Consider the following 55,162-nt stretch of genomic DNA (forward strand, 5'->3'; position numbering starts at 1 on the left):
TTTGGTTGCCATCCTTAGAAGGCGTATCGTACAGGCCTCCCCGGATAAGAGTGCGGACTTTCCACTCATGTACCTGCCCAATATACCGCCACAGCCCTTGGCGGCTTAGGACTTCATCTTGTTATGCAGACTCATCCGACTGTGACAGCCTCAAATTGGGTTCGTGTCCCTCAGGTCGAGTGTTTGCCTCCGGCTTCCTTCAGATTCCGCCTCACGGCGGACACCCTTGCCTTCAGCTAACGGTAGGCGCTCGCCAGCCCCCGTTCAGGACTTTCACCCTATAGCACCGCACCCATGCCGGGCGTACATAAACGGGGCACGGGGCCATGGCCCCGTGCCTCTCTATTTCCGCAAGGGTTCGCTTTTTTAAGTCGACGGCCTGTCCGGCCCTTCGACTTTTTTGTCTCCGTAACCGGGCGCCCTCTCCTCTTGGCGCCGGTTCGCGTTCACTCCGTTCGTTTTTTTCCGGTCGTTTTCTTTACCGCGTGGCATGACATCACCTCCACCGATAGTTTCCATCACCCCGTCCGATTTCATGCAGCGCGGCACCTCAGATGCCGCGCCATCGATGCACTGACCGTCCTTCGCCTCCACCCCGACCGCGGATGATCCCTATTTTGTCCTTTTTTCTTTCTCATGATCGCTCACGTCGACGCTTGGAGAGGTATCCTTGTCGAATTGAACGTACGTCGCCACGTCCTTAAAGATATGAAAGACATTCTTTTCGGAGTCGGCGATGTTTAAATCGTAATCCTTGTTTTCAGAATTCAAGATATTCGCTTCACTCGGGCTCAACGGCCGTTTGACCGGCTCGCGGACGGTGACCGTATAGGTCAGCCGATGGCCGCCGACCTTTTCCCCCGCGATGAGCGCCGTCGCCTCGGCGCCCATGATGCGCTTCACTTTTTCGGGATAGGTGAAAGAAAAATAATAGGCGCGGTCTTTTAAAAATTGATACAACGGCCGGCTGATTTCGTATTTCAGCACAAGCGTCAAGGCATGGCTTTTCCGATCGTAGGACGCTTTAAAAGCTTTGGCCAAAAAATCGGGCTGATCAAATCGTTCCAGAAAAGCGTCGCGGGTTGCTTCCACATTAGGCGTTTGCCCGATTTTTTCTTTGCCGGATTGACGGGACGCGCCCGCATCCAATTTGTCGAAGTGACAACCGGTCAACAAGAGTGCAGACAACATCAAAATAATTCCTTTCCGCATCAACACGCATAACCTCTCTCTTCTGTGTTTGACCATAATCACAACCGGTTGAACCGATAGAAGGAAAATATTTGTATGCCGCACGGGTGTTTTTCTAAGAAGAGGAATTTGAAAGGATGCCGAAGTCCGGATGGATGGAGCAGAAACATGAAGGCGGTTGAAGTCTTTGCCGGCCGACGTTGGGACACCGATTGAATCATTTCTTTTGATTTGATATTTTCGCTTCCCCCCTTGCCATACGGATTCAACAGATTTAATAAACTTTGAGGAATGATGCACCATTATAACACAAAATATTTAAAAAAAAATAAATAGCCAATTGCCGCCAATGGTTCCAATAGCTCCCTAATCAGCGGCCCTTGCATCAAAACGAACCGCAGGCATAAAATAAGAACGTATATTCGCATTCAAGAAGGTGAGCCGCTATGATCTTTGATCGCGGATCGATCAAGTGGGCATCGCTCATGTTGCCCGAACACGTCAAGGCGCTGAGGGAATGGCGCGACGGGGAAAAACGGCCCAACGCGAAAAAACCGGCATGGGACGGGCAAATGGCCGAAGCGTTGGACGCCCGCTTGAAGGAAGCGCTGGCGCGGCGGCGTCCCGTATCCGTCGCGTTCATCCGCGACGGCGAACGCCGAACCGTGATCGGAATGATTGAAAAAACGGATCCCGTTTCTAGAAGCGTCACGGTGCGCGACCATTCCGGGGATAAACACGTGATCGCCGCGGACGCCATCGTCGCCCTCGCCCCCATGGCGGAAGCGTAAGGACCGACCGGAGACCGCGGAATTTTGCCAGGTGATCCGCGCCAACCGTTTTTCCCGCCGCCGCACCGGAAGAAGGTGTCCGTACACCTCCTCACAGCCAATGGCAACCGTAAAAAGCGGGGGACGGGGTGCAAGTCCCGAAACCGCTTTGCCCGCCCCCTCTTAGAAAACGCCGCCATATTGGCAAGCTCTGGCGTCCTCCTCGGGTTCTGCCAAGCCGCTTACGAGGCCTTTCCTTTGAAACCGTCGAATTTTTTCTGCGCCCAAGCGTCCAGCCGCTTGACGTCTTTTTTGCCGATCGTCGCACCGTATATAATCAGCAGGACGATGACGAGCGTAAATAAGTCGATTTTCCGCGTGGCGATAAAATTGATCACCCCGATCGTCACTTGCGGAAGGACGCCGGTCATCACCGTGAGAAACACGCCGATTTTAAACCAAACATCCGATTTCAGCCCGTAGCGGGCAAACAGCATAAAAAAGGTGGACGACCAGGCGAGCACCTCAAGCGCGGCGAGAATCCACCATTTATATTGGACCAAAACATCCATTCCCGGTCACCTCCGAACCGCAATCCCTTTCCAAAAGATTTTCCACGCGCTTTGCATTTTGCTTTCAAAGTCTTCTTTTTTGTAATAAAACATTTGCACGAACAAGCCGTCTATCAAGCAGTAATAAGAAGCCATCAAATCTTCGACGGCTTCCCCGCGGATGACGCCGCTGGCGATGCCGTCGCGGAACAAATCGGCGATGAGCGCGGTCAGCGCCTCTTCGGAAGCGAGGAATTCGTCCTGAAGGGCGGAAGCCAAATCGTTTGGAGGAAAAAGCATCGCCCGTTTGAGCAATGCGCTATCCTCCGAGTGGGTCATGTAATAGCGGCAATGGCTGTACAGAATTTCGCGCAGTTTGACTTCGACGGAAGCGTCGCGGATTTGCTGCAATGTCTGTCGGATCATCTGAACGTATCGGTCCAACGTTTCGCGAAACACCGTCAAAAACAAGTCTTCTTTTCCGTTAAAATGGGCGTACAAGGACGGTTTCTTGATTCCGACACCGGCGGCGATCTCCGCCAAGGATGTGCCGTCATAACCCTTTTTCGAAAACAGGGCGAGCGCAATTTTTTTGATTTCGGACACGGTTGACACATCGTCCGCCTCCTTCGTGCAAGTACAACCTAACGTTAGGTAGGTTTATTATAACATAATTTAAAGGTCTGAAAGCCGATGTAAAAATGGAGGCCGATCCCGCGTCAAATCCATCCGCATGGATTGCCCGCCCTCCGTCGCCATTAACCACAAAAAACGGAGACCTTGCTCAAAAAGCTCCTCCTTCATGAATTCACTTGATATACTTTATATCTTTTTCCGGGTTATAGTCTTGAGGAGGTTTCCCGATGTTGCCGGAAACATAGATCCAGCATTTTATTTCTTCTTTATAATCTTCATTATAATTCTTGGTCACTTTAATCAATTTGGTTGGCTGCCCGAAAGCTTTGACATCCTTTACATCTTGATCCTCCGGGTGAATGGCCATCATGAAAGGTCCGTCTTTTTTTACGCCAATGAGCGTCTCCTCATCGGTATCATAGGTGTTCACCCATTTTAAGTCATTTGGACGGTCCTCCAGCACTGTTATATCAAATCCTTTTCGTATATTATAGGTCAAAACGAATATATAATTGCCCTTTATTTCATAATCGATGATGTCTTCAGAATTGGGATAACCCTTCTGCCGCATCAATCCATGAATTTTGTCTTCTAATGATAAGGAATTCTTATCCAATCGTTCAACCGTCAATTGCGTACCATGACCGGAACTTTTGCTGGCGCTTGCAGTGTTGTTTTCTTTATGGGAACACCCCAAAAGAACAAAAACGACCGCCAGAACGAATAAAGGCTTTTTCAAAGAAATCCTCTCCTTATTGTTATAATTATTATACATTTTTGTATATAAAAAGTTTAAAAACGTTAAAAGCAACGGCTCATGGCTAATGATGAAGGCTTTTTTTGCACATCATCTCAATTTTTCTCTCATGCTATCCCCGACTTCAAAAATGTATTTCATTCGTTTCCAAGGGCGGGCGACCGCACTTTTCTCCTCGTTGACTTTGAGTTTTAACTTCTTCTTCAGATACGGATGAAAACCTGTTGAAGATGGCTGGAATAAATGAGTCATTCACACGGCATTCACTGCGGCATACGCATACATGCCTTCTTGCCGAAGCTGGTGTAAGCCAGAAACTATCAAGGTCATAAGGATGAAACAACTCGAAACGTCTGCCTTCATGTCACTCAATCCCAAAAAAAGAAGCTTCTCAAAAGTTTGCATAACTAATGAAAAGCTTCTAAATGTCGATAAATATTTATATCCAAGGATCTATTTGAGCATAGGGCGATCTTAAATGGCCGAAACATAGCAGCCCCCTTATACGACGCCTTGAACGGTCCATAGATTTTATAGATCGTTTTAACAAGGTGCGCCTAATAGATATGTCGATCAGCTCCCCGTACCTACTGTTTCTTTTCCTCCATTTCCATGGCTTTTATCTAGGTCTGTAATTTTGTCCTTTAACGGCAGCAAAAAACTGAGACCGCTGAGCAAGGTCGGTACCCCCATTAAGACATATATCCATTCCAATGGCACATAAACCATCATCCATCCATACAACGCCATGCCGAGCGGTACAGCCAGTACAGAGATGGAATTGATGATGGAAAACATGCGTCCGCGCATTTGTTCAGGAATAACATGCAAAGCCATTGCGAAGATAGACCCGTTAAAGATCCCCATCGAAAATCCAACAATCACCCCAAAAGCCATGGCCCAGTACATATTAGCGATCAGTCCAATCACGCTCATGCTGACACCGGCAACCACTAGGCTCAAAGTTAAAATCGTCTTGAGGGGCATTCGTTTATTAATGTGTCCGAGCAACAGACCGCCGACCATAATACCGACGATAAGAGAGGCATTAATCATCCCAAGCATCGGTCCTGTGCCATGAAGCGGACCCTTGACCCATGCCGTCATGACGATGTCCAAAGGGGCAAGAACACAGCCGGTTAAAGTTGTCACGAACACGATTCGCAGCAGCACTTTGAAACTGATCACGGCGCGCACCCCATCCAACCACTCGCGTGCAAAAGAAGCCTTTTTTGTGAGGGGAGGAACCGTTTCATTGACCCGTACAAATAAGAGGCTGATCAAGGCAACTCCAAACGTCATAGCATCAAGCAAAAATAAGAGTTGCGCTCCAACTAAGCTTATTAATACACCGCCGAGTAAAATACCGAATAACCTCGCTAATGCTGCAATAGATTGTATCAGTCCCATGGCCGAAGTGAGTTCCTCTGTTGGCAGAATGAATGGCAAAAAAGCATTTTCCGCGGGAATATAGAAGGTGCCGACAATTTCTAATAACATCACCAGGATAAGCAGGATGATGAGTGGAGGATGCAGGAAAACAACCACATAAAGCAACACGCAAATGAGACCTCGTATGATGTTCGTCCAAATCATTGTTTCCCGCTTGCGCCAGCGATCAACAAAAACCCCTACAAACAAGCCTAAAATACCCGGCAGTGTTTGAAATATTCCGGTTAGGGCCAAGTCCAATTTTGACCCGGTCGTCGAGTACACATACCAAGGCAGAGCGATCTTGAAAAAATTGTTACCGACCACTGAGACAAGCAAACCGAAGGATAAAATAGTGAAATGACGGTTACGTAGAATGGACATAGGAAAACCTCCAGCATCAGCTATCATTTCATTGGCTGCCTTCAAAGATTAAAAGGTTACGACATCTTAACTCCTTGATTGAATCTTTTATTTTAGTCTTTGAAACCTTTTATGAAAAAATTTATTTCTTTATTTTATTTTCGCGTTCATTGAATTAAATCCTTTTTTCTGAATAAACAGCCAAAAGGAAGTGGTTTGGATAAGCAATGGACCCCGAGCCGCGTGCTCGGGATCCATTAGAGAGGTGTCCGTGCCCGTTGGTTACGCCCGGTGGCCGCCGAGCAGCTTGCTGCGCTCCAACGCGGTGCCCGCTTTCGTATAGGAGACGGCGCGCAGCAACGCGGTCGAGCCGTATTTTTCGCGAATTTGGTCCATCACATAGCCGAGGCGGCGGCGTTTTTCATACCCAGGGTCAAAGAGGTCCAGCTGATAACCGTCATCATCGGAGACGTTGGAGAGCGTCACCGAGAGCCTGCGCACCGTCTGGCCGCCGTAAAACTTATGAAAAAGATCGAGGCAGGCGCGATAAATGTCCATTGTGATGTTGGTCGGCCGCTCCATCGTTTTGGAGCGGTGAAAGCCTCCGCCGCCTTCCGCTTTGCTGTAGCCGACGCCGAGGCTGACGGTTCGCCCGACTTTGCCGTCCTGGCGGGCGCGGCGCGCGACTTCTTCGCACATTTCAAGAATCACATGTTGAATGTCTTTGGGGTTGTTGTAATCGCGCAGCAACACCTGTCCTTTTCCATAGCTCATCTGCCTTTCCAAATTCAGCGCGCCGATTTCCGATAAATCGATGCCCCAGGCGTGATAATACAATTGCGTGCCCATCACGCCGAACCGTTTTTCAAGGATTTTTCGATCATAATGAGCGAGCTGGCCGACCGACATAATCCCCATGCGATTGAGCGTGCGTTCCAACCGGCTGCCGATGCCCCACATTCTGCTGAGCGGCTCGACCGGCCACAATTTTTCCGGAACATCGGCGTAATCCCACCGCGCGATGCCCTTCTTCTTTGCTTCTAGGTCCAAGGCGAGTTTCGCAAGCAGCATGTTCGGCCCGATGCCGATCGCCGCAGGCAAACCAAACCGCTTGGCGATTTCGGATTGGATTTTTTCGGCCGCACGTTCGGCCGGCCCCCACAGCCGCTCCGTGCCGTCGAGCATAACAAAACTTTCGTCGATGCTGTACGGATGGATGCATTCGATCGGCACGAATTCGTTCAAAAGCTTCGTGATCGCCAGCGATCGCTCAAGATAGCGCGACATGCGGGCGTTGACGATGCGTATTTTCGGATTCTTCGGCACCTCGAACAACCGATTGCCGGTACGGATGCCGTAATCCTCTTTCATTTTTGGAGAAGCGGCAAGGATGACGCTGCCCTGTCGTTCGGTATCACTGACGACGATCAGATGGCATGTGAGCGGATCGAGACCGCGATCGACCGCTTCGACGCTGGCAAAAAAGCTTTTCATGTCGATGCAAATGATGTTGCGGCGCGGCAATTTTGTCGCTTGGATCATCGCTCATCACCACCCGAACATATATTCTTGTTTCTATTTTATGCGAATATATGTTCTTGTATCCATGAAAAACGACAGGTAAAGCAACTAAATTTTCCCATAAAAAGACGGGGCATTATGCCCCGCGACCACTCCGAGCGTTTAAAAAGGAATCCATTTTCCATTCAAAGAAGGCGGTTGGAATGGAAGATTGCAACGGAAAGCCGAAGCAACATCCGGATATATTTTCAAAATTTAGTTTTATTGAATTCCCCCCGAGTTTCGTTGAAAAATTCCCATCGGCATTGAATTTGTCCCGACTTTTGTTGAATCATCCTCGGCTTTCGTTGAATTCTCCTCCCCTTTCGTTGAATCCAGCCGGACGGCATTCGCTTCCGGTTTGCTCGCCCTCAGTGCCCCGTAAAAGCAATGGCGATGAGCCGTTACGCACCGCGATTCATCTTCGTACAAACCGCAGGCATGACGTGAACGCATTTTGGATGCGGCCGGATTTTTAAAGGATCCCGTCAACATCGGCTTCCCGTCACTAGCGGATGGCGTTCAAAAACCTCGGCAACCGATGGCGGTCCCTTCATGGCGGCCAAAAGAAAACGCCGGGGCCAAGCCTTCCAATAAAGCGCTTGGCCCCGGCCATTTTTGAAACGGGTCAGCCGACCACGCCTTTTTCCATTTGGCATCCTCATCCGAACGTCAAATCATTGGCGTTTGAAGACAAACGGCCGTGATCTTTGCGACGCCGCCCGCGCCCTGAAATATCTACAGTGGTCGGGTGTTCCGGCCGCTATTTTTTATCTAGAAACCGCCCGGCGACTTTTTCGACAAGCGCCGGAAAAACTTGATATAGGCGGGCACCCGCACTCAACGTCAGAGGGATGTTGATCTCCCGCCTGTTCGTTCCGATCGCCTGGGCGATTTTGCGGGCGACGGCTTCGGGGGTGACCATCCACCGTGCAACGTTGGCGGCATAGCGCCCGTCCGGGTCGGCGGTGCGGAAAAAATTCGTTTTGACCGGCCCGGGGTTGACGGCGGTCACTTTGATGCCTTTCCCTCTCAGTTCCATCCGCAAACCGTTTGTGAATCCGAGCACCGCGCTCTTCGTCGCCGAATAGACCGAGGCTTTCGGCGTCGCGAGTTTTCCGGCGATCGATGCGACATTGATGATATGGCCTTCGCCTTGCTGAAGCATCTTCGGCAAAATCATCCGGGTCGCGGCCATCAGGCCGAGCACATTGACGGCAAACATGCGCCGCATAACGTCGAGATCGGAGGCTTCAAAATAATCAAAAACGCCGAATCCCGCGTTGTTGATCAGGACGTCGATCGTCGGCCACTGCATGTTGATCGTCTCAAACGCCGCTTTGACCTGCGACAAATCGCCCATGTCCACCGTAAACGGCTCGACGCGGACATCGTACTGCATCTCGATCTCCGCTTTCAAACGTTTCAGCTTGTCGGTCGAGCGGGCGATGATGATGACGTCGGCGCCGCGTTTCGCCACTTCCCGCACCAAATGGCGGCCGATGCCGCTCGAAGCGCCGGTAATGATGACCTTTTTTCCCTTTAAACGCTCTTGCGCCATCCGCAATTCCCCCCTTTCCTCCTCACGCTGATCATGAACCGCAAAACCAGGCATCTTTCGGCGATTCCGCCGCTTTTCTTCGGCAAAACTTCACAGCTGTGAAAAGCGACGATCCAATCTTTCCATCTCCCATGCCGCATGGACGAGGAATTCACAACTGCCGCTTCCCGCTCGGCCGCCGCGTTCTCGTCTAAAACGGCGCCCCGAACGTCAAGAAAGCCTCAAGATGCGCTTCGCCCGTCCGATGATCCAAACGGGGCTTGACGGCAGCATCTGTCAGCGGCCGCGCTTTGCTGAAACTTTACTCCGCGGGTTCATAAAGTTCAACGCCGTTCGCCTCGTTCACGGTGATCAAGCCGTCGCTTTTGAGCCAGTCGAGATGTCCGATGACTTCCGACAAAACGAGATCAAGCTGCTTCTTCCACGCGTCCGGAAACAAGGCGATGCTGATATCCAACGCGGTCCTTTTGCCGCTCTTGATCAACTCATAAATGCGATTCCGCCGTTCTTCTTGCTCGCTCAATTTTTGTGCGATCAGGCGGCCATCAAAGGCAAAGGCTTGGCCGTGCCCGGGCAAAACGGTGCGGATCGGCCAATCCCCACACTTTTTAAGGGTGCTCCGGTATTGCAGCAACGTGTGCGGAGCCGGCTCCGAGTCATTGTAGGGCGGCTCGACGATCGCGTTGGAAGAAATGTGTTCAAGGAGGACATCGCCGCCGATCAAAACGCCGTCGTCGCGCAACAGCGCGATGTGGCTTTGCGCGTGGCCAGGGGCATAACACACCTTCCATTCTTCAAAACCGGGAACGGCATCGCCGTCATCCAGCTTGTGCGTCAACGCGCGCCGGCCGCCGTATCGCAAGTAATGATCAAGCTTCGGCATCCGGTCGAGAAAGGCGGACGGGATGCCTAAACGCACGGCCAAATCCCGAAAATACCGATCGTAGCGTTCCTTAAACGCACGGTCTTTCGTCAACCACGGTTCGAGCCGCGGGTGGCCGCAGACCGGGATCGCTTCCGGGAAACGGTCGACCAAACCGGTGTGATCGGGATGGTGATGCGTGAGAACGATGACGTCGACGTCTTCCGGACGCTTATTTAAATCGCGAAGCGCCCGCAGCAACACCTCCCATGCCTCATCCGTGTTCGCACCGGCGTCCACCAACATCATCCGGTTCTCTTTCACGACGATATATATATTGACCGGACCGACTGCAAAAGGCGTCGGCACCGTCACCGAAAAAATACCGTCGCCCACTTTCATCGCTGTCAATGTGCACTCCCCCTATGCCGGCATGATCCTATAGCCCGTCCGTTGCTCCTGTAAAACAAACGAGGGCGATCGGAATGTTCACCGCCGCCGGCTTTCCAAAAAAACGGATGGCAACGCCTTGAAAAACAATGACTCGCGCGGACTGGCTCCACCGCGGCGTCCGGACCATCCTCAGGCAAAAAGGCAAAGACCCGTCGCCCAACCGACATTGCAGCCGTCCACGCTCAACGCTTTCGCCTCGGCGTCCAGCGCCGGCCGCCTCACACCATCGCTCACGGCATCCTTTCGCCATCCAGGCACAAAGATGAAGGTCACGGAATCGGGACCGGCCGGAACCCGATGATCGGGAGCGCCGATGCGCCGTTTCAATTTGCCTTCATCGATCCCCGCCTTTTGCCGCGGAAACCGCACGGATCCGTCTTACGATTTCATCATGAACGTTTCTCACCGCCGTTGTCAAAGATCCGGATGGTCGAAAAACGGCGATTATGCTAAAATTTTTATGAATTTTTTGGTGACAGGATGTTTATTCCGGTTTCTTCGCCCCAGCCGTTCAACGGTCCAAGCGCAACCGCTGGTTCCGTCTTCACCCGCTCGCCATATGATATAAAGGATTCGCTTTTTTCCATGAATATTCCTTTTAAATTCCGCCTTTCATGAACGAAAGGAAATTTTCATGGTGAGATGGGGGGATCGGCGGTGACCACACACATCATCGCGCACCGCGGCGCAAGCGGCAAACTGCCGGAAAACACGATGATCGCCTACGTCCAAGCGGCGAAGGATGGCGCGGACGCCATTGAACTCGACGTCCAACTGACCAAAGATCGGATCCCAATCATCATGCACGATGAGACGGTGGATCGGACGACCGACGGATACGGCTTCGTCAAAGATTATACGGCCAAAAACTTGAAAAAGCTGAGCGCGGGCAGCTGGAAGGGATGGAAATACCGGCGGGCGGAAATCCCTACTTTGGAAGAAGTTTTGCAATGGATCGCCCCCACCCGGCTGGATCTCGTCATCGAATTCAAAAACAACCTGTTTCCTTATGCCGGCATGGAGCGCCTGACGATCGAGCTGATCGAACGATACGGCATGATGGAACGTACGATCTTTTCCTCTTTCAACCATGACAGTCTCATTAAAATCAAGAAAATGGTCAAAGAAGCCCAAACCGCACCGCTTTACAGCAAACCGATCGCCAATCCGGCGCAATATGCCAAAGCCATCGGGGCAGCTGGCGTCCATCCCTATTTTCGCCTCCTCACCCCGACGCTTGTCCAAACCTTGCACGAAAACGGGCTGTTGATCCGCCCCTTCACGGTCAATCAACCGCACCTTATGGAAGCGTTGATCGCCTGGGGCGTGGACGGCCTGATCACGGATGAACCCGCCCTGGCGGCAAAAATCCGCAAGAAACGGGATGGATGAACGCTCTGTCGTCGAATGGCAACGCCCGGATGCCTCCCGCGCGGAGGCCAACGGCGGCACGGCAGCGATGTTTCACGACAACAAAGCGCGCTTGGGCGGGACATGGGGGCAAGTCCTTTACGCAGTCGGCTTGGGCTTAGAGAATGATGACAGACAAGCCTCGCCTTCGCGGGTCCGGCCATCACCTCGGGCGGCGCGTCGTTTCGCCATCCGGCCGACCGCCTGCCTTGCGATCGGACAACCCCATGCCGCCTCCCGCGTTCACGGGACATAAAAGCGCCGCCAAAAGATTCAAACGGCCAAAACGGAGCGGTCGTAGCGACCGCTGCCCGCAACCGACAGAAACGATAAAAAACAATGTTGAACGCATTTTAAAGGGGGACCAACCATGAATCCGACCATCCATCAACCGCCGATCTATCCGGTGATCAGGCGGCGCGCCTGGAAAAAATGGGCCTATGCCGCCATCCTCACCCTCATCCTTTTAGGTTTGCTCGCGGCGCTGGGCTTGAGTTATTACGTCACCTATGAATTATCCCATCCCGCCAAAAAACCGGTCAAGCTCGATCCCGGCCAAATCGGGCTCGGCTTTCAAAACGTCACGTTTAAAAGCCGGCAAGGCGGAATCGCCTTAAAAGGCTGGGTGATCAAAGCCGACAAACCGATCCACAAGTGGGTGATCACGAGCCACGGTTACCGGCAAAACCGCCTGATTTGGCCGGAAGACGGCAAACCCGCCGGCCGGCCGGGACTGGACTTTTTCAAATTTCTGCACGACAGCGGCTACAACATTCTCGCCTTTGATTATCGAAACAGCGGCCAATCCGAGGGCGACACGACGACGGTCGGCTATGATGAACAAAAAGATTTGCTTTCGGCCGTGGATGAAGTCGAGCGCCTGGATCCCAAGGCGGAGGTCAGTCTCATCGGTTGGTCGATGGGCGCCTCCACCGCGCTGGCAGTGGCGGGCGAGCACCCCGCGGTCAAGGCCGTCATCGCCGATTCTCCCTTTGAAGATCTCGGCGCCTATCTGAAGGATAATTTGTCGAAGTGGTCGGGATTGCCCAACTTTCCGTTTACACCGCTGATATTAAATGTATGGGTGCCGATCGTCACCGGCGTCCATGCCGACGGTTTCCGCCCGATCGAAGCGCTCGCGAAATTCAACGGCTCGATTCTGCTGATCCATTCCAAAGCGGACAGCAAAATTCCTTATGCCGACAGCCAAACCATTTACGATACATATAAAGACAAAAAGGACATCGATCTGGTGACGTTCGCCCGCTCCGACCATACGATGGCTTTCGTCGACGAACCCGAAACCTATGAAAAAGCGATCCTTGATTTTTTCAAACGCATCAAGTTTTAAGCAGCGTTCATTTACCCGCGCCGATGATCAAAACGTCCGACAAGCCGTTGGCGCCGGTCGCAGCGATGAGCAAATTCATCCCGAATTCGCCGCGACTGTGTTATAATGCCGACACGTGAGAAAAACCGATTAGCAAGACGAAGAGGACGTGAGAGCATGGAGAAAGCCCTTTTTACCCCCTTTACCATCAAGAACGTCACGTTGAAAAACCGGATCGTCATGTCTCCCATGTGCATGTATTCTTGCTTCAAGCAAGACGGCAAGGTCACCGATTGGCATTTGACCCACTATTCGAGCCGCGCCGTCGGCCAAGTCGGCCTCATCATCCTTGAAGCGACCGCGGTCACGCCGCAAGGGCGCATTTCCCCGTACGATTTGGGGATTTGGAGCGATGACCACATCGAAGGGTTGAAAAAGCTCGTCGACCTCTGCCATGAATTCGGCAGCAAAATCGGCATCCAGCTCGCACACGCCGGGCGAAAAGCCGTAATCGACGGACCGATCATCGCGCCATCGGCCATTCCGTTCGATGAAAAATCGAAGACGCCCGAAGCGATGACCGTCGATCAAATCAAGGAAACCGTCGAGGCCTTTAAGCAAGCGGCGCGGCGCGCGAAGGAAGCAGGCTTTGATGTCATCGAAATCCACGCCGCCCACGGCTACCTGATCAACCAATTCCTTTCCCCGCTCGCGAACCATCGGAGCGACGAATACGGCGGCGACCGCGACGGACGCTACCGCCTGTTGTCGGAAGTGATCGACGCGGTGAAAACGGTCTGGGAAGGCCCGCTCTTCGTCAGGGTGTCCGCGAACGATTACGCCGAAGGCGGCAATACCCCGAATGATCACGTCTATTTCGCGAAAAAGATGAAAGCTCAAGGCGTCGATTTGATCGACTGCAGTTCGGGCGCCGTCGTCCCGGCGAAAATCGACGCTTATCCGGGCTATCAAGTGCCTTACGCCGAAAAAATCCGCCGCGAAGCCGAGATAGCGACCGGCGCGGTCGGCTTGATCTTAAACGCCACCCAAGCCGAAGAAATTTTGAAGAACGGACGCGCCGACCTCATTTTCCTCGCCCGCGAACTGCTGCGCGATCCGTACTGGCCGTATCGCGCCGCCAAAGAATTGCGGACGGAAATCGAAGGTCCGGTACAATATCAACGCGGTTGGAACGCGTAAACGCATCGGCGCTTTCGCGTAAATCAATTGAAGCCTGTCGCCGTTTACAAAAAGCGGCCCGAAGCGGTAATCCACCGCCGATCGGGCCGCTTTTTTATGGATTGTTTTGAAGCAACGCCGTCTTAAATGACGTACGACCAAAGGTCTTCCGCGACATACGTATTGGGGAAAACGGCTTGCGCCTCGGCGAGCAGCGCTTCCGATTCACGGTAGCGCGAGCTGATGTGCGTCAGAATCAACGCTTGAACGCCAGCTTCCTTAGCGGTCGACGCCGCCTGGCGCGCGCTCGAGTGTCCGTATTGATTGGCCGAGGCTTCTTTATCGACCGTGAACGTCGCTTCATGCACGAGCACCGTCGCCGCCGCGGCAAGCGCCGCCGCTCCCGAACACGGGCGCGTATCGCCGAGCATCGCGACGATCTTGCCTCTTTTCGGCGGGCCGATGTAGTCGGCGCTCCGGACCGTCCGGCCGTCCGGGAGCGTCACGGTTTCCTGTTCCTTAAACCGTTTATAAATCGGACCCGGCGGGAGGCCGAGTTCGCTTTGAATTTTTTCCGCGAGCAGCGGTCCGGGCTTATCTTTTTCCATCACGCGAAATCCGAAGCTCAACAGAACGTGCTCCAGCCGGCGCGCTTCGACGACAAGCGCCTCGTCTTCGAGAATCACGCCTTCGTCGATTTCGGTGACGGATAACGGATACGTCAAATGCGTGCCGGAGAGATGCAACGTCTGTTCGATGAAGGCGCGGATGCCCGGCGGACCGTAGATGTCCAATCGCTCCCCGTCCGCTTGAAACGACCGGGTGCCGAGGAGACCCGGTAATCCGAAAATATGGTCCCCGTGCAAATGGGTGATGAAAATCTTTGTGATTTTGGCCAGTTTGACATGGGTATGTAAGATCTGGTGTTGAGTGGCTTCGCCGCAATCGAATAGCCACGTTTCTCCGCCGCGTTCCGGCATGATGAGCGCGGCGGCGGACACGTTGCGGCGCTTGGCCGGCACGCCGGCCCCCGTTCCCAAAAACAGCAGTTCCAACGGCAACCCTCGCTTTCCTGCGCATGACCGGCCGTGACTGACAACGTTCCGGCGGTTCATGGCGCACGACTTGTCCTTATCTGCAATCCCGCATGTTTTTTATTATATCCCGATGAACGAGCGGCGCCCACCTCAGCCCGAAAGGCCTGACGCTTTCCGCGGAAAATGGGGACCCGAAAACGCTCAGCACAACGCCGAACCGTGCGTCCGATGCGCTTGACGGACCGTTTTCATAAAACGTTTCACTTGCCGCCTGGATTTGAGGTGGATGACGGTTTTTTCGCCCCGGCATTTTTGCAGTTTTTTCAGCATTTCAGGCCGTTTATCCTTCGGATAGCGCCACACCCATTTGACAAAGTCGGGATCAAGCTTTTCCCGGCAGCCTTCGGCCATATCCGGCCGCGATCGGCCCCGATAGGCGATGCGCCGCTTCACTACGCGGTACAAGCATAACCAACGCGGCAAATCGAGAAAAACGACGGTATCCGCCCGCTCAAGCCGCAGGTCAAGCGTCCCGCTGTAATTGCCTTCGATGATCCATTCTTCCGCCGCCAACAAAGGCCGAAGTTTCTCGATAAATCGCGCCCGTTCCGTCGGCTGCCAACCGCGATTCCAATAAACGGCGTCCAAATGGACGACCCTGATATTCAAGGCTTCTCCCAAAGCGCTCGCCAGCGTGGATTTGCCCGATCCGCCGGAACCGAGAATTAAAATCCGTTTCATTTCTTTCCCCCTGTTTTTCCGCATCCTTGCCGAAACGTCAGGCGGCGATGGTTTCACGCGTGCGATTCGTTTTCCGAATCGGGCCTTTCCTCCGCTTCGCTCTCCGAGTGTTCATGGCGGCTTTGCTTGGGGCGAGGCGAAGGTGGCGGCGTGCGCGCTCCGTCGGCCTGAGCTTTTTTGAATGCCGCTTGGCCGCGGGCGACGCCCTTTTGTACGACCGGTGCGCCGTACTTGGCTTCGAGCCGTTGAATGGCTTCCAGAAGCGGCTCTTCCTTCGCATCGGTTTGATACGTGAACAGATCCAATTGTTTGGTCGCCCGGGCGGCGTCTTCAAGGGACTGGACGGAGATGCCGAGAAGGCGGATCGGGCGGCCGTCCCAATGTTCCGCAAACAGGCGCACCGCGATGGCCGCCAGCTCTTGCGGCGATTGCAGCGGTTGATGGACGGTTTTTCCGTGGCTCGTCGTCTGCCAATTCGCATAGCGAATCGTAATCGCCGCCTGATAGGCGACCGAACGTTTCTTCTTTAACCGTTCGGAAAGGCGCACCGCGAGCCGTTGAAAAACGCGGCGGGCTTCTTCTTCGGAAACGATATCTTCCGGCAAGGTCGTCGATTGGCTGATGCTTTTAAAAACCGCCTCCGCCTCGGGATCGACCGGCCGTGCGTCCCGACCGTTCGCCCGTTCGTGCAGCATCTCGCCGTATTGGCCGAGCAATGCGGCGATTTGCGCTTTGTCGGCTGCGGCCAAATCCCCGATCGTGCGAATGCCGATCGCCGTTAATTTTTCCGCGGTCTTTGCGCCGACGCCGTGCATATCGGCGATCGGGAGCGGCCATAATTTTTTCGGCACGTCCCGTTTTCGGAGAACGGTGATGCCCAGCGGTTTTTTCATGTCCGACGCCATCTTGGCGAGAAACTTGTTCGGTGCGATGCCGATGCTCGACGGCAATTCGAGTTCGTCCAGAAGGCGTTTCTGGATGTCTTCGGCGAGTCGAAGCGGGTGCACGCGGCGGGCCAGCTCGGTCGCATCCATGTACCCTTCATCGATCGACACCTTTTCCACGAGCGGCGTATACGTTTTAAGAAGGCTGAACAGCTGCCGCGAGGCTTCGCGGTAGAGCTCAAAATCCGGAGTTTTGACGATCAATTCCGGGCAGCGGCGGCGCGCTTCCCAGACGGGCATCGGCGCTTTGACTCCTTTCGCCCGCGCTTCATAACTCGCGGTGACGACGATGCCGCGGCGCTCCTCGACTTTGCCGGCAATCGCGAGCGGTTTCCCGCGCCATTCCGGATGATGGACGGCTTCCACCGAAGCGTAAAAGCTGTTCATATCGATGTGAAAGATGATTCGTCCGTTCATCTTCGTCACCCGCCGTTCGATCCAGACCAAACAAACTTTCGGTTAACGTTATTATAACGTTATGAAAGGGGGATTTTCCAATACCAATATAAAAAAACGCTCCGCTGAGGGAGCGTTTGATTCGTTCGCTTCTGGCGCTATCGGCTGCGAGCGGAAAGCTTTGAGGCGCAGCGCTCTGCCGGCCGGCGCGTCGAAGTTTTCCGCTTTTATCGCCTTTGCCCGTTCGGCTGCCGGCAAAAGGCGGCGCCTTATTCCGTCATGGCTTTTCCGCCGCGACTTCCTTGATGATCGCGACGATCCATTCGACCGTCTTGACGAGTTCTGCAATCGGCATTTTTTCGTTTGTCGTGTGGATGTCTTCGTAGCCGACGGCGAGATTGACGGTTGGGATGCCGAGGCCGTTGATGACGTTGGCGTCGGAACCGCCGCCGCTTTGGAGAACGCGCGGGGTGCGACCGATCGCTTGCGCCGCCCGCTTGGCGATGGCGACGACGCGGTCGTTTTCCTCAAATCGATAATTCGGATACATCATCTCGACGTCGACAATGGCTTCGCCGCCCATCGCCTTGGCGGTTTCCTCAAATGCCGACTTCATTTTCGCGACTTGGGCGTCGAGTTTTTCCTTGACGAGCGAACGGGCTTCGGCCAAAATGTCCACGCGGTCGCATACGATGTTCGTCTTTTGCCCGCCGCTGAACCGGCCGATGTTCGCCGTCGTTTCTTCGTCGATGCGGCCGAGCGGCATCTTCGCGATCGCCTTCGCCGCCACCGTGATCGCGGAGACGCCTTTTTCAGGAGCGACACCGGCGTGCGCGGTTTTACCGAGGACGGTCACCTTCAGTTTCGCTTGCGACGGAGCGGCGGTGATGATGTCGCCGACGGGGCCGTCGCTGTCAAGGGCGTAGCCGAATTTCGCTTTGATTTTCGCCGCATCCAGCGCCTTGGCGCCGACAAGGCCCGATTCTTCCCCGACCGTAATGACGAATTGCACCGTGCCGTGGGAGATGCCGTTTTCTTTTATAACGCGGATCGCTTCAAACATCGCCGCCAGGCCCGCTTTGTCGTCCGCGCCCAAAATCGTCGTGCCGTCCGAAACGATTTTATCGTCCTTGATCGACGGCTTGACGCCTTTCCCCGGAACGACCGTGTCCATGTGGGAAGTAAAATAAATCGGATCGACGTCTTCCGTGCCTGCCAGTGTGCAGATCAAGTTGTTGGCCCCATGGCCGGTTTTTGCTTTCGCGTCGTCTTCCTCGACCTTCACGCCGAGCGCCGCGAATTTTTCTTTCAACACGCCGGCGATGCCGCCTTCTTCCCCCGTTTCCGAATCGATTTGCACCAGTTCCATGAATTCTTTGACGAGTCGGTCTTGATTTACCACCATCATTCAACTCCTATGTATTCGGCTAGGGTACATGTTTCATTATACGCCGCTAAAAGCCGGCGCGCCAATGACGGCTTTCCCAAAACGCCCGAAAAACGCGGAGGAACGGTACGCGCTGCAACGAATAAAGGCGCACGGCGATGAAAAACAGAAGCCTCCTTCATGCGGACTCTTTTCGCCGCGGACGGGCTAACATCCATGAAGGACACGTTTTGCCGCGGGTCTCTCCCGTTTCATGCTGGCGTTGAATTCGTCATGCTTAGAGCGGAAGGTTCCCGTGCTTTTTCCACGGGCGCGTTTCCCGCTTTCCACGGAGCATGTCCAACCCTTGCAGCAATTTAATGCGCGTTTCGCGCGGGTCGATGACGTCGTCGACCATTCCGTAGGCGGCGGCGACATAAGGATTGGAGAAGCGTTCCCGATATTCCTGGATTTTTTCCGCGCGCGTCCGCACAGGGTCCGGGCTTTCCTGAATTTCTTTGGCAAAAATGACCGTCGCCGCCCCTTCCGGACCCATGACGGCGATTTCCGCGTTCGGCCAGGCGAACACGAGATCGGCCCCGATCGATTTGCTGTTCATGGCCACGTACGCGCCGCCGTAAGCTTTGCGCAGGATGACGGTCAGCTTTGGCACGGTCGCTTCCGCGTAAGCATATATAATTTTTGCGCCGTGCCGGATGATGCCGCCGTGCTCCTGTTTGACGCCCGGAAAAAACCCGGTGACGTCGACGAACGTGATGAGGGGCAGATTGAACGCATCGCAGAAGCGGATAAAGCGGGCGACTTTATCCGAAGCGTCAATGTCGAGGCCGCCCGCCATCGCCTTCGGTTGGTTGGCGACGATGCCGACCGCGGTCCCTTTTATACGTGCAAAACCGACGACCGCGTTTTTGGCGAAGGCGGCGTGCACTTCCATAAAAGAGCCGCGGTCGACAATCTCTTCAATCACCCGGCGCACGTCATAGGGACGCGTCGGATCAAACGGGACGAGATCGATGAGATTTTCCCGGTAATCCGATGTCCCGTCGCCTTCCGCAACCGGCGCCGTCTCCCGATTATTGGCGGGCAAATAGCCGAGGAGTTTGCGGACGATGGCGAACGCTTCCTCCTCGCTCTTCGCTCGAAAGTGGGCGTTGCCGCTGAGGCGATTGTGCACTTCCGACCCGCCGAGATCCTCGGCGCTGATCTTTTCTCCCGTCACCGTCTGAATGACCTTCGGCCCCGTGATAAACATTTGGCTCGTATGATCGACCATGATGACGAAATCCGTCAGTGCGGGCGAATAGACGGCGCCGCCCGCGCACGGCCCCAATATGACGGAAATTTGCGGGATGACGCCGGAATAAATGGTGTTGCGGTAAAAGACGTGGCCGTATCCGTCTAGCGAGACGACGCCTTCTTGGATGCGGGCGCCCCCCGAATCGTTCAGCCCGATGATCGGAACACCCTTTTTGGCGGCCATGTCCATGACGGCGGCTATTTTTTTCCCGTGCATTTCTCCGAGAGCGCCGCCGAAGACGGTAAAATCTTGGGCAAAGAGAAACACCGGCCGCCCCGAAATGTTGGCAAAACCCGTGACGACGCCTTCGCCGGGCGCGTCGCCGTTTAATCCGAGATGCTGGGCGCGATGTTCGATAAAAGGATTCAGCTCGACGAAACTCCCGGGGTCGACGAGCAGGTCGATGCGTTCCCGCGCCGTCAGCTTGCCTCTTTGATGCTGCTTTTCAATCTTTTCGTCGCCCCCGCCGAGTTCGACTTTGCGGCGACGATCGTATAATTCATTGATTTTATCGTAAATGTCCACGTGTTCCCCACCCCATATCGTGATCTCGGCATCCGCTTGCCGCATCGATTTCCATCCATGGGCGCAACCGAAAGGGCGCGTCGCCGAACGTCTTCCGTCAGAGCACCCGCACGCGGCAAGGGAGTCTGATAGACCGACGTGCCTACTCTTGAATGCGCACCCCGTTTTCCATCAGCTGCGGCCGGCGATCGCGGTTGTTATCCAATTACGGCTTTGCTCGGGATCATACGTTTTCCGTTGACTACGGTCCCGGCGATCGCTCTCGTTCCGCGATGCCTTGCCCGCTTGCCGCTTAATGCTCGGCCTTTTTTTCGCACAGCTCGTACAGGACTCCGTGCGCCGCTTTCGGATGCAAAAATGCGATGCGCGAAGCCCCCGCTCCCGGGCGCGCCCGATGATCGACCAACGGAATGCCCGCCGTCTCCAACCGGCGGAGTTGCCCGTCGATGTCCCGGACTTCCAATGCGACGTGATGCAACCCTTCGCCGCGCTGGGCAATAAAACGGGCGACCGGGCTGTCGTCCCCGATCGGCTCGAGCAGTTCAAGATGGAAGTTGCCGGCTTTAAGAAAAGCCACCTTCACTTTTTGCGCTTCCACCGTTTCCGTCCGCTCAAGGGAAAAGCCGAGCTTCTCCTGATAAAACGGGAGGCAGTCGGCGATCGAGCGGACGGCGATGCCGATGTGATCGATCGCCTCCACTTCAATGGGCTGTTCCAATGGAATTCCGTCCCGTTCATACACGGCGCGCTCGATATAGCGGGCGATCTCGATCGTCGGCGTGCCGGGCGTGAAAATTTTCCGAATGCCTTTTGACTCTAAGAACGGGACATCTTCGGCGGGAATGATGCCGCCGCCGATGACGAGGATGTCGTCGGCGCCGCGCGTTTTCAAAAGTTCGGTCACGGCGGGAAACAATTCATTATGCGCACCGGAAAGACACGACAGACCGATGGCATCGACGTCTTCCTGGATCGCGGCGGCCACGATTTGCTCCGGGGTTTGCCTGAGACCGGTATAAATGACTTCCATGCCGTAATCGCGGAGCGCTTGAGCGATGACGAGCGCCCCGCGGTCGTGGCCGTCCAGGCCGGGTTTGGCGATGAGCACGCGAATTTTTTTCTCCATGGTTCTCCCCCTGTCCGTTTTGATCGCCCGTTCAAGGCAAACAAATGATCCATGTCACGGATTTTCCCCTTCTCATACCCCGTTGTATTCACCGAATACGCCGCGAAGAACGCCGCAAATTTCCCCGATCGTGCAATAGGCTTTCACGCAATCGAGAATGGGGGGCATTAGATTGCCGCTTCCCTCTGCGGCCCGCTTCAGCGCCGCAAGGGTCTGTCTGACCCGTTCCCCGTCGCGCCCGGCCCGCACCGCTTGCAGCCTTGCGATCTGTTTTTCGGCGAGCCCCGGGTCGACGCGGTGCCGTTTGGGTTCACGTTCTTCTTCGACGCGGAAGGCGTTGACCCCGACGACAATGTGTTCGCCCTTTTCGATCGCCTTTTGCGTTTCATAGGCGGCGCGATGGATTTCCTCTTGCATATAGCCTTGTTCGATCGCCCGGACGGAGCCGCCCATGTCATCGATCTTTTTCAAATATGCGATCACCTTTTCTTCCATTTGATCGGTCAACGCCTCAATGAAATAAGACCCGCCGAGCGGATCGACCGTATCGGCGACGCCGCTTTCGTACGCGAGGATTTGCTGCGTGCGGAGGGCGAGACGCGCCGTCTCTTCCGTCGGCAAAGACAGCGCCTCATCCAAGGCATTCGTGTGCAGGCTCTGCGTACCGCCCAAGACCGCCGACAAGGCTTGCAGCGTGACGCGGACGACGTTGTTTTCCGGCTGTTGGGCCGTGAGCGTCGATCCGCCCGTCTGAGTGTGAAAGCGAAGCTCCAGGCTCTTCGGATTTTTGGCCGCGAAACGCTCTTTCATGATCCTCGCCCAAATCCGGCGGGCGGCGCGGAACTTGGCGATTTCCTCGAAGAAATGATGATGCGCATTGAAAAAGAACGCGAGCCGCGGGGCGAAGCGGTCGACGTCCAAACCGGCTGCAAGCGCCGCCTCCACGTAAGCGATGCCGTTGGCGAGCGTGAATGCCACTTCTTGCGCGGCCGTCGAACCGGCTTCCCGAATATGGTAGCCGGAAATGCTGATCGTGTTCCATTTCGGCACGTATTGCGAGCAATAGGCAAAAACGTCGGTGATGAGCCGCATGGACGGCTTCGGCGGGAAGATATAGGTGCCGCGCGCGATGTATTCTTTTAAAATATCGTTCTGAATGGTGCCCGATAAGCGGTCGGCGGGCACCCCTTGTTTTTCCGCCACCGCGATGTACATGGCAAGTAAAATCGCTGCCGGCGCATTGATCGTCATGGAGGTCGACACCCGATCCAGCGGGATGCCGTCGAACAGCTGCTCCATGTCCGCCAACGAATCGATGGCGACGCCCACTTTGCCGACTTCCCCCCGCGCCATCGGATCGTCGGAATCGTAGCCGATTTGGGTCGGCAAATCAAAGGCGACGGACAGGCCGGTTTGCCCTTGATCGAGAAGATAGCGAAATCGCCGGTTCGTCTCTTCGGCGGAACCGAAACCGGCATACTGCCTCATCGTCCAGAAGCGCGCCCGGTACATCGTCGGGCGAATGCCGCGGGTGTACGGATATTCGCCGGGCAGGCCAAGCTTTTCCATATATTCGTCGTTCAACGTCGCCGGAAGATACAGGCGCTCGATCGGAATGCCCGAACCGGTCGAAAATTCGTCCTTCCTTTCCGGAAACTTTTCCATCAGCCGCTTCGTTCGTTCGAGCCATTCTTCGTAGGCCTTTTGAAAATCCGTTGAGGATTGCGCCATGCTCTTCCCTCCGTAAGTAAAGCGTTTTCACTTTTATAAAATAAAATTCGCCGGCTCTCGTCATTTTTCCTGCCTAGCCGTTCACAGTATTGTCCTTGGACAGACCGCCCGTTCTTTATTAAGATTAACAATAGCAACAATCGGACGATGGGAGGGCTCGCCCATGCCTAAAAAAACGATTCGAGCCGTCGTGTTCATCATGCTCGCCAGCCTTGTCCTCACGACGGTCTTATCGGGGATCGCCGCGTTATTCTAAAGCGATCGGACGACCGATCACGCGATCCCTTCTGAGTAGAAACCGTCGTGCCGCAGGGAATTCACACCTCCAAGGCACGATCAAAAAGGTAAAGGACTGGCCGCCGGGATGAAAGCGCCCCGATGTTCATGCTCCTGTGCGTTTTCATCCCGGTTTTTTCATAACTGTGTGCTTTCCAACATTTTCTATCGCAAGAAGGTGACGGTTTGCTGAACTGGCATTGGGTATACCGCAATTTTATCGATGCGGCATCTAAAGCCGATCATCCCAAAGGATGGTTGCAAGCGATGCAAAGCTACTGACCTCCAAAAAGATGGCCTCGAACCGTTGCACTTCAAACCGAAGGGCGATACGTCCGAACAAGCGGTCCTCGACCGCTTACAGGCCCTCGGTCCATAGACCAGCACCCTGCAATTAGGCCGGCTCCATGTTTTGCCGAATATCTTTTGACTGCCCCAACCGCGTTTGATTTTCTAGTCAAATATCCCACCGATTCCGCAAACTTCATGAGCGGAGAAGCCCTTTTGCCTTCATCACGGCGATCATTTGTTCCGCCCGCCGTTGGTACGTTTCATTCTTCACCGCTTCCCGGCCGCTCTGAGCGATTTTTTCTCTTTCAACGTCATGGGTTAAATAATAATTCACCAAACGAACCGTCTCCGCCGGAGAATTCGTCACGACGACATCCCTTCCCGGCACCAATCGCGACCGGACCGCCGGCGTATCCAACGTCAGCAAAAAATTTCCGTTGCCCAAAATGTCAAACGTGCGCATCGTGAGCTGCATCGGTGTATTTTGCAAACCGATGTTGATCTTTGATTGTTGGTAAATTTTCAGCACGTCCAAATAATTGGCCACCTCGCCGTGCTGCCATTCTGGCGGGATGACCTTATTTAAAAATTTGTCCATTTTTTTCCAATCTTTTCCCCAAAAATCGACGCGCACGCCTTGTTCAAGCAACGGCGTAATCAGCGTTTTTAACGTTTCGAAACGATAACTGAACCATGACGGGAAATGGGCGTAACTGTTCGCGACGACAGCGACGTCATATCTCTTTTCCTGTCCCGGCGATGTGCTGACGAGCCCCGGTTGATAGGCGAAATCCAGATGCGCCGCGGGAAAACCGCGCTTCTCATAAAGCGGAACGGTTTCCTTGCTGATGGTGAAGACGATGTTTGGGCTGAGGGCGGTCACGTTTTTTTTCATGATGCTCGTAAAAATCGGATCCTCCACGGACCAATAGGCATGAGGAATGCGCCATTTTTTTACATAGGTGCGGATGACGCCGGACCAACGCTGAATGTGTTGTGACCAACCTTGCGTCACGACGAGATCGGGGCGATGATTTTTTATAAGACTAATAATTTTTTGTTTATCAACCAAACCCGAATACACGACGTCGTGCCCTGCATCCCGAAAACCGTTGGGAAGCAGATGGATGAGGGAATCATTGTAATCAAAAAACAAAACTTTCACACGAACACCCCGATTCAGTAGAATGCTTGCGGATCAAAGCGGTTTACGGCCTCCGTGACGTATTGGACTTCCTCGTCGGTCATCACCGGTGAGATCGGAAGGCTTAACACCTCTTGGTGCAAGCGTTCTGTGATCGGAAGCGAAAGCGAATGCCATTCGCGGTAAGCTGGCTGCCGGTGGGGCGCGATCGGATAGTGAATCTGCGTGTCGATGCCTCTCTCCCGCAAGAAGGTTTGCAGGGCCTCGCGATAAGGCGTGCGAACCGCAAAGAGATGCCAGACCGGTTGGACATCGGTGGATTCAGGCGGTTTCGGCAACGATATATAAGGATTTTTGATCTGTTTGAGATAAATGTCGGCGATCGTTCGACGCCGATTGTTATCCTCGTCGAGGTGCGGTAATTTCACCCTTAAAACCGCCGCCTGCAATGCATCGAGCCGGCTGTTGACCCCCTTATAATCGTGGCGGTACTTTTTATGGGACCCATAATGGCGCAGCGCTCTGATCTTCTTCGCCAATTCGGGATCATTCGTCGTCACGGCCCCCCCGTCGCCCAGAGCGCCCAAATTTTTGCCGGGATAAAAGCTGAAGGCCGCGGCGTGCCCGACATTTCCGGTTCTTTTGCTCTTGTAAAGCGCGCCGTGCGCCTGGGCGGCGTCCTCAATGACGATTAAACCGTGGCGGTCGGCGATCTCATGAATCGCGTCCATCTCAGCCGGCCTCCCATAGAGATGAACGGGGAGGATCGCTTTGGTTCGGCTCGTGATGTTGGCTTCGATCCATTCGGGATCAATCGTGTAAGTATCGGGACGCGGCTCTATGGGAACCGGACGCACACGCTCATGGGAAAGCGCTAAAAAAGTCGCGATAAACGTATTGCCCGGCACCAACACTTCATCGTCGTCCGACCAACCGAACGCCTTGATGATCAACGTTAAGGCGTCCAACCCGTTCCCCACCGCTACGCAGTGTTCGACGCCGCAGTAAGCGGCGAATTCGCGCTCAAAGCTCTCCACCTCATCGCCCAACACGTAACAGCCGCTCTCCAAAACGCGATCCATCGCCGCATCGATGGCTTCGCGAAAGCGTTCGTTGATTTTTTTTAAATCCAAAAACGGGACTTTCATGTTCCGTCCCCCGCTCTCAGAAGTTGATCGCCGACATTTTTATAGATGAGCTGACATTGCGGACAAGTTTCACCTACGAGGCGGGTGCCGCATTCGCAAACATATCCCTTAAAGGTTGCGGGATTACCGTACCAAAGGGTATGGGCCGGCACATCTCTTGTCACGACCGCACCGGCGCCGATCAAGGCGTACCGACCGATCCGGCGGCCGCCAACGATGGTCGCGTTCGCACCGATGGACGCTCCTTCATCAACGACGGTGCGAAGAAAGGCATCGGGATAAACCTTCGATCGCGGCCGAAGATCATTCGTAAACGTAACGTTCGGTCCGACGAAGACGCGATCTTTCAGAACGATGCCATCCCATAAAAAAACGCCAGGCTTGATCGTGACCTCATTGCCGATCGTCACGTCGTTTTCTATAAACGTATGATCGCAAATATTGCAGTTTTTCCCGATCTTGGCCCCCGGAAGAATGTGGGCATACGCCCATATCCGCGTCCCGTCGCCGATATGCCGCGTCTCCACCAACGCTTGCGGATGCGCGTAAAACGTCATCGCGGCGCGCCTCCCGGCGGCGTCTTTTCCCGAACCGCTTGGAGGAAGGTCTCATAGTCGCGGATATAGTCGGCCTCATCATAATGCTGATCCGCAAGAACGAGAAGAATGGCGTCCGGGCTGAACCCGTACATCACCCGCCATATCATCTCCGGAATGATCAAGAGTTCGCGAGGGCTCTTCAGTTCATAGACCGTCCGCGTTTTTCCGTCATCGACCCCGACTTTGAGCCGCCCGTTCAGGCAGATCAGCGCCTGCTTCACCCTTTTATGGGCATGGTAGCCGCGCGGTTTGCCATCTTTATTTCCATAAATATAATAAACCCGTCTGACGGGAAACGGGATGCTGCGGCCGACTTCGATCGAAACGAGATGCCCCCGTGGATCGGAAACGGTCTCCAACTCCTTGAATTCCACTCTCATCGGCTTCCACCTCATTTTAATCTATGCCGACCCAGCCGCATCGGTATGGGCATTCAAAAGGACCGATCCGAATGGACTTTCTACCATTTTTCCGTAAGCTTGTTCCCTATCACTCTCCTCCTTCATAGTATGATTATGTACGAATGCGTTCGGGGAGACACGCGCTCATGCGGATCGTCTTCAACGGTCGCTCGGGCTTCGTTAAAGAGCCTGCCATTGGCCGGTTATAGTTTTTCTTCCCATCTATAAAAGACTTTTTATACCTCGAGATCAACAGCCATGTACAAAAGAAAAAGGAAGGTGAAAAGTCCGTGATGAAAGGCATCCTGCTCGCCGGGGGAACCGGTTCAAGACTTTATCCATTAACTAATGTCACGAATAAACATTTATTGCCAGTGGGGAAATATCCGATGATTTTTTTCCGCTCGTTAAACTCCGTGAGGCCGGTATTAAGGACATCTTCATCGTGACCGGAAAAGATCATATCGGGGAAATCGGCAAATTACTCGGAAGCGGGAAAACGTTCGGGGTTTCGCTCAGTTATCTCGTCCAAGACCGCCCCGGCGGGATCGCTGAAGCCGTCGCTCTGTCCGAGCCGTTCATTCACTCAAAAGAACGCATCGTCGTTGCGTTGGGTGACAATCTGTTTTCCGATTCATTGACCGGCTATATTAAAAACTATGAACGGCAAAAAAGCGGCGCAAAAATTTTGCTCCATAAAGTGGAGGATCCCGGGCGCTACGGCGTCGCCGAACTCCGGAACGATAAAGTGATCCGCATTGTAGAAAAACCGAAACATCCAAAAAGCCCCAACGCTGTTACCGGTATCTACATGTATGACCATTCGGTGTTCGATATGATCAAACGCATCCGCCCATCACCGCGCGGCGAATGGGAAATATCCGACGTGAATAACATGTATATTAGTCAAAATCTCATGACCTATGATTATTTAAAAGGCTGGTGGTTGGACACCGGCACATTTGCTTCCTATCAAAAAGCCAACCAATTGTTGCAAAACGCGACTTTGAACATCTGAGAAAGCAGGTGACCGTTTGCATCTCCTTATCACCGGCGGCGCCGGATTTATCGGCAGCCACTTTGTCCGCTATATCGTGAACCATCATCCGGACGATCATTGCGTTGTCCTCGATCGCCTGACCTATGCCGGATCGATGAACAATCTAAAAGCGATCACCGGCAAAGCGAACTGGACGTTCATTAAAGGCGACATCGCTGACGCCTCACTCGTCTCGTCCATTTTATCGGGCGAAAAAGGCCGTCAACCGATCGATGCCGTCGTCCATTTCGCCGCCGAATCCCATGTCGACCGCAGCATAAAGGAGCCCCACCCATTTATCCGAACCAACATCGTCGGCACGCACGTGTTACTGGAAAGCGCAAGGCGATATGGGGTCAAGCGATTCATCCAAATCTCGACCGACGAAGTGTACGGTTCGCTCGGCCCGGCGGGTTCTTTTGCGGAGAACTCACCGCTGTCTCCTAACAACCCTTATGCAGCGAGCAAAGCGAGCGCCGATCTTCTCGCGTTGTCTTATTGGCGCACGTACCGGCTGCCGGTCATCATTACGCGCAGTACGAACAATTACGGTTCGCATCAAAACCCGGAGAAACTCATCCCGCTCGCAGTCAGCCGTGCGTTGGCCGACGAACCGGTGACGATTTACGGAGATGGACAACACACCAGAGACTGGGTGCATGTTGAAGACCATTGCCGGGCGATCGACCTAGCATTGCGCAAGGGAGAAAACGGGGAGATCTACAACATCGGCGCCAACAACGAATGGACCAATCTCGAGCTCGTCAAACTGATCCTAAAACTATTAAACAAGGATGAATCGCTCATCACCTTTGTGGCGGATCGCCCGGGACACGACCGGCGTTATGCCATCGACTCAACGAAAATCCAAACACAGCTCGGTTGGAAACCAACCAAAAATTTCCTCCTCGGTTTAAAAGAAACCATCAACTGGTATCGGAAACATCAAAACGATTGGCGCATTGATTAAATTGCCCCCCATTCCCCCGTTCATCCCTGCTTTTGGCGGTATGACAAGCGATCAGGTTCAATCAGAGGAGGAAGATGAGCGCCAAAACGCGTAAACGGGGGGATCTAAAATGCGGACCGCCCAAAAATGTCCTTTCGCCGCTTATGGCCCGTATCGTACCCCGTCATGGAAAATGCCCCAGAGTTTGAGACAGAGAGGATGATGACATGGAAACCCCGGTCCAGTGTATAAACACTTTATACGAGTGGCTTTCCGCAAACGTTGCCGACCGTATCGGCGAATATTATCAAAAAATCTATGACGCCAGCACCATACCGACCGTTAAGCCGACGGTCATCGGCGGCGAAGTGGGGAACGCTTTTAAAGCGTCGCTTTCTTCACCCGCGGCGTTTGTCGGTGTCCTTCCGAACGGGAGAGTGTGGGGACCCTATGCGGCCATCCTCACGCCGGATAACCTCGTCGTTGCGGAGTTCTCTCATGATCCGCATCATTACCTGGACATCAAAAGTCACCCGATTTTTAAGGAGCCCGCATTATCCGAGCCCATTTATTATGATGAAACCATCGCCGTCATCGCCAGCGTCTTTAACGGCAACTATTACCATTGGTTTTTCGACGTTTTGGCTCGTATTCACCTCATCGAACGCAGCCGCATTCCGATCGACCGATATCTCATCCTCGATCAAAGCCACGCTTTCCAAAAGGCCACGCTTTCGATGATGGGGATACCGAACGAGAAAATCATGACCACTGCCCCGAATTTTCACATTCAAGCCAAACGCCTCATTCTCCCGTCGTACGATCAACCGGTCGGACACACGTCGCCGTGGGCGTGCCGCTTCTTTCGCCACACCTTTAAAACATATGTAGGCCGAAGCCGGCAATCCTTTCGCGGTTATCAGAGGATATATATCAGCCGATCGGGGGCCGCGTATCGGCGCGTCACGAACGAGAGGCTTTTGCTCCCTCTCTTGCAAAGGGCAGGTTTTAAAATCGTCCGGCCGGAAACGTACACGCTTCAAGATCAAATTTCCTTGTTTTCCCAAGCGGATGCCATTATTGGGCCGACGGGCGCGGCGCTGACGAACCTCGTCTTTTGCCGTCCGGGCACCAAGGTGGCGATCTTTCAGCCCGCCGGATTAAATGATATCTCTTATTGGGCCATCTGCAACATGCTCCAATTGCGTTGTTATTTGCTCCTCGGGCGGACCACCCCGCTTTCTGAAGTCGAAGCGGTCATGAACCTTGCAAGCTTTGAAATACAGCCTCCGCATCTCCAACAACTATTGAATATCATTTCTACGTGATTCTCTCTTAGGGAATCGCCTTGTACCTTTCATCGTGCATGATGCGACGCACCGCACACGATCAAAGCGGACTCATCATAATCCGAAGATGCTTTCGCTATCATCGTTGCGGTCTTTTCCGCAAGGGAAGACGCCCAAACAAAAAACGGCCCCTGATGCAAAGATCAGGAGCCGTTTGCCGCTCGCCCGTCAGGCTTTCGCGCAATGTTCATCGAGGAGCTCTTCCAGCCGGGCCGCCACTTCGTGGGGCTCGCGGCCTTCGATTTCATGGCGTTCAACCATGGCGACGATTTTGCCGTCTTTTAACAGGGCAAAAGACGGGGAAGACGGCGGATAGCCGACAAAGTATTCACGGGCGCGTTCGGTCGCCTCTTTGTCTTGGCCGGCAAACACCGTCACGAGCTGGTCGGGCTTGTTGTACACATTGGCCGCATAGGCCGCCGCCGGACGCGCAACACCGCCGGCGCACCCGCACGTCGAATTGATCATGACGAGGGTCGTGCCTTTTTTATTGAACGCTTCATCGACTTCCTCGGGCGTGCGCAACTCACGGTAGCCGGCTTCCGTGATTTCCCGGCGGGCGGCGTTGACGATGTCGTTCATGAAAATGTTAAAATCCATGCTCACGCGCATCATCTCCATTAACTGAATTCGCCCTTATTTTACCGCTTTTCGGAAGTTGCCGCAAAAGGTATGCAACATTCGCCAGGGCGTTTTGGCCGCACCGGAGGGTTCGCCTGTGGAAGATGGCGGCTTCGCCCGCTCATCAAGGTGCATCCCGCCGCTTGCGAATATGAACTGCCGCTTGATAAAACTCGCGGCACAGCCCGGCGGACCGGCGCTGGCCGCGAGATCCTTTTTAATAGATCGACGTGTTTTTCTCCGACATATTCTCTAAAATCTCTTTGATGCGGGCGAGGAAGCGGCCGGCGATCAAACCGTCCAGAACGCGGTGATCGATCGACAGGCAGAGATTGACCATGTCGCGGACGGCGATCATTCCTCCCTCCAAGACGACCGGGCGTTTGACAATCGATTCCACGGACAAAATCGCCGCTTGCGGATAATTGATGATCGGCTGCGACATGATCGAGCCGAACGACCCCGTGTTGTTGACGGTAAACGTGCCGCCTTGGACGTCGTCGGCGGTGAGGCGCCCGCTCCGGACTTTGGCGGCGAGCTCGGCGACGCTCTTCGCCAGCCCTTTGATGCTCAGCTCATCGGCATGTTTGATGACGGGCACGTATAGCGCGTCGTCCGTCGCGACGGCGATCGAAATATTGATGTCCTTTTTCTCGATGATTTTATCGCCCGCCCACGTGCTGTTCATGCGCGGGAATTCGCGAAGCGCTTCGACCGTCGCTTTGATGAAAAACGGCAAAAACGTCAGGCTGAAGCCTTCTTTCCGCTTAAATTCCTCTTTTATCTTATTCCGGTAAGCGACGAGATCCGTGACGTCGACTTCAACCATCGTCCAGGCGTGCGGCGCTTCGTGTTTGCTCCGCACCATGTTGGCCGCGATGGCGCGGCGCACGGGAGTGACCGGAATTTCCACATCGCCTGGTGCCGCTTGAACCGCGGCCGGCTTGGGCGCCTCTTCTTTCGCCGCCCGAGCTTCATGGACAGCAGGCGTGACCGGCGCGGATTTCGGAGCGGACGGTGCGGCAGCGGTTTCGGACGCGGCCGGCTCATCCGCTTTTTTCGGCGCCGTACCGGACTCGATGAGCTTCAGCAGATCTTTTCGGGTAATGCGCCCGCCCTTGCCGGTGCCTTCCACCTTCTCCAGATCGATGTGATGTTCCTGGGAGAGCCGGAGCACCGCCGGCGAGTAGCGCCGCTTCATCGGCTTTTCGTCATTCGCTTCGGCGTCTTTGGCGGCTGCATCCGCCCCGGCCGAAGCGGCCGGTTCATCGACGCCGGCGGCCGGCTGATCGACTGTTTCAATCAGGCACATGACCTCGCCGACGGCAAGCGTGTCGCCTTCGGAGGCGACGAGCTCTTTTATTCGGCCCGTAAAAGACGAGGGGACTTCGGAATTGACTTTATCGGTCGTGACTTCGGCAATCGGATCGTATTTTTTGACTTCGTCGCCGACTTGGACGAGCCATCGTTCGATCGTGCCTTCGGTCACGCTTTCCCCCAGTTGGGGCATCAAGATTTTTTCAATGGCCATTTGTTGCCCTCCCATCCTCAGAATTCCGCCAATTCGCGCATCGCCCGTTCGATTTTTTCAGGATTGATCATGAAAAATTTTTCCATCGTCGGCGCATAAGGCATGGCGGGCACGTCGGGCCCCGCGAGCCGCTTGATCGGGGCATCGAGGTCGAACAGACAATGTTCCGCAATGACGGCCGCCACTTCGCTGATAACGCTGCCTTCTTTATTGTCTTCGGTGACCAGCAGCACTTTTCCCGTTTTGGAGGCCGCCTCGATGATCGCCTCTTTATCGAGCGGATAGACGGTCCGCAGGTCGAGGATGTGGGCCGATATGCCCTCTTCAGCCAATTTTTCCGCGGCCTGCAAGGCAAAATGGACGCACAAGCCGTAAGTGATGACGGTGATGTCGTCGCCTTCGCGCTTCACGTCCGCCTTCCCGATCGGCAAGGTGTAATCGTCTTCGGGAACTTCCCCTTTGATCAAACGATAAGCACGTTTATGCTCGAAAAAGAGGACGGGGTCGTTCGAACGGATCGCCGCTTTGAGAAGCCCCTTGACGTCGTATGGCGTCGAAGGCATGACGATCTTTAAGCCGGGGACATTCGCAAAAATCGCTTCGACGGACTGCGAGTGGTAAAGCGCGCCGTGCACACCGCCGCCGTAAGGGGCGCGAATCGTCAGCGGAACGCTCCAATCGTTGTTCGACCGATAGCGGATTTTCGCGGCTTCGGAAATGATTTGGTTCGTCGCCGGCAGAATGAAATCGGCAAACTGCATTTCGGCGATCGGGCGCATGCCGTACATGGCAGCGCCGATCGCCACGCCGGCTATGGCCGATTCCGTGAGCGGCGTATCGATGACGCGCTGTTCGCCGAACTGTTCGATCAATCCGGCGGTCGCCCGAAACACGCCGCCCCGGACGCCGACGTCCTCTCCCATGACAAAGACGTTTTCGTCGCGCTCCATCTCTTCCTTGATCGCCTGGGTGACTGCTTCGATGTATGAAAGAACCGGCATGGGTTTCCCCTCCTATTCCTCATAAACATATTTCAACGCCGATTCGGGCTCCGCATACGGCGCTTGTTCCGCATAGTCCGTCGCTTCGTCGACGATGGCGTCCACGCGTTCGTTGATCGCTTGATCTTTTTCCTCGGTCAACGCGCCGGTTTCCAGCAAATAGTTTCTGAAGAGGTAAAGGCCGTCTTTTTTCTTCGCCTCTTCCACCTCTTCCTTCGTCCGGTAGGTCATGTCGTCATCATCGGACGAATGCGGCGTCAGCCGGTAGCAGATCGTCTCGATGAGCGACGGGCCTTCCCCGTTGCGCGCGCGTTCAACCGCTTTTTTCACGACTTCATAGACGGCGAGCGGATCGTTGCCGTCGACGGTCGCCCCGAACATGCCGTAACCGACGGCGCGGTCGGACACGCGTTCGCAGGCGAGCTGTTTCTTGATCGGTACGGAAATCGCATATTGGTTGTTTTCACACATGAAGATGACCGGCAATTTATGGACGCCGGCAAAGTTCGCGGATTCATGGAAATCGCCTTGGTTGGATGAGCCTTCCCCGAACGTGGCGAGCGAAACGATGTTTTCGCCTTTCATCCTGGCGGCGAGCGCCACGCCGACCGCATGGGCGACCTGCGTGGTCACCGGAGAGGATTGCGTTAAAATCCGCAGCTTTTTACTGCTGAAGTGGCCGGGCATTTGCCGGCCGCCGGAGTTTGGATCTTCCGCTTTCGCAAACGCCGACAGCATCAAATCGCGCGCCGTCATGCCGAAAGCGAGCACCATGCCCATGTCGCGATAATACGGAGCGATGACATCTTTCGTACGGTCGAGCGCGTAAGCCGCGCCGACTTGCGCCGCCTCTTGCCCTTGACACGAGATGACAAACGGGATCTTTCCGGCGCGGTTCAATTTCCACATGCGCTCGTCGATTTTGCGCGCAAGCAGCATCGTTTCGTACATCTCAACGACCGTCTCATCCGACAAACCAAGCGACTCATGACGGTTTTTCCCCATCTTTTAAACCCTCCTCACGGCTTCAAAATATATGAAACTCCTCGCGGCGACCCGCCGCCTTTTCTCGTTTTCATGCGGCTCGCCGACGCTGGTTTTTGATCCTCAGTCCGCATTTTCGCGCAAGATGCCGTGCGGACCAGGAATGCCTTTTAAGCGTGAATGGCCCGGCCGTAAACGTCAAGCGCCGCCTCGCCCATGATTTCCGAGAGCGTCGGATGCGGATGGATCGTCTCGGCGATCTCAAGCGGCGTCGCGTCAAGCAAGCGGGCGAGCGCGGCTTCGGAAATCATGTCGGTGACATGGGGACCAAACATGTGCACGCCGAGGCAGTCATCCGTGCGTTTATCTTGGACGATCTTGACGAATCCGTCCGCTTCCCCGTAGACGAGCGCTTTCCCGATCGCTTTAAAAGAAAATTTGCCGACCTTCACGTCGTAGCCTTTTTCCTTCGCTTCCTGTTCGGTCAGGCCGATCGATGCCGCTTCCGGACGCGTGTAAATGCAGCGCGGCACCATGGTCGGATCGAGCGGTTCGGTCGCCAGGCCGGCGATGTGTTCCACCGCTTTAATGCCTTCGTGCATCGCGACGTGGGCGAGCTGCAGGCCGCCGATGACGTCGCCGATCGCGTAAATATGCGATTCGGCCGTTTGGTAATGGGCATTGGTGACAATATAGCCGCGCTCCGTTTTCACGGCGGTGTTGTCCAGCCCAATGTCGTCCGTATTGGGCGCCCGGCCGACCGAGACGAGCATTTTTTCCGCCGAGAAGGCCTGCCTTTCGCCATTGATTTCCGCTTCAACGGCCACTTGTTCACCTTTTTTCAGCGTCTCCGGCAAGACTTTCGCCGACGTGACGACCTTAACGCCGCGTTTTTCCAGATGCTGTTTCAACGCCGCGCTGATATCCGGGTCTTCTGTGGGAACGAGGCGGTCGGCATATTCCAGCACCGTGACGGAAACGCCGAAGTCGCTGAACATGGACGCCCATTCGACGCCGATGACGCCGCCGCCGACGATGAGGATGGACGCCGGCAATTCCGTCAAATGGACCGCTTCATCCGAGGTGATGATCTGAACGCCGTCGCTCTCCAAGCCGGGAAGCAGGCGGGGCCGCGAACCGGTCGCGATGATCAGATGCTCCGGCACCAAAATGTCGTTCTCTTGTCCGTTTTCATATTCAACGGAGACCGCGCCGGCAAGGGGCGAAAAAATCGACGGGCCGAGCAGGCGGCCGTAGCCGTGGTAGACATCGATTTTCCCTTTCTTCAGCAAATACTTTACACCATTGTGCAGCTGGTTGACGATGGCATTTTTTCTTTCCTGCGCCTTCCCGAAATCGACGGTCACCCCGGATGTGACGACGCCATACTTCTCGGCGTCTTTCACCGTGGCGTACACCTCGGCGCTTCTGAGCAGCGCCTTGCTCGGGATGCAGCCGCGGTGCAGGCAAGTCCCGCCCAGCGGGCCGCATTCGACGACCGCCGTTTTCAACCCGAGTTGGGAGGCGCGGATCGCCGCCACATAACCGCCGGTTCCCCCGCCGAGGATCACGAGATCATAGGATTTCGCCATTTTGACACGCTCCTTCGCCAAGCGTTACATAAAAAAAGAATTCGGTGCGGGTAAACGCCCGCCGTCCGGACGGAGGAGCATCCGAGCGCGAACGACGGCGCCTTCCCGCACAGCCTTTATCGTCTGTTCAGCAAGCTTTTTTCGTTCTTCAGGAACGTGCTGCGCGCGTTTTTCATCTTGGCGATCCGTTCTTCGGCAAGCCGGTCGGCGGCTTTATACGTCGGGATGCCTTCGCGCGCGGAAATCTCGAAGATTTCCAACAAGCGATCATAGAGGCCTTCGACTTTTTTCAACGCCCGCTCTCGGTTGTAGCCGAGCAGCTCGTCCGCGACATTGATGACGCCGCCGGCGTTGATGACATAGTCCGGCGCATAAATAATGCCTTTTTCGTGGAGGATGTCGCCGTGGCGTTCATCCTTCAACTGATTGTTGGCGCTGCCGGCGACGACTTTCGCTTTCAGCTGCGGAATCGTTTCGTCGTTGATGACCGCGCCGAGCGCGCACGGTGAGAAAATGTCGCAATCCACGCCATAGATGTCTTTCGGATCGACGGCCTTGGCGCCGAAGGCTTCCACGGCTCGTTTGACGGCTTCTTCATTAATATCCGTGACGATCAAGCGGGCGCCTTCCTTATGCAGATGTTCCAGGAGCGCGTAAGCGACGTGGCCGACGCCTTGAACGGCGATGGTTTTCCCTTCAAGGGAATCCGAACCGAACGCCACCTTCGCGGCCGCTTTCATGCCTTTATAGACGCCGTAAGCGGTTACCGGGGACGGGTTGCCCGACGAACCGAATTCGGCGGAAATGCCGGTGACATAATCGGTTTCTTCGTGGATGATATCCATGTCTTCAACCGTCGTTCCCACGTCTTCGGCGGTGATGTAACGGCCGTTTAAGCCTTGGATGAAGCGGCCGAGCGCGCGGAACATCGCCTCGTTTTTGTCCTTTTTGGGATCGCCCATGATGACCGTTTTCCCGCCGCCGAGATTCAGGCCGGCGACGGCGTTTTTATACGTCATGCCGCGGGCGAGGCGAAGCGCATCTTCAATCGCGGCTTCTTCCGATTCATACGTCCACATTCTTAAACCGCCAAGCGCCGGGCCAAGGGTCGTATCGTGAATGCAAATGAACGCCTTCAGCCCCGATTCCCTGTCTTGGCAGAAGATGAGTTGTTCGTAATCGTATTTCTCCATGTATTTCATGATTTCCATAAGAAAGACCTCCTTTGGTTCTCATGGCCGCAGAATCGACCGCTAAGGTTCCTAGTGCAAAAAACGTTCCAAAGCGAACCCTTAATGTAAGCGCTTTATTTTCCATATGGACGCATGAAAAATTTTGCGCATATGCAGGTTATTGCAAGCCAGAACGTTCAATGCCGAGCTTATCCAATTTATAGTATAGATTTCGGACCGACAGGCCGAGCGCTTTTGCGGTTTTTGTTTTGTTATAATCATGATCCTTTAACGCTTTCTGTATAATTTCTCTTTCATAGGCGGTGACAAGATCGGCCAGCCGGGACGGCGGCCTTTCAGCACCCGGGGCCATCCGCGGGCTTTCAAGTGCCGCTTTAAAGTCGAGCGGCGGCAGATGACGGGCTTCGACGCGCGTCTCATGGACGGCCATGCGAATGACGGCGCGTTCCAATATATTTTCCAATTCCCTGACGTTGCCTGGCCAATCATAGGCGATCAGCCCATCGACCGCTTCAGGGGCAATATCCCATACATGCCTTCCGAAATCGCGGTTGATTTTATTCAACAAATGCTTGGCGAGAGGCGGAATATCTTCTTTGCGCTGCCTGAGAGGAGGAATGAAGATGGGCAGGCGATTGAGGCGATAATAGAGATCTTCGCGAAACGTGCCTTCCGCCATGCGCTTCTCCAGATTCACGTTCGTCGCGGCGATGACCCGGACATCGACCGGGACGGGCTTCGTCCCGCCGACGCGGACGATTTCCTTCTCTTGCAAAACCCTGAGCAATTTCGCTTGCATCCGCGGGGACAGTTCGCCGATTTCATCCAAAAAAATACTTCCGCCATGCGCTTCCTCAAAAAATCCGCGCTTGCCGCCCTTTTTCGCTCCGGAAAAGGCGCCTTCATCATATCCGAACAGTTCGCTTTCCAAAAGGGATTCGGAAAGCGCCGCGCAATTAACCCTGACGAATTTTTTATAACGTCGCGGGCTCGCGTTGTGAATCGCATGGGCGAACAGCTCTTTCCCGGTGCCCGACTCTCCGCGGAGCAAGACCGTAATCGGCGTGCCGGCGGCCGACTTCGCCTGGTCGATCGCCCATCGCATCGCTTCGGAGACCGCGATGATATCGTCGAAGGTATATTTCGCCTCCAAGGAGCGGATCAATTGGCGCGCGCTGGAGCTCATCGGTTAAAGCCGTGATCTCGGTCATATCTTGGATGATGGCGACGCTCCCCTTGATCGCGCCGTCGACGACGATCGGGGCGACATTGACGACGACATCGCGTTTCGCTTGTCCGACTTTCATGCGCGCCCCCCGCACCGGCTTGCCGGTCTTGAGCACTTTCATGTGCATGCTTTCGCCTTCGGAAATGTCGATCGTCGCGGGCTTGCCGATGACCTCTTTTTCCGTCAGACCCGTCAATCGCGTATAAGCCGGATTGATGAGGATGCCGTTGCCGTTTTCATCGACGACGGAAATCGCCTCTTCCGCCGACTGAATGATCGCGTTCAGCATCGTCTGAACGGCGCGCAAATCCGTGATTTCGTCCGCAAGCTTTTCGACGTCGGTGATGTCTTTGAAAACGGCAAACGCGCCGCGCGGCCGGCCTTGTTCGTCCAAAATCGGCAACCGCGTCGTGATGATCGTTTTCCCGTTGTTTAATGATTGCTGGCGATTGATCTCCGGTTGTCCGGTATGTAACAGGCGTGGAAGCTCGGTGGTCGGAATGACGTCTTGTACGTGTCGGCCGATGACGTCAGCGCGCTTCAAACCCATGATGGTTTCGGCGCTCGGATTGAACAGCGTCACGATGCCGCGGGCATCGATGGCCACCATGCCGTCGTGCGTCAAATTGAGGATGAGCCGCTCCAGCTCAGATTGTTCTTTGAGCTTGCGGATCAGTTTCTCCTTGTCGTTCATCAAAGCGGCGACCGCGCGGACGATGTTGTACGGAATGACCGCCGTTGAAGAGGGAATGCGGCGGATAAGCTCGTCATCGATGGCGTCCGTCGCCGCGTTCACCGCGATGTCCAAAGCCGGACGAATATAAGGCAACCATGACGTATCGGTGGCGATTCCCTTTTTCGCGGCGTATTTTAAAGCCGGCGCGCGCGGATTTTCATCGACGACGCAAACGATGCGCACCGACTTTTCCGCCTCAAGCGTCTTCAGCAACTGCAAGCCGTGGACACCGCCTCCGATGATCAGAACCGATTTCAATCGCATCACCTGACTTGGAAAGAAAACCAGCGCAAACTGTGCCCCGGCGGTTGACCGGCCGCCGAAACGGACTTTTCCCTCGCACCAAAGGCTTCCCACATTCCGATGACGTTTCACCGCGCTTCCGCTCCCAGCGCAGATGCACCTGCCGTGGTGAACCCTGTCACGAAACGGACGCTGCCGCGCATTCAAGCGAATATCGACGCTGCAGGATATCAAAAGCTAAGATTTTCATCCTTATTTTAACCAACTTTTCCACTCGGCACAATTGGACAGTCCCCATGAACTTCGTTAGAATTAAGGATCAGATAGAAGAATTAAAATGAGCATCGGTCAGGCGACCTTTCAAACGACGGTCGCAACCGTAAAGGAAGTGCCGTTATGTCGCGAGTTATCGCATTGCTCTCGCTCGTCATCCCCGGCGCGATCGCGGCTGCGGGCGTAAAACTCATGCGCGATACGGTTTTTGATATTCTCCACTCGCCCTTTCCGTGGCTTTGGCTGCAATTTCTGGCCGGCCTGGTGATGTTCGGCGCCGGCGTCTCGTTCATCGGAGGCTGGGTGGCCTACCGCGACCGGAAACATCATTACTCGTATCGAAACCGCCAGCCGCGGCGGAACGGCCGCCGTCGGGAAAACGCTCCCGATATCGATAAAAACAGGGAAACGCGCGATCTTTAGCGAAGATAGCGCGTTTTATAATGCTCACCTCTTCATGGACCAAACAACGTCACGGCGCACGGCTCAACCGTTGCGCGCTTCCGGTTTATCCAACGAAGCGACGGGATCAAACCGGCACTCCTGCAAAGGGATGACCTTGGTCTTCTTAATAAACTTGTAACCGAACCACAGAATTAAAAACAGCGGGATGCCGAGATAGGCAGCGGTGACGTCCATCCAATTGATATGTCCGCTTAAGAAAGCCTGATAATCTTGGGCCAAAATGACGATCAAGCAAACGATGAAGGCAAAGATCGGTCCGAAGGGATACCACTTCGCCCGGTACGGCAACTCTTCAAGGGATCGCCCCTGAGCGACGTACGCTTTGCGGAACCGATAATGGCTGATGGCGATGCCGATCCAAAAGATGAACCCCGTAATCCCTGAAGCATTCAACAACCAAATGTATATTTTTCCGCTCCCGTATATGGAGGCGAGAAAGGCGAGCATGCCGATGACCGTCGTCGTAATGAGCGACCAAATCGGGACGCCGCGTCTGTTCACCTTTGCGAAAAATTTCGGCGCCTGCCCGTCTTCGGCCATCGCATAGAGCATCCGCGTCGAGGCGTAAAGGCTCGAGTTGCCCGCGGACAAGACGGCCGTCAAGATGACGGCATTCATGACGGAAGCCGCAAACGCGAATCCGGCGCGTTGAAAGACGATGGTGAACGGGCTGACCATGACGTCCGAACTCAACAGATTTTTATTTGTATAAGGAATCATGAGACCGATTACGGCAATGGCCAGAATATAGAAAAGCAAGATCCTCCAAAAAATCGTGCGGATCGCTTTCGGGATGTTCACTTTCGGATCTTCGCTTTCCCCGGCCGCGACGCCGACGATTTCCGTCCCCTGAAACGAAAAACCGGCGATCAAAAACACGCTGAGCACGGTGGACACCCCGCCGACAAAAGGCGCGTCGCCCGTCGTGAAGTTTTTAAATCCGACCCCTTCACCGCCGATGATGCCGACGATCATGAGCAAACCGACAACGATGAAAATGATGACGGTAGCCACTTTAATGAACGAAAACCAATATTCCCCTTCGCCGTATCCCCTGACGGACAAGTAATTTAACGAAAAGAGCAAAATCAAGAACAGCAAGCTCCATAAAAATGGGGACCCGTGCGGAAACCAAAATTTCATGATGACGGCGGCGGCCGACAGTTCGGCGGCGAGCGTAATCGCCCAGCTGTACCAATAATTCCAGCCGAGCGCAAAACCGAGCGCCGGGTCGATGAACCGCGTGGCATACGTGCTGAAGGAACCGCTTACAGGCATGTAAGCAGCCAGTTCGCCGAGGCTCGTCATGATGAAATAAACCATGATGCCGGTGATGAGATAGGCAACCAACGCGCCGCCCGGCCCGGCATCATGCACGGTCGCTCCGCTTCCCAGAAACAGGCCGGTGCCGATCGCGCCGCCGAGGGAAATCATGGTGAGGTGCCGCGCTTTTAACCCTCTCTTCAATTTTTCTGCCGCTGCCAACTTTTTCACATTCCTTTCATATCAATTTTCTTATCAATCCGATAATTTATTATACTAAGAAATCTGGAGCGTGTCGATAGCGCGGAGTAATTTACATATTCCTCCATCTTTGCCTCAGCAGCGGCAGCAAACATGCCGATGTCGCCAGCGATAGGCCGGCCATGTTTCACCGTTGTTAAAAGGCCTGCGCTTACCCTATTTCCGATTCATCGTTTGACTGCCGACCCTGTACCACTCACTTTTTACGGATAGAATGCTTGCCCATTCAACAAGCTTTCCTCTGATATCGACCATGAAAACGGACAAAGGCGCCCGATCGAGCGTTGTGCACCGCCGCCGATGCACGAAGCGTTGGCATTGCCGTCCGGCCCTTCCGCCCATTCTTTGTGAGGATCTAAAAGTCTATTGAAACAAATGATAACCGATGAAACGCGCCCGATCACTAGGAATATTTTGGTATCCTTTTGCAACGCCCGCTCTTTTCTCCGTGCCGAAAATTCCCTATTAAACTTGCGCTCCGCATTGCAAATGGAAAGCTGGCTCCGCGCTTTCCGGCGCCATTCCGGCCGCTTGCTGTCGGCCAAACGGGTATGCCCCCGTTCGGCTGAATGTGAAAACCAGGAAACGCCTCGGCCTTCCTCATTTTATTTTTTGGCGGTTTTCTGTCTTTTTTCTCCCACCGTCCACAGCCAATAACCGAAAACAAGGGCGATGATGCAACCGACCAACGTATAGATCAGCCGGTCGACCATCAGATCAAAAGAAATCTGCTTCCCGCGATTGAGCAAAATAAATAGCAAAGGCGTCATGGCCATCGAATAAACGGCATAATTTCGCACTTTTAAATAACGGCGGACACCGCCGATGCACGCGACGATGAGGACCAGCCACGGCATCGAAACCGGAAACGCCAATACCGCGGCGCCGAGCAAAACGCCGAAAAACGTACCGGCAGCGCGTTGAAAAATGCGTGAAGTCCCGTTCGCCGCGTTTCTTTGCAGCACCAACACAATGGTCAGGCTGATCCAATAGGCATGCGGAGACTTTAACAACAATTGGATGCCCTGGGCGAGGCTCAAACATAAAACCAAACGGATCGGATAGGACCACGCCCGGAAGGTTTTCAATCTGACCAGCCAGTATTTCATTTGCGCATGAAAATCCGCCTTTGAATCATGGACAGATAGCGACCGGTGCGACGATTCCTTTTTCATATTGGGAAAAAATAAAGAGATCAAAGCCGCCCAAACAGCGCCTAAAGAAGAAAACAAACCGATCCAAAGCGGATGGGCCTGTGTCGGCAGGGATATCCCCGTGCCGATCATAAAGAAAATCGCAAATCGGACGCTGTTGGCGGCCAATGTCCGATTGATGCCGCCCGCCAAAGCCACCAAACCGTTCATCACAACCAAAATAAGACTGGCCGTTAACGAATGATGTGGCCCGACCCACGCGCCCAAACTCGTTGCCGCAAATCCCGTGAAAACGACGCGCGCATAGTAGGTAACGGCCGCCTTTAAAGGAACATCACCATCGGGCGGAACAATAAAAAGACTGCCGAGGGCAATGATGAAGCCGATTTCCGCTCGGCCGACGAGCGCGCCAAACACAAGCGGCAAAGCCGTTCCCAAAGCGGCTGAAACCATTTGCCATTTAGGAACCGGCGCCGAACGATCCCATTGCCAAAGGCCATCAAAAAGAGGCCTTCTGTTCCCCGCTTCTTGTTTCATCTCATTCCTCCAATCTCTTTCAGCCAAATATCCTTCCCTTTACAGAAGCATGATCCGGCGTCGCACCAACACGCCTTGAATGACAATCGGCTTTTGTTTCCCGTGAAGCCGACCGAACCGATTGTCCCATTGCCATCCAAATATCCAAAGGCCACGGGTAAAACCGAATCATTTGACCTTCGCGTATATGCAAGTGTCTCTGAGCCCCGTGCCATCCACAGAAACGGCGTCATTCTTTAAAATGCCTTCCAATGTAAACCCTAAGCGTTCGGGGATTTTGCGGCTTTTGACGTTTTTGGAATCGCACCGGATTTCGACCCGGCGCGCTTTCAATTCATTAAACGCAAAATCGGTAATGCCTTGGACCGCTTCGGTCATGTATCCCTTTCCGCTGTAACGGCTGTCAATCCAATAGCCGATTTCAAACTTCGGAACATGCCAATCGATCCGATGCAATCCCGATGAAGCGATAAACGCGCCGGAATCCCTATGAAAGACGTGCAGACGCAAATCCTCGCGATTCAAGAATTTTATGTAAGCCTCTCTAATATTGATTTCAACTTGTTGTTCCGACGGCTCCTGCTGGGCAAACGGCAGCCACGGCTTGAGCTCGGCAAGCGATGCTTTGATGGCAGCAAACACCGCTTTCCCATCTCCGGGTTTAGGCATCCGGATGAGCAAGCGTTCGGTATAAAACTCCGTCGGAAATTCAAGCAATAAAGGATTCATAGAAAAACACTCCACATCTATTTTTTTCGATTGTACAAGATTTGACCTCTGAAAATAACCCTTTCCGGCATTCTCGATTGAGTAAAATGGAAGATTTTGATTTAATCAGTCTTTCCCCAACTTCAACGCAAGCGCTTTGCGGTGCGAACAAACAACACAGGGTTGTTATTGTTCGTTTTGGCGGAAAAATGCAATAATGCCGTGGTGGTCCGAATAACAAGCGCCGTTTGGATCGTGCCCGACTCCTTGAGCGATCTCCAAAGCGATTGGCAATTTGTGTTTCATCCGTAACGCCGCGAACGGCAAGGCATTGATTTCCGCGGGAACATTTTCGTCTCCCGTACCGTGCCAAATTTTGCAGGGAACGGGGGCTAACGCAAGGTTTTCAAGAGCAAACGTTTCGTCAATATATGTATCTACGGTACGATAATCCCTTTCATGCGCTGAAGCAATCGCGTGCCCCATCGGGTCATCCATGCCTAAATGATTCTTCTTTATGTAATCATTTTCGTATTTTCTTTGGTCTTTGACGTTTAAAAGCGGCTGGGAAAAGGCGACGGATCGAACAAAATCAACGTTTTTCATCAACCTTAAAGCGAGCAAGCCGCCCATGCTAATGGCAAACAGATGAACGGACTCATGAATTCCCGTTTCTTTAACCATATACTCATGGAGATGTTTGATGTCTTGGAGGGCTTTATCATTTCCGAAGTTCGCCCCGTGCGCATTGGAATAACCGAGCGTATACCCTTCCGCCAACAGAGCGTTGAATAATGCCCTTTTATTTACATCTTCATGCCAGTCGCTGCTGTTGTTTGACACAAAGGCCGTCGACCCGCCTAAAAAAATGACGCCATAACCATTTGAAGGCTCAGGTTGCCCGATGTAGGCCCATTGGCCGTCAAGATTGACAAACCGTTCCGCAACAGCCATCATTCTCATTCCTTTCTTTTTATTCCCACCCCTACCGCAATTATATAAATTTGGTATTTTATCCTCTAACCAATCATGCCGTCCATTTCACCAATTAAAGATATAAGGAAACCACCCGCGCATGATGCGGGTGGTTCTGAAACGTCGGCCCTCCCTCCCTCGATATGGCGTGTGGGGGTTGCCTTATATGCCTTTGGATTTTTGTAAGCCATAAAAATGCGCTTCAGGCACGGACGTGAGGCGGCACATCATCGGTGATCAGCCTTTTGCGGTCAGCCCAGCCTTCATCTTCTCGTCGCGAAGCGCACGGCGCGGCTGATCAAGGCCGGCAATACCGATACGTGGCCTTCGCCTTCAAATTCTTTAAACTCCACGTAGACGCCGCGGTCGGCGAGGGCGGAAAGACGATCGGCAAGCGCCTTCGTATTGTCATTGATGCGGCTCTGATGATGCTTCTCCAGCTCTCCTACCGCCAGCAAAATTTCCACATTCAGCGCTTCCCGTTCCAAACGGGACACAAATTGTCGCTCCGCTTCGAAAAGCCGCCGCTTGTTCCAATGAATGGATGGACTGCCCGCGATATACGTCCGGAAAGCCGTCGGTTTGGTGAAAAGCACATGCAGCGCAAAAAGCCCGCCAAGCGAATGACCAAAGAGCGCTTGCCTCTTGTTGTCAATTTTGAACTCGCCTTCGATCACCGGTTTCAATTCCTCTTCAATAAATGCTAAGAATGCTTCCGCCCCTCCGATTTCCGGCCATGCGCTGCCATCCGGTCTGGTTGGCAGTTCGGTAGCGGGGACCGGCAGCGTAAAATCATAAAAGCGGCCGGGAGCGAACGGCGTTTCCTCCGGATAACCGATGCCGACGATGACGGCGGGTACGACTCCCGTCTTCTCCGGCCGTCTGGCTTGGACGCGCACCGCCTCCACCATCGTCCCAAACACGGCATTGGCATCGAGCAAATAGATGACCGGAAAGCCCGAGGGAGGCGGCTCGCCGTCCGGCCGGGCCACAAAGATTCGATATTCGCGGTTTCCGGCGCGCGAATGCATCAAGCGCTGTTCAGTCCGTGGGAGGGTGACCGCGCGGCCGGCGGCATCGTTGACCGCCATGGCGGTCTGTTCAATTTTTTGGCGTGCCACCGCTCATTCCCCCTCTCAATCTTTATTGGTGCGCGATAATCGCGGGTGGACGCATCCCATTTGCAGACCTACTGGTCAACCCTCGGTTTCGTTTGTATACAACCATTTCACCGATTCAGGGAACCGTCTGGAAAAAATTTTGAGGTCATGCGGGGCGCCTTCTTCTATGACGAACCGCAATGTTTCTTTTGTCAATCCGTTATTCTTCAATATGGTATAGGCTTCTTTCGTTTTTGAAACCATGTCTTTCTGGATGGTCCGCTTCCCGATTCCCTCGATCCTTCCCACATCCATATAAATTTTCAATCCGGTCGCTACGGTTTTCGCTTGCATAAAATCGATGAACCCTTCGTACCAAAACGATCCGGATATCGAACCGATTTTTCCGAAGACATCGGGGTACAAATAAGCGGCATACATGGAAATCAGCCCTCCGAGCGACGCTCCGATCATTCCCGTTTGCTGCCGGCGGCTGTCCGTCTTGAATTCACTATCTATATAAGGTTTTAAGTCCTCCACAAGAAACGAAAGATAGCGGAAGCCCAATCCGCCAAAATCGCCAAATTTGTCGGATAGCGCTTTTGCAGGCCACGGCGTATATTCATCCAGCCGATTTTTCGGCTTAATGCCAATCAGCAACAACTCTCCCAGTTCACCGAGGGCGAACATGCGCTCCAACCGCGCTAAGGAATGGTTTTGGCGGGGATCGAATAAGTCTCCGCCATCCTGAACATAAACAACCGGAAAGTTCGCTCGGCTTGTTTCGTAAGAGGGAGGCAGATAAATGAAAAGCTCCCTTCCTCTAAAGGATTCCGTCACCACTATGCCGTCCATCTCGTTCCTCCTTCGCCCCAATCATCAAGCCCGATCGAAGACCGTGGTCAACTGAACCGCCGGAATTCTGGGTTGCGCAGGCGGAATCTTGGCAGGATAGCCGATATGAAGATTGCCCACCGCCTTTTCCCCGGGCAGGATTCCCATTGTTTCCCGGAAGATGGGATCATGCAACCATCCGTACGTCTCCCATACCATGCCGATCCCCCTTTCCCAAGCCAACAAACTCAAGTTGTGGATCACGCAACTGGTCGACGCATAATCTTCTTCCCGAACACCCAGGTTGGGATCTTGCTTCATCACAACCGTCAAAATCATCGGAATGGACATGATCTTGTTATAAAACTTTTTCCCGACGCCTTTCTTTTTGTCTGGATCGGCTTCCCTGTTCTCTTTGATTTTCCGCACTGCCTCGGCGATCTTCCTGCGCCCTTCACCATAAGTGAGGATGAAGCGCCACGGTTGCGTCAGGCGGTGATTGGGCACCCAAATGGCGGCCTCCAGCCATTCCATCACGAGTTCGGGGGAGATGGGACGATCTTCGAACACATGAATCGACCGGCGTTCCCGCATCAATTGGCTAAGTTCCATTTCCATCCTCCATTCCCTTTATGAACAACACCTTTTTCCACCTACACTCTCGTTTTAAACATTAAGTACACAAAATAAGGGATGCCGATGATGGCGACGACCACCCCGACGGGCAGCTCGACCGGGGAAAAGACGGTTTTGGCGATAAAATCGGAAACGATGACCAACAGCATCCCGATGATACCGCTTACGGGAAGCGCCCGATCATGTTGAATGCCCACCAACCGTTTGGCAATGTGCGGGGCGATCAAACCGACAAAGCCGATGTTCCCGGCCACGGACACGCACGCGCTCACGATGCCGATGCTGCTTAAGAGCAGGATATTTTTTTCTTTTTCCGTGGAGGCGCCCAAGCTTTTTGCGCTGTCTTCCCCCAATTGCAGTAGATCCAGCATACGGGATTTTCCGATGATCACCGGAACGAAAAGGACAAGCCATGGCAGCATGGCAGCGATATATGGCCAATTGGCGGTCCAAATGCTGCCCGTGAGCCATACCGTCGCCCTCTCAAAGTCTTGCGGATTCATCTTTAAAGATAAGTACAAAGACAAGGCACCGAACCCGGAACCCGCCGCAATCCCGGACAAGATCAGACGCTGGAGATCCAATCTCCCGTTCCGCCAGGCAAAAAAGTAAATCAGAACGGCGGCCCCCAATCCGCCCAGCCATCCGAACAACGGCATCGCCAAGATAGACAGCCATCCGCTTCCCGTTATTTGTCCTTCAAAGAAAAACATAAACAGGACGATCGCCGCCCCCGCGCCCGCATTGATGCCCAAAACGCCGGGATCCGCCAGCCCGTTTCTGCTGATCCCTTGTATCGCGGCACCCGCGACGCCGAGGCCGAACCCGACGAGCGCCGCAACCACAATGCGGGGCAGCCGGAAGTCAAAAATGACCAAATCGTGCTCCGAAACGGGATCGATGCGCAACAACGTTTTCAGCACGTCTATGACCGTCATGTCAAAGACGCCGTTCGTCAGACTGATATAAACCGCAACGAGCACCATCCCGAAACAGATGAACAGCACGGTCCAATAGCGGGCCGCCGAATTTTTAGGCACGTTTCTCTCCTCCCCTCTTGTAAATTAAATAGAGGAAGAAAGGCACCCCGATCAGGGAAGTGACGACCCCGATCGGCGTTTCATACGGATAATTCAAGAACCGGCTGAGGAGATCGGACAGAGCCAGAAAAATGGCTCCGAGGACGCCGGCGCAAGGTATCAGCCACCGATAATCGACACCCACCAAAAACCGGGCGATATGGGGAACGATCAGACCCACAAAGCCGATGTGACCGGCCAAAGCGACGGAAACGCCGGTCAAAATAACGACGCTGGCGATCGCCGTCGCCTTGACCAGCGTCGTTCTCTGTCCCAAGCTCACGGCCACTTGCTCGCCCAACGAGAGAATCGTGATCGATTTGGAAATGGAGAACGCGAGCGCGATGCCGACCAGCGCAAAAGGCAACGCGAGTTTGATCAAATCAGGATTCATCTGGTGCAGCCGGGCATTGTACCAAAAGCTGACGTTTTGCGAAACTTGAAAATAGGAAGCCATGGCGGCTGAAACGCTGCTCAGAAACGTTCCGATGACGGTGCCGATAATCGCCATCCGCACGGGAGACAGGCCGTTCGGCATCAGCGTCGCGAAGCCAAAAACGATGATGACGGCGATCAACGAGCCGACAAGCGAATACAGGATCATAGCCAGCGAAGAAGCGTCCGGCGCCAAAATCATGCAAAGCGTAATGGCGAAGACCGAACCGTCCGCAACCCCCATGATCGAAGGGGAGGCCAGATAGTTTCCGGTCATGCCTTGCATAATGGCCCCTGATATGGCCAGGAGCGCTCCGATGAGAAGCGCTCCGATCGCCCTTGGCAGCCGGGAATGCCGCACGATTTGATGGTTGACGTTGCCCGGATCGAAGTGAAAAATCGCCTCCCAAACCGTCGCCGCATCGATATTTTTTGCACCAAAGAGAATGGATGCCACGATGAGGAAGGCCATCACCAGAGGGGAAATCCCTAGGATGAATGCGGGCCAAAACCTCTTTGAGCGCATTTCCAGCGACCGCCTTGTCTTATTCATCGCCCAGCTTTTCCACAGCCGCTTTTAAGAAATGGATTTTGCTCCACGCCGTCCCGCCTTGTGCGAGCGGATCAACCACATTTACAAACACTTTGCCATTTTTGACGGCACGGATGCTTTTCCAAATCGGATCGTTTTGCCAGTTTTCGAGCGCGTGAGGCTGATCCTTGTTCTCGTCCTCCGAGAACTGCACAAAGATGTAATCCGGATTCATTTCACTGAATTTTTCTAGAGAAATCACTTCCTGCGCTTTGGCGTTTTCGATCTCTTGCGGCGCCTTCAGGCCCAAATCCGTGTAAAGCGTCGGGTTGAAAAAGATATCTTTGGAATAAATCATGATGTTGCCGTTCCTGATGCGGACCGCGACGACTTTTTTATCTTTTAGCCGTTCGCCCAGCTTCGCTTTCGCCGCCGCAACATCGCGTTGATACTCTTGGAGCACTTTCTCGGCAAGATCTTGCTTGCCGGTCAGTTCCGCCAGAAGGCGCAGGTTCGCTTCCCAATTAGTCGCTATATGGGAAACCGGAATGGTCGGCGCGACTTTCTCCAATTTGCTGATGACAGCCGGCGGGAATTTCGTCGTGGCGAAGATGACATCCGGTTTCAATTTCAGGATGCTTTCGATATTCGGCTGCGCTTTTTCCCCAATGGATACGGTGGACCCTGTAATTTCCTTGAACATGTCCGGAAACTTGCCGCCGACCGTGATGCCGCCGAGCGGTTTGACGCCCAGCACGAGCGCGTCTTCCATCGTTTCCATGCTGCCGGCGATCACAATGCGTTTCACTTTTGCAGGAACCTTATAATCTTTTCCGAGATAATGGATGGTTCGGGTTTCATCGGCATCCGCTTTCTTCTCTTGCTTTGCCGTCGAGTCCCCTCCGGCCGTATGATCGGGCGCTGAGGATGATTTCGCGCCGCAAGCGGTCAATATTAGAATGAGTAAAGCAATAAGACTGAATTTAAGATATGGCCTTTTCAGCATCCGTCTTTAAGTCCTCCTCTCGGTTTTCTGATTGATAATGATTATCGTTTTCGATTATAAAGCAGGCTGTTTTTGCTGACCATGGACGGTATCCGGAATTTATTTTGGACAATCTCCGGACAAAAGCCTTAGCGTCTCGTCGATGATCCGGTCAAGGGCACAGGGCGAATATTCCACCCATGGATCTGAAGAAATCAAATGCACGCGACGGTTCCGGACCGCCTTCAATTCCTGCCACGGCATGGAATATTGCAACGTTTTCCAAAACGCCAAGGTTTCCTCTTCCTGCCGGATCAAAAGAAGCAGGCGGTCCGCATCAATCTGGGCAAGCTGGTCCATCGTGATCTCTTGATCATACACCGAACGTTCTCCGCGATACGCCGGCGCCATCTGCAGATCGCGGTAAAAAACTTCGGACATGCTGCGATTGCAGTGCATATACAGATTTTGTTTGGAAATCCGCAAGATCAAGAACGAATCGTCCCCAACCATACGTTTTAACCGTTCTCTAGCCGCCTTCACTTTCCGATCATATCTTTCAAGCCAATGCTCAGCTTCTCTTGTTTCGCCTAAAAATTCGGCCGTCAGCAGCAATTGCTCGCGCCAATTCTTATCTTTCCACGGCACATAAAAGACGGGGGCCACCTGCTCAAGCTTCTCCTTTTCTCCGGCATTCAGCTCATCCGTGCTGATCACGACATCCGGACGGGCTTGGAAAAGCGTGTCGATGTTGGATGCCCAATGTTGATTTTGCCGGTAAGCGCTGAGATGGACGGAAATATCCGCACGGTACCTCTTGTAGTAATAGGCGGTCCATTTCGGGTGAAGCGGCGCGGCATAAGGAATGATCTTCAAAGCAAGCAATTGTCCGATAATCGGAGAACGGTAGGCGGCGATTTTCCGGCGGCGCCGTTTCATATAAACGGATGGCGCGACCCCTACTTTCTTCTTGAATGTGCGGCTGAAATAAAATTCATCGTTGTAGCCGACCTGATGAGCGATGTCCCGCAGCTTCGCATCCGCTTGCGCCATGAGTTGCTTCGCCTTGTTGATCCGCAGCTCGGTCAAGTAGTCGATGGCGCTGATCCCGTACGTTTTTTTAAACAAATCGACAAAATACTTCGGGCTGAGGTTCGCCAAGCGCGCCAACTGCTCAATCGTCAAATTCTCGTTAAAATTGCGTTCCATATAGTCCTTTGCCGACTCCAGTCCCGTTCGCGATTCCCCTGACAGATGGCGGCGGTTTTTCATGATGTAATAAAGCAATTCCTGAAAAGCGAGTTGGCTGCGGAAGCGTTCCAGCCCGTCTTCGCTCTGCCATTGAAGGTATACCTCTGCGCATAAGGAAGCGAGCGAATCGGCCGGAGAAACATGGATTTCTCCTTTCAACGGAAAACGCGCCGCTTTCACGCTTGGCACGCGCTCCCCTTCCGTTGCCCGAAAAACATCGAATTTAAAAAGAAATATCGTCAGCTCATCCGGATGTTCCGGTTCGGCTCCGTAAGTCTCTCCGGGAGCGCACACATAAACCACGCCCTCCCCCAACCGGCATTCATGCTGGTCCAGCGTCAATCGGCCTCGACCATTTGTCGCGACGAAAAGGACATGAGAACCGGTGAGCCGCTGCTCGATCCGCCAACTCTCATCTCTTTTGACAAACTCTATATCGCGAAGGTGAAAAAGCAGGCCGTCCAGCGAAAAACCGACTCCCTGCTTAATCGTTTCCTCGTGTTGCATTTGCTCCCACCGTCCTTGTTCGTTTCTGTATTGTGCCAAGGCAAACAAGCCTTTCAACTTCCGTTGAAAAGCTTTTCGGGAACATTGGGTATCCTGTTTGCAGAATACAGCGGTCTTTTAAACAGAATTGCTCAGAAACTCGATAATTGATAATGATAATCATTACTAATTAAAGTATATCACGGCCCAATCAATCGGTTAATAGGTCCGGCCCGCAAGGATTTTTTCGATTTTTTCGAATGGATGTGGTCATACAACGATGAAGTGAATGCCCTATCCATACTCTAAAACCTCATATCGCCAAACAGGACTTCCTACCAACGGCTCCGAATAATGTATGGAAGTAAGATTTTACAAACCCCGTTCCAAGAAACGAGGGCAGATTGGAAACGACGGCATCACGGATTGCTTATGCGATTTGTTTAGCACCCGAAGGAAAGCATGATCACAGATAACTTTCTTTCCCTTCCTAATATGACAGCCCCGGTAGTTTATACTTCACAGTGAATTTGGTCATAAAAAAACTGCACCTCCAACTGTTAGTTATGTCTAACATTTGAGGTGCAGTTTATCCATTGGTACAGATCATAGTGTCGTTAGATCTTGGGCGATGCAATATGAACAACATAGTGAAACGGCATTTATAAAGTCCTATACAAGCTACTCAACACAGTCTAAAATAAACGTCTCAACTACATGAAGGTTCATGGGACGTTTCTCTATGAAACAGCGACGATTTAAAAATGAAGATTTGTTAATTCAAGTGTGACAGTTCTTCCATGAACGCTTCAAATGCAGTTTTCCATCCAAGGCATTTCCTAGGACGTTTATTCATTAAAATTAAGTCTTCCATGAGTTCTTCTTCTGTTACTATAGCGAGATCTAACGCTTTAGGAAAGAATTCTCTTAAGAGACCATTAGCGTTTTCATTGATTACCACGTTGCCAGGAGCAGTAGGGATCGGCAAAATAAACAGAAACATTTAAACTTGTCTCGATTTCATTATGTAATGCGAATTCTTTGCCTCTATCAACAGAAGTTGTTTTGAATGCCTCTTTTGGAAGGGTGGTAATCACTTGTATCACCACTTGTTTCATTGAAAGTGCGGTGCGATTTGGGATTTTGATGGCTAGATAAAAACAGATCTTCCATTCAGCAAAGGTTGCAATACAGCCTTTACTTTGCCCACGGCTTGATACAACCGTATCTCTTTCCCAATGACCAAATTGTTCACGTTTCCTTACTTCCTTTGGCCATAGTTTAATGGAATACTCATGTTAAAACGGCCACATGTCTCTCTTGGGTATCGGCGCTTCCTTTTTCCAGGTTCAAACGTGCTAAGATGTGAGTATTCCACGATTGCTTCCTCCTGTAAATGTTGTGAGATAACTTCATTATTACACGAAGAAATCATGGATATTTGTTTTTATTTATGATGTCGCACTTCATATTACAATCTGTCAAATAACTTCTACTGCCTTGATCCGAAATGGAGAATTCAACTCGAATCATAGACGCTCTCATACCAAAGAAAAAGGGGATATATTATAATCACATACGAATAAAGGCTAAACCAAAAGGCTTGAGTCCGATTAGATACCGAACTCAAGCCTTCTAATAAAATATCCTGTCCGACTTTATGGGGACACCAATTTTTTTAGGTGCATTTTATTTCTTTATGCCTCTAAAACGAATAAATATTAGTTTATAATGAGATTATTTTTATTAGAAATTTAATGCAATAGAAAAATTACCTTTATAGTTTTTCTAATAGTAAATGCGTCCCAGTATATTCATCAAAGTTTCCATTTTCAATAAGTTCTTTTATAACTCTTTTTGAACTCGGCGTTAACATTGACAACTGATTATACCAAATAGAAAAAGCTTCCCACGATTGTCCTAAAATCTTTTCTTTACTCATCGACCTAAATGAATAATCTACTAGGTCAGTAAACTCGTCTTTTAGTTCGGATTTACCTAATGAAATTCTACTAAAGAGCTCAATCAGCCACTGAGCTAAATGTGCGTACTGCTCCCATGCACCATAATCTTCAGTTAAAGTTCGCTTTCTTTGTAATATTTTGAGCAAAAAATTTTGAAAATCCTTATCACTTAAAGAATATCCTAAAGTTGAGTCCGTAAAATTGTGTAAAAAGGAAATGTAAAAAGAGCCACGTTGCTTTCCCTTTGATAGAATGGACATTGACCAAAACAAAAAACAAAAAGGAGGAAAGCAACTATGGCTCAATACAATATTACAATAAGCGATGAAATCCTGCACGGGTTCTTGTCGCAAGATCAAGGACTGGCCAAACTGTTGGAACAGGTCTTGAATCAAATCCTTGAAGCCCAGTTAACGGATCAACTTGGCGCCGGCCGTTATGAGCGCACAGAGGAGCGAAAAGGCTATCGAAACGGGTCTTATCCCCGGCAATTGACGACTCGGGTGGGACGGTTGACCTTGCGCGTGCCGCGGACAAGGGATGGGGAGTTTTCCACTGAACTCTTTCAACGTTATCAACGGAGCGAACAAGCTCTGGTACTGGCCCTCATGGAAATGGTCGTAAACGGGGTGTCCACCCGAAAAATCACCCAAATCACGGA

50 protein-coding genes and 3 pseudogenes are annotated in these 55,162 nt (G+C 53.3%); 11 read left to right on the forward strand and 42 right to left on the reverse strand.

Features of this window, described 5'->3' with window-relative positions:
- Positions 1-366: 366 nt before the first annotated feature.
- Together CCB157_RS18250 and CCB157_RS14825 are read right to left on the reverse strand one after the other, a co-directional pair.
- Positions 367-492 carry a hypothetical protein gene (locus tag CCB157_RS18250; RefSeq protein WP_274519641.1) on the reverse strand — a complete coding sequence of 42 codons (126 nt, stop codon included), beginning with the start codon at positions 490-492 and terminating at the stop codon, positions 367-369.
- 120 nt (positions 493-612) lie between these two features.
- The gene (locus CCB157_RS14825) at positions 613-1,215 is read right to left on the reverse strand and encodes a hypothetical protein (RefSeq protein ID WP_143287086.1); all 603 of its coding nucleotides are present in this window, start codon (positions 1,213-1,215) and stop codon (positions 613-615) included.
- A 422-nt stretch (positions 1,216-1,637) separates the two neighbouring features.
- Here CCB157_RS14825 and CCB157_RS14830 point away from each other — a divergent pair, with 422 nt between their 5' ends.
- Complete coding sequence (locus CCB157_RS14830) at positions 1,638-1,982, forward strand: YolD-like family protein (protein ID WP_077616652.1); 345 nt, start codon at positions 1,638-1,640, stop codon at positions 1,980-1,982.
- Between the two features lie 221 nt (positions 1,983-2,203).
- Here the strand turns inward: CCB157_RS14830 and CCB157_RS14835 are convergent, their stop codons facing one another.
- The 9 genes from CCB157_RS14835 to CCB157_RS18255 all read right to left on the reverse strand — a co-directional run bounded on the left by CCB157_RS14835 (position 2,204) and on the right by CCB157_RS18255 (position 10,722).
- Complete coding sequence (locus CCB157_RS14835; RefSeq protein ID WP_077616653.1) at positions 2,204-2,533, reverse strand: hypothetical protein; 330 nt, start codon at positions 2,531-2,533, stop codon at positions 2,204-2,206.
- Between the two features lie 6 nt (positions 2,534-2,539).
- Positions 2,540-3,127 (reverse strand): TetR/AcrR family transcriptional regulator, encoded by a 588-nt coding sequence (locus CCB157_RS14840; RefSeq protein ID WP_077616654.1) that lies wholly within the window; start codon positions 3,125-3,127, stop codon positions 2,540-2,542.
- Between the two features lie 193 nt (positions 3,128-3,320).
- Positions 3,321-3,887: a hypothetical protein gene (locus tag CCB157_RS14845; RefSeq protein WP_077616655.1), complete on the reverse strand. Its 567-nt coding sequence runs from the start codon at positions 3,885-3,887 to the stop codon at positions 3,321-3,323.
- Positions 3,888-4,478: 591 nt separating this feature from the next.
- Positions 4,479-5,720: an MFS transporter gene (locus tag CCB157_RS14850; RefSeq protein WP_158077343.1), complete on the reverse strand. Its 1,242-nt coding sequence runs from the start codon at positions 5,718-5,720 to the stop codon at positions 4,479-4,481.
- A 261-nt stretch (positions 5,721-5,981) separates the two neighbouring features.
- Entirely contained in the window at positions 5,982-7,241 is a 1,260-nt protein-coding gene (locus tag CCB157_RS14855; protein ID WP_077616657.1) for a DNA polymerase IV, read from the reverse strand.
- Positions 7,242-8,022: 781 nt separating this feature from the next.
- Positions 8,023-8,820: an SDR family NAD(P)-dependent oxidoreductase gene (locus tag CCB157_RS14870; protein WP_077616660.1), complete on the reverse strand. Its 798-nt coding sequence runs from the start codon at positions 8,818-8,820 to the stop codon at positions 8,023-8,025.
- A 301-nt stretch (positions 8,821-9,121) separates the two neighbouring features.
- A complete protein-coding gene (locus CCB157_RS14875) occupies positions 9,122-10,084 on the reverse strand; it encodes an MBL fold metallo-hydrolase (protein WP_238594739.1) in 963 nt (320 codons plus the stop codon).
- Positions 10,085-10,264: 180 nt separating this feature from the next.
- The gene (locus CCB157_RS14880; protein ID WP_077616662.1) at positions 10,265-10,504 is read right to left on the reverse strand and encodes a hypothetical protein; all 240 of its coding nucleotides are present in this window, start codon (positions 10,502-10,504) and stop codon (positions 10,265-10,267) included.
- Positions 10,505-10,593: 89 nt separating this feature from the next.
- A complete protein-coding gene (locus CCB157_RS18255) occupies positions 10,594-10,722 on the reverse strand; it encodes a hypothetical protein (protein ID WP_274519642.1) in 129 nt (42 codons plus the stop codon).
- A gap of 70 nt (positions 10,723-10,792) precedes the next feature.
- Here CCB157_RS18255 and CCB157_RS14885 point away from each other — a divergent pair, with 70 nt between their 5' ends.
- The 3 genes from CCB157_RS14885 (at position 10,793) to namA (ending at position 14,075) form a co-directional block, all read left to right on the forward strand.
- Entirely contained in the window at positions 10,793-11,527 is a 735-nt protein-coding gene (locus CCB157_RS14885; protein WP_238594737.1) for a glycerophosphodiester phosphodiesterase, read from the forward strand.
- A gap of 388 nt (positions 11,528-11,915) precedes the next feature.
- Positions 11,916-12,896: an alpha/beta hydrolase gene (locus CCB157_RS14895; RefSeq protein WP_077616665.1), complete on the forward strand. Its 981-nt coding sequence runs from the start codon at positions 11,916-11,918 to the stop codon at positions 12,894-12,896.
- 156 nt (positions 12,897-13,052) lie between these two features.
- Positions 13,053-14,075, forward strand: a complete 1,023-nt coding sequence (gene namA / locus CCB157_RS14900; RefSeq protein ID WP_077616666.1) for an NADPH dehydrogenase NamA — start codon at positions 13,053-13,055, stop codon at positions 14,073-14,075.
- Between the two features lie 122 nt (positions 14,076-14,197).
- Here the strand turns inward: namA and rnz are convergent, their stop codons facing one another.
- The 7 genes from rnz to CCB157_RS14940 form a co-directional block, all read right to left on the reverse strand.
- A complete protein-coding gene (gene rnz, locus CCB157_RS14905; RefSeq protein ID WP_077616696.1) occupies positions 14,198-15,109 on the reverse strand; it encodes a ribonuclease Z in 912 nt (303 codons plus the stop codon).
- A 183-nt stretch (positions 15,110-15,292) separates the two neighbouring features.
- A complete protein-coding gene (locus tag CCB157_RS14910) occupies positions 15,293-15,832 on the reverse strand; it encodes a DNA topology modulation protein (protein ID WP_077616667.1) in 540 nt (179 codons plus the stop codon).
- Between the two features lie 53 nt (positions 15,833-15,885).
- Positions 15,886-17,193 (reverse strand): DNA polymerase IV, encoded by a 1,308-nt coding sequence (locus tag CCB157_RS14915; RefSeq protein ID WP_077616668.1) that lies wholly within the window; start codon positions 17,191-17,193, stop codon positions 15,886-15,888.
- A gap of 256 nt (positions 17,194-17,449) precedes the next feature.
- On the reverse strand, positions 17,450-18,574 hold the full coding sequence (locus CCB157_RS14925) for a M20/M25/M40 family metallo-hydrolase (protein ID WP_077616697.1): 1,125 nt from the start codon (positions 18,572-18,574) through the stop codon (positions 17,450-17,452).
- Between the two features lie 262 nt (positions 18,575-18,836).
- Positions 18,837-20,426, reverse strand: a complete 1,590-nt coding sequence (locus CCB157_RS14930; protein WP_193432311.1) for an acyl-CoA carboxylase subunit beta — start codon at positions 20,424-20,426, stop codon at positions 18,837-18,839.
- 247 nt (positions 20,427-20,673) lie between these two features.
- Positions 20,674-21,507 carry a methylmalonyl-CoA epimerase gene (mce, locus tag CCB157_RS14935; protein ID WP_077616670.1) on the reverse strand — a complete coding sequence of 278 codons (834 nt, stop codon included), beginning with the start codon at positions 21,505-21,507 and terminating at the stop codon, positions 20,674-20,676.
- A gap of 72 nt (positions 21,508-21,579) precedes the next feature.
- Positions 21,580-23,238: an acyl-CoA mutase large subunit family protein gene (locus CCB157_RS14940; protein ID WP_077616671.1), complete on the reverse strand. Its 1,659-nt coding sequence runs from the start codon at positions 23,236-23,238 to the stop codon at positions 21,580-21,582.
- A 163-nt stretch (positions 23,239-23,401) separates the two neighbouring features.
- Here CCB157_RS14940 and prli42 point away from each other — a divergent pair, with 163 nt between their 5' ends.
- Positions 23,402-23,494 carry a stressosome-associated protein Prli42 gene (gene prli42 / locus CCB157_RS17700; RefSeq protein WP_158077344.1) on the forward strand — a complete coding sequence of 31 codons (93 nt, stop codon included), beginning with the start codon at positions 23,402-23,404 and terminating at the stop codon, positions 23,492-23,494.
- A 504-nt stretch (positions 23,495-23,998) separates the two neighbouring features.
- Here prli42 and CCB157_RS14945 read toward each other — a convergent pair.
- From CCB157_RS14945 to CCB157_RS14960, 4 genes are read right to left on the reverse strand one after another with little or no spacing between them, the layout of a single operon-like run.
- Entirely contained in the window at positions 23,999-24,970 is a 972-nt protein-coding gene (locus tag CCB157_RS14945) for a CgeB family protein (RefSeq protein ID WP_077616672.1), read from the reverse strand.
- A gap of 14 nt (positions 24,971-24,984) precedes the next feature.
- Positions 24,985-26,097, reverse strand: a complete 1,113-nt coding sequence (locus CCB157_RS14950) for a DegT/DnrJ/EryC1/StrS family aminotransferase (RefSeq protein WP_077616673.1) — start codon at positions 26,095-26,097, stop codon at positions 24,985-24,987.
- Entirely contained in the window at positions 26,094-26,654 is a 561-nt protein-coding gene (locus CCB157_RS14955) for an acyltransferase (protein WP_077616674.1), read from the reverse strand. The genes CCB157_RS14950 and CCB157_RS14955 overlap by 4 nt, the downstream gene beginning before the upstream one ends.
- Positions 26,651-27,076, reverse strand: a complete 426-nt coding sequence (locus CCB157_RS14960) for a sugar 3,4-ketoisomerase (RefSeq protein WP_143287087.1) — start codon at positions 27,074-27,076, stop codon at positions 26,651-26,653. Before CCB157_RS14960 ends, CCB157_RS14955 begins: the two co-directional genes overlap by 4 nt.
- A 314-nt stretch (positions 27,077-27,390) precedes the next feature.
- On the opposite strand from CCB157_RS14960, the pseudogene CCB157_RS14965 reads away from it, so the two are divergent.
- The 3 genes and pseudogenes from CCB157_RS14965 (at position 27,391) to CCB157_RS14975 (ending at position 30,413) form a co-directional block, all read left to right on the forward strand.
- Positions 27,391-28,115: pseudogene (locus CCB157_RS14965) on the forward strand (sugar phosphate nucleotidyltransferase).
- A gap of 16 nt (positions 28,116-28,131) precedes the next feature.
- Positions 28,132-29,106: a dTDP-glucose 4,6-dehydratase gene (gene rfbB / locus CCB157_RS14970; protein ID WP_077616676.1), complete on the forward strand. Its 975-nt coding sequence runs from the start codon at positions 28,132-28,134 to the stop codon at positions 29,104-29,106.
- A gap of 206 nt (positions 29,107-29,312) precedes the next feature.
- A complete protein-coding gene (locus tag CCB157_RS14975; protein WP_077616677.1) occupies positions 29,313-30,413 on the forward strand; it encodes a glycosyltransferase family 61 protein in 1,101 nt (366 codons plus the stop codon).
- Positions 30,414-30,602: 189 nt separating this feature from the next.
- Here the strand turns inward: CCB157_RS14975 and CCB157_RS14980 are convergent, their stop codons facing one another.
- The 7 genes and pseudogenes from CCB157_RS14980 to CCB157_RS15010 all read right to left on the reverse strand — a co-directional run bounded on the left by CCB157_RS14980 (position 30,603) and on the right by CCB157_RS15010 (position 39,578).
- Positions 30,603-31,040, reverse strand: coding sequence for a BrxA/BrxB family bacilliredoxin (locus tag CCB157_RS14980; RefSeq protein ID WP_143287088.1), 438 nt, complete (start codon positions 31,038-31,040; stop codon positions 30,603-30,605).
- Positions 31,041-31,272: 232 nt separating this feature from the next.
- A complete protein-coding gene (locus tag CCB157_RS14985; protein WP_077616678.1) occupies positions 31,273-32,586 on the reverse strand; it encodes a dihydrolipoamide acetyltransferase family protein in 1,314 nt (437 codons plus the stop codon).
- A 17-nt stretch (positions 32,587-32,603) separates the two neighbouring features.
- Positions 32,604-33,587, reverse strand: a complete 984-nt coding sequence (locus CCB157_RS14990) for an alpha-ketoacid dehydrogenase subunit beta (RefSeq protein WP_077616679.1) — start codon at positions 33,585-33,587, stop codon at positions 32,604-32,606.
- A 12-nt stretch (positions 33,588-33,599) separates the two neighbouring features.
- Positions 33,600-34,592, reverse strand: a complete 993-nt coding sequence (locus CCB157_RS14995; RefSeq protein ID WP_077616680.1) for a thiamine pyrophosphate-dependent dehydrogenase E1 component subunit alpha — start codon at positions 34,590-34,592, stop codon at positions 33,600-33,602.
- A gap of 149 nt (positions 34,593-34,741) precedes the next feature.
- Positions 34,742-36,163 (reverse strand): dihydrolipoyl dehydrogenase, encoded by a 1,422-nt coding sequence (lpdA, locus tag CCB157_RS15000; protein ID WP_077616681.1) that lies wholly within the window; start codon positions 36,161-36,163, stop codon positions 34,742-34,744.
- Positions 36,164-36,279: 116 nt separating this feature from the next.
- The gene (locus CCB157_RS15005; RefSeq protein ID WP_077616682.1) at positions 36,280-37,374 is read right to left on the reverse strand and encodes a Leu/Phe/Val dehydrogenase; all 1,095 of its coding nucleotides are present in this window, start codon (positions 37,372-37,374) and stop codon (positions 36,280-36,282) included.
- A gap of 139 nt (positions 37,375-37,513) precedes the next feature.
- Positions 37,514-39,578: pseudogene (locus CCB157_RS15010) on the reverse strand (sigma 54-interacting transcriptional regulator).
- 381 nt (positions 39,579-39,959) lie between these two features.
- Here CCB157_RS15010 and CCB157_RS15015 point away from each other — a divergent pair.
- The gene (locus tag CCB157_RS15015; protein ID WP_077616683.1) at positions 39,960-40,259 is read left to right on the forward strand and encodes a DUF2627 domain-containing protein; all 300 of its coding nucleotides are present in this window, start codon (positions 39,960-39,962) and stop codon (positions 40,257-40,259) included.
- Between the two features lie 63 nt (positions 40,260-40,322).
- Here CCB157_RS15015 and CCB157_RS15020 read toward each other — a convergent pair whose 3' ends face one another.
- The 12 genes and pseudogenes from CCB157_RS15020 to CCB157_RS18115 form a co-directional block, all read right to left on the reverse strand.
- A complete protein-coding gene (locus CCB157_RS15020) occupies positions 40,323-41,735 on the reverse strand; it encodes an amino acid permease (protein ID WP_077616700.1) in 1,413 nt (470 codons plus the stop codon).
- 695 nt (positions 41,736-42,430) lie between these two features.
- Positions 42,431-43,516, reverse strand: a complete 1,086-nt coding sequence (locus CCB157_RS15030) for an FUSC family protein (protein ID WP_077616685.1) — start codon at positions 43,514-43,516, stop codon at positions 42,431-42,433.
- Positions 43,517-43,684: 168 nt separating this feature from the next.
- Positions 43,685-44,245 carry a GNAT family N-acetyltransferase gene (locus CCB157_RS15035; protein WP_077616686.1) on the reverse strand — a complete coding sequence of 187 codons (561 nt, stop codon included), beginning with the start codon at positions 44,243-44,245 and terminating at the stop codon, positions 43,685-43,687.
- A gap of 165 nt (positions 44,246-44,410) precedes the next feature.
- Positions 44,411-45,178 (reverse strand): alpha/beta fold hydrolase, encoded by a 768-nt coding sequence (locus CCB157_RS15040; protein WP_077616701.1) that lies wholly within the window; start codon positions 45,176-45,178, stop codon positions 44,411-44,413.
- 284 nt (positions 45,179-45,462) lie between these two features.
- Positions 45,463-46,320, reverse strand: coding sequence for an alpha/beta hydrolase (locus tag CCB157_RS15045; RefSeq protein WP_077616687.1), 858 nt, complete (start codon positions 46,318-46,320; stop codon positions 45,463-45,465).
- Between the two features lie 75 nt (positions 46,321-46,395).
- The gene (locus tag CCB157_RS15050; protein ID WP_077616688.1) at positions 46,396-47,154 is read right to left on the reverse strand and encodes an alpha/beta hydrolase; all 759 of its coding nucleotides are present in this window, start codon (positions 47,152-47,154) and stop codon (positions 46,396-46,398) included.
- Between the two features lie 24 nt (positions 47,155-47,178).
- Complete coding sequence (locus tag CCB157_RS15055; RefSeq protein WP_077616689.1) at positions 47,179-47,745, reverse strand: nitroreductase family protein; 567 nt, start codon at positions 47,743-47,745, stop codon at positions 47,179-47,181.
- A 41-nt stretch (positions 47,746-47,786) separates the two neighbouring features.
- Entirely contained in the window at positions 47,787-48,809 is a 1,023-nt protein-coding gene (locus tag CCB157_RS15060; protein WP_077616690.1) for a FecCD family ABC transporter permease, read from the reverse strand.
- Positions 48,802-49,809, reverse strand: coding sequence for a FecCD family ABC transporter permease (locus CCB157_RS15065; RefSeq protein WP_077616691.1), 1,008 nt, complete (start codon positions 49,807-49,809; stop codon positions 48,802-48,804). The genes CCB157_RS15060 and CCB157_RS15065 overlap by 8 nt, the downstream gene beginning before the upstream one ends.
- A 19-nt stretch (positions 49,810-49,828) precedes the next feature.
- Entirely contained in the window at positions 49,829-50,821 is a 993-nt protein-coding gene (locus CCB157_RS15070) for an iron-hydroxamate ABC transporter substrate-binding protein (RefSeq protein WP_077616692.1), read from the reverse strand.
- 99 nt (positions 50,822-50,920) lie between these two features.
- A complete protein-coding gene (locus CCB157_RS15075; protein WP_077616693.1) occupies positions 50,921-52,558 on the reverse strand; it encodes an ABC transporter substrate-binding protein in 1,638 nt (545 codons plus the stop codon).
- Positions 52,559-53,312: 754 nt separating this feature from the next.
- Positions 53,313-53,879 (reverse strand): annotated as a pseudogene (locus CCB157_RS18115) (IS30 family transposase); the annotation flags it as partial.
- A gap of 168 nt (positions 53,880-54,047) precedes the next feature.
- On the opposite strand from CCB157_RS18115, the gene CCB157_RS18395 reads away from it, so the two are divergent.
- Positions 54,048-54,176: an IS3 family transposase gene (locus CCB157_RS18395; protein WP_143287090.1), complete on the forward strand. Its 129-nt coding sequence runs from the start codon at positions 54,048-54,050 to the stop codon at positions 54,174-54,176.
- A gap of 138 nt (positions 54,177-54,314) precedes the next feature.
- On the opposite strand, the gene CCB157_RS15085 is transcribed toward CCB157_RS18395, so the two are convergent.
- A complete protein-coding gene (locus CCB157_RS15085; RefSeq protein WP_077616695.1) occupies positions 54,315-54,647 on the reverse strand; it encodes a hypothetical protein in 333 nt (110 codons plus the stop codon).
- A gap of 150 nt (positions 54,648-54,797) precedes the next feature.
- Between CCB157_RS15085 and CCB157_RS15090 the strand changes: the two genes are divergently transcribed.
- Positions 54,798-55,162 (forward strand): transposase (locus tag CCB157_RS15090; protein WP_193432312.1); only part of this gene is annotated, 365 nt, incomplete at its 3' end.

Source organism: Caenibacillus caldisaponilyticus (assembly GCF_002003465.1).
Lineage (GTDB): Bacteria > Bacillota > Bacilli > Bacillales > Sporolactobacillaceae > Caenibacillus > Caenibacillus caldisaponilyticus.

What these genes read in the sequence shown, in the direction of transcription:
- prli42 (WP_158077344.1), top strand. Translation starts at nt 23,402, where the DNA reads ATGCCTAAAAAAACGATTCGAGCCGTCGTGTTCATCATGCTCGCCAGC.
- CCB157_RS14940 (WP_077616671.1), bottom strand. Translation starts at nt 23,238, where the DNA reads ATGGCGCAATCCTCAACGGATTTTCAAAAGGCCTACGAAGAATGGCTC.
- CCB157_RS15055 (WP_077616689.1), bottom strand. Translation starts at nt 47,745, where the DNA reads ATGGAACTTAGCCAATTGATGCGGGAACGCCGGTCGATTCATGTGTTC.
- CCB157_RS14915 (WP_077616668.1), bottom strand. Translation starts at nt 17,193, where the DNA reads ATGAACGGACGAATCATCTTTCACATCGATATGAACAGCTTTTACGCT.
- CCB157_RS14870 (WP_077616660.1), bottom strand. Translation starts at nt 8,820, where the DNA reads ATGGCGCAAGAGCGTTTAAAGGGAAAAAAGGTCATCATTACCGGCGCT.
- CCB157_RS15020 (WP_077616700.1), bottom strand. Translation starts at nt 41,735, where the DNA reads ATGATTTCCCTCGGCGGCGCGATCGGCACCGGCCTGTTTCTGGGAAGC.
- CCB157_RS15040 (WP_077616701.1), bottom strand. Translation starts at nt 45,178, where the DNA reads ATGGCTGTTGCGGAACGGTTTGTCAATCTTGACGGCCAATGGGCCTAC.
- lpdA (WP_077616681.1), bottom strand. Translation starts at nt 36,163, where the DNA reads ATGGCGAAATCCTATGATCTCGTGATCCTCGGCGGGGGAACCGGCGGT.
- CCB157_RS15035 (WP_077616686.1), bottom strand. Translation starts at nt 44,245, where the DNA reads ATGAATCCTTTATTGCTTGAATTTCCGACGGAGTTTTATACCGAACGC.
- CCB157_RS15075 (WP_077616693.1), bottom strand. Translation starts at nt 52,558, where the DNA reads ATGCAACACGAGGAAACGATTAAGCAGGGAGTCGGTTTTTCGCTGGAC.
- CCB157_RS18395 (WP_143287090.1), top strand. Translation starts at nt 54,048, where the DNA reads ATGGAGAATTCAACTCGAATCATAGACGCTCTCATACCAAAGAAAAAG.
- CCB157_RS15050 (WP_077616688.1), bottom strand. Translation starts at nt 47,154, where the DNA reads ATGGACGGCATAGTGGTGACGGAATCCTTTAGAGGAAGGGAGCTTTTC.
- CCB157_RS14995 (WP_077616680.1), bottom strand. Translation starts at nt 34,592, where the DNA reads ATGGGGAAAAACCGTCATGAGTCGCTTGGTTTGTCGGATGAGACGGTC.
- CCB157_RS15015 (WP_077616683.1), top strand. Translation starts at nt 39,960, where the DNA reads ATGTCGCGAGTTATCGCATTGCTCTCGCTCGTCATCCCCGGCGCGATC.
- CCB157_RS14895 (WP_077616665.1), top strand. Translation starts at nt 11,916, where the DNA reads ATGAATCCGACCATCCATCAACCGCCGATCTATCCGGTGATCAGGCGG.
- mce (WP_077616670.1), bottom strand. Translation starts at nt 21,507, where the DNA reads ATGGAGAAAAAAATTCGCGTGCTCATCGCCAAACCCGGCCTGGACGGC.
- CCB157_RS15070 (WP_077616692.1), bottom strand. Translation starts at nt 50,821, where the DNA reads ATGCTGAAAAGGCCATATCTTAAATTCAGTCTTATTGCTTTACTCATT.
- CCB157_RS14835 (WP_077616653.1), bottom strand. Translation starts at nt 2,533, where the DNA reads ATGGATGTTTTGGTCCAATATAAATGGTGGATTCTCGCCGCGCTTGAG.
- CCB157_RS15005 (WP_077616682.1), bottom strand. Translation starts at nt 37,374, where the DNA reads ATGGAAATCATGAAATACATGGAGAAATACGATTACGAACAACTCATC.
- CCB157_RS14955 (WP_077616674.1), bottom strand. Translation starts at nt 26,654, where the DNA reads ATGACGTTTTACGCGCATCCGCAAGCGTTGGTGGAGACGCGGCATATC.
- CCB157_RS14985 (WP_077616678.1), bottom strand. Translation starts at nt 32,586, where the DNA reads ATGGCCATTGAAAAAATCTTGATGCCCCAACTGGGGGAAAGCGTGACC.
- namA (WP_077616666.1), top strand. Translation starts at nt 13,053, where the DNA reads ATGGAGAAAGCCCTTTTTACCCCCTTTACCATCAAGAACGTCACGTTG.
- CCB157_RS14910 (WP_077616667.1), bottom strand. Translation starts at nt 15,832, where the DNA reads ATGAAACGGATTTTAATTCTCGGTTCCGGCGGATCGGGCAAATCCACG.
- CCB157_RS14850 (WP_158077343.1), bottom strand. Translation starts at nt 5,720, where the DNA reads ATGTCCATTCTACGTAACCGTCATTTCACTATTTTATCCTTCGGTTTG.
- CCB157_RS14875 (WP_238594739.1), bottom strand. Translation starts at nt 10,084, where the DNA reads ATGAAAGTGGGCGACGGTATTTTTTCGGTGACGGTGCCGACGCCTTTT.
- CCB157_RS18250 (WP_274519641.1), bottom strand. Translation starts at nt 492, where the DNA reads ATGCCACGCGGTAAAGAAAACGACCGGAAAAAAACGAACGGAGTGAAC.
- CCB157_RS14830 (WP_077616652.1), top strand. Translation starts at nt 1,638, where the DNA reads ATGATCTTTGATCGCGGATCGATCAAGTGGGCATCGCTCATGTTGCCC.
- CCB157_RS18255 (WP_274519642.1), bottom strand. Translation starts at nt 10,722, where the DNA reads ATGGAAAAAAGCGAATCCTTTATATCATATGGCGAGCGGGTGAAGACG.
- CCB157_RS14960 (WP_143287087.1), bottom strand. Translation starts at nt 27,076, where the DNA reads ATGAGAGTGGAATTCAAGGAGTTGGAGACCGTTTCCGATCCACGGGGG.
- CCB157_RS14990 (WP_077616679.1), bottom strand. Translation starts at nt 33,587, where the DNA reads ATGCCGGTTCTTTCATACATCGAAGCAGTCACCCAGGCGATCAAGGAA.
- CCB157_RS14975 (WP_077616677.1), top strand. Translation starts at nt 29,313, where the DNA reads ATGGAAACCCCGGTCCAGTGTATAAACACTTTATACGAGTGGCTTTCC.
- CCB157_RS14950 (WP_077616673.1), bottom strand. Translation starts at nt 26,097, where the DNA reads ATGAAAGTCCCGTTTTTGGATTTAAAAAAAATCAACGAACGCTTTCGC.
- CCB157_RS14930 (WP_193432311.1), bottom strand. Translation starts at nt 20,426, where the DNA reads ATGCGGCAAGCGGATGCCGAGATCACGATATGGGGTGGGGAACACGTG.
- CCB157_RS15030 (WP_077616685.1), bottom strand. Translation starts at nt 43,516, where the DNA reads ATGAAACAAGAAGCGGGGAACAGAAGGCCTCTTTTTGATGGCCTTTGG.
- CCB157_RS14855 (WP_077616657.1), bottom strand. Translation starts at nt 7,241, where the DNA reads ATGATCCAAGCGACAAAATTGCCGCGCCGCAACATCATTTGCATCGAC.
- CCB157_RS15065 (WP_077616691.1), bottom strand. Translation starts at nt 49,809, where the DNA reads ATGCGCTCAAAGAGGTTTTGGCCCGCATTCATCCTAGGGATTTCCCCT.